53 protein-coding genes, 1 other RNA gene and 2 pseudogenes (2 of these 56 cut by a window edge) are annotated in these 55,172 nt (G+C 63.0%); 21 read left to right on the top strand and 35 right to left on the bottom strand.

Going from position 1 to position 55,172, the window contains the following annotated elements; translation table 11 throughout:
- The 6 genes in view from AC56QX_RS18700 to mraZ are tightly spaced (at most 54 nt apart) and all read right to left on the bottom strand, a layout consistent with a single transcriptional unit that may run on beyond the window.
- Positions 1–1,441: the 5' portion of a UDP-N-acetylmuramoylalanyl-D-glutamyl-2,6-diaminopimelate--D-alanyl-D-alanine ligase gene (locus AC56QX_RS18700; protein ID WP_497109928.1), read on the bottom strand. Its footprint begins 11 nt before the window's first position; only the first 1,441 of its 1,452 coding nucleotides appear in the window; its start codon is at positions 1,439–1,441; its stop codon lies off the left edge, out of view.
- The gene (locus AC56QX_RS18695) at positions 1,438–2,892 is read right to left on the bottom strand and encodes a UDP-N-acetylmuramoyl-L-alanyl-D-glutamate--2,6-diaminopimelate ligase (RefSeq protein ID WP_497109926.1); all 1,455 of its coding nucleotides are present in this window, start codon (positions 2,890–2,892) and stop codon (positions 1,438–1,440) included. The genes AC56QX_RS18700 and AC56QX_RS18695 overlap by 4 nt, the downstream gene beginning before the upstream one ends.
- 54 nt (positions 2,893–2,946) lie before the next feature.
- Positions 2,947–4,656 carry a peptidoglycan D,D-transpeptidase FtsI family protein gene (locus AC56QX_RS18690; protein WP_497109924.1) on the bottom strand — a complete coding sequence of 570 codons (1,710 nt, stop codon included), beginning with the start codon at positions 4,654–4,656 and terminating at the stop codon, positions 2,947–2,949.
- Entirely contained in the window at positions 4,653–5,048 is a 396-nt protein-coding gene (gene ftsL / locus AC56QX_RS18685; protein WP_027057937.1) for a cell division protein FtsL, read from the bottom strand. The genes AC56QX_RS18690 and ftsL overlap by 4 nt, the downstream gene beginning before the upstream one ends.
- 4 nt (positions 5,049–5,052) lie before the next feature.
- A complete protein-coding gene (gene rsmH / locus AC56QX_RS18680) occupies positions 5,053–6,087 on the bottom strand; it encodes a 16S rRNA (cytosine(1402)-N(4))-methyltransferase RsmH (RefSeq protein WP_497109923.1) in 1,035 nt (344 codons plus the stop codon).
- Positions 6,084–6,542, bottom strand: a complete 459-nt coding sequence (gene mraZ, locus AC56QX_RS18675) for a division/cell wall cluster transcriptional repressor MraZ (protein ID WP_421917415.1) — start codon at positions 6,540–6,542, stop codon at positions 6,084–6,086. Before mraZ ends, rsmH begins: the two co-directional genes overlap by 4 nt.
- 406 nt (positions 6,543–6,948) lie before the next feature.
- Between mraZ and AC56QX_RS18670 the strand changes: the two genes are divergently transcribed.
- A complete protein-coding gene (locus tag AC56QX_RS18670) occupies positions 6,949–8,064 on the top strand; it encodes a cystathionine gamma-lyase (protein ID WP_497109922.1) in 1,116 nt (371 codons plus the stop codon).
- Positions 8,065–8,171: 107 nt separating this feature from the next.
- Here AC56QX_RS18670 and rnpB read toward each other — a convergent pair.
- From rnpB to AC56QX_RS18645, 5 genes are all read right to left on the bottom strand, one after another.
- Positions 8,172–8,571: RNase P RNA component class A (gene rnpB, locus AC56QX_RS18665), an RNA gene on the bottom strand.
- A gap of 77 nt (positions 8,572–8,648) precedes the next feature.
- Positions 8,649–9,356 carry a lytic transglycosylase domain-containing protein gene (locus AC56QX_RS18660; protein ID WP_497109921.1) on the bottom strand — a complete coding sequence of 236 codons (708 nt, stop codon included), beginning with the start codon at positions 9,354–9,356 and terminating at the stop codon, positions 8,649–8,651.
- Positions 9,357–9,567: 211 nt separating this feature from the next.
- On the bottom strand, positions 9,568–10,323 hold the full coding sequence (locus AC56QX_RS18655) for a peptidoglycan recognition protein family protein (protein ID WP_497109919.1): 756 nt from the start codon (positions 10,321–10,323) through the stop codon (positions 9,568–9,570).
- Positions 10,320–11,039: a TerB family tellurite resistance protein gene (locus AC56QX_RS18650; RefSeq protein ID WP_497109916.1), complete on the bottom strand. Its 720-nt coding sequence runs from the start codon at positions 11,037–11,039 to the stop codon at positions 10,320–10,322. Before AC56QX_RS18650 ends, AC56QX_RS18655 begins: the two co-directional genes overlap by 4 nt.
- Positions 11,040–11,203: 164 nt before the next feature.
- Entirely contained in the window at positions 11,204–11,410 is a 207-nt protein-coding gene (locus AC56QX_RS18645) for a hypothetical protein (RefSeq protein WP_027044745.1), read from the bottom strand.
- A 179-nt stretch (positions 11,411–11,589) separates the two neighbouring features.
- Between AC56QX_RS18645 and AC56QX_RS18640 the strand changes: the two genes are divergently transcribed.
- The 3 genes from AC56QX_RS18640 (at position 11,590) to AC56QX_RS18630 (ending at position 17,334) form a co-directional block, all read left to right on the top strand.
- Positions 11,590–15,342: a hydantoinase B/oxoprolinase family protein gene (locus tag AC56QX_RS18640; protein ID WP_497117803.1), complete on the top strand. Its 3,753-nt coding sequence runs from the start codon at positions 11,590–11,592 to the stop codon at positions 15,340–15,342.
- A gap of 82 nt (positions 15,343–15,424) precedes the next feature.
- Positions 15,425–16,672: a BtaA family protein gene (locus AC56QX_RS18635; protein WP_497109914.1), complete on the top strand. Its 1,248-nt coding sequence runs from the start codon at positions 15,425–15,427 to the stop codon at positions 16,670–16,672.
- Positions 16,669–17,334, top strand: a complete 666-nt coding sequence (locus AC56QX_RS18630) for a class I SAM-dependent methyltransferase (RefSeq protein ID WP_497109912.1) — start codon at positions 16,669–16,671, stop codon at positions 17,332–17,334. The genes AC56QX_RS18635 and AC56QX_RS18630 overlap by 4 nt, the downstream gene beginning before the upstream one ends.
- On the opposite strand, the gene AC56QX_RS18625 is transcribed toward AC56QX_RS18630, so the two are convergent.
- On the bottom strand, positions 17,335–18,714 hold the full coding sequence (locus AC56QX_RS18625; RefSeq protein WP_497109909.1) for a serine hydrolase domain-containing protein: 1,380 nt from the start codon (positions 18,712–18,714) through the stop codon (positions 17,335–17,337). It abuts the gene before it with no gap.
- 222 nt (positions 18,715–18,936) lie between these two features.
- Between AC56QX_RS18625 and AC56QX_RS18620 the strand changes: the two genes are divergently transcribed.
- Complete coding sequence (locus AC56QX_RS18620) at positions 18,937–19,734, top strand: glycoside hydrolase family 25 protein (RefSeq protein ID WP_497109907.1); 798 nt, start codon at positions 18,937–18,939, stop codon at positions 19,732–19,734.
- Positions 19,735–20,029: 295 nt separating this feature from the next.
- The gene (locus AC56QX_RS18615; RefSeq protein WP_497109904.1) at positions 20,030–21,208 is read left to right on the top strand and encodes a lytic murein transglycosylase; all 1,179 of its coding nucleotides are present in this window, start codon (positions 20,030–20,032) and stop codon (positions 21,206–21,208) included.
- 23 nt (positions 21,209–21,231) lie between these two features.
- On the opposite strand, the gene AC56QX_RS18610 is transcribed toward AC56QX_RS18615, so the two are convergent.
- Together AC56QX_RS18610 and AC56QX_RS18605 are read right to left on the bottom strand one after the other, a co-directional pair.
- A complete protein-coding gene (locus tag AC56QX_RS18610; protein WP_497109902.1) occupies positions 21,232–21,645 on the bottom strand; it encodes a hypothetical protein in 414 nt (137 codons plus the stop codon).
- A gap of 199 nt (positions 21,646–21,844) precedes the next feature.
- Positions 21,845–23,065, bottom strand: a complete 1,221-nt coding sequence (locus AC56QX_RS18605; RefSeq protein ID WP_497109899.1) for an alanine racemase — start codon at positions 23,063–23,065, stop codon at positions 21,845–21,847.
- Between the two features lie 223 nt (positions 23,066–23,288).
- Between AC56QX_RS18605 and AC56QX_RS18600 the strand changes: the two genes are divergently transcribed.
- The gene (locus tag AC56QX_RS18600; RefSeq protein ID WP_497109897.1) at positions 23,289–24,206 is read left to right on the top strand and encodes a DMT family transporter; all 918 of its coding nucleotides are present in this window, start codon (positions 23,289–23,291) and stop codon (positions 24,204–24,206) included.
- 473 nt (positions 24,207–24,679) lie between these two features.
- Here AC56QX_RS18600 and metF read toward each other — a convergent pair whose 3' ends face one another.
- On the bottom strand, positions 24,680–25,597 hold the full coding sequence (metF, locus tag AC56QX_RS18595; protein ID WP_497109895.1) for a methylenetetrahydrofolate reductase [NAD(P)H]: 918 nt from the start codon (positions 25,595–25,597) through the stop codon (positions 24,680–24,682).
- Positions 25,597–26,613: an ArsR/SmtB family transcription factor gene (locus AC56QX_RS18590; protein WP_497109893.1), complete on the bottom strand. Its 1,017-nt coding sequence runs from the start codon at positions 26,611–26,613 to the stop codon at positions 25,597–25,599. Before AC56QX_RS18590 ends, metF begins: the two co-directional genes overlap by 1 nt.
- Positions 26,614–26,808: 195 nt before the next feature.
- On the opposite strand from AC56QX_RS18590, the gene tsaA reads away from it, so the two are divergent.
- Together tsaA and AC56QX_RS18580 are read left to right on the top strand one after the other, a co-directional pair.
- Complete coding sequence (gene tsaA / locus AC56QX_RS18585; RefSeq protein ID WP_497109891.1) at positions 26,809–27,333, top strand: tRNA (N6-threonylcarbamoyladenosine(37)-N6)-methyltransferase TrmO; 525 nt, start codon at positions 26,809–26,811, stop codon at positions 27,331–27,333.
- Positions 27,330–27,644 (top strand): DUF2293 domain-containing protein, encoded by a 315-nt coding sequence (locus tag AC56QX_RS18580; RefSeq protein WP_497109889.1) that lies wholly within the window; start codon positions 27,330–27,332, stop codon positions 27,642–27,644. The genes tsaA and AC56QX_RS18580 overlap by 4 nt, the downstream gene beginning before the upstream one ends.
- Before the next feature lie 4 nt (positions 27,645–27,648).
- Here AC56QX_RS18580 and AC56QX_RS18575 read toward each other — a convergent pair whose 3' ends face one another.
- Positions 27,649–28,158 carry a hypothetical protein gene (locus tag AC56QX_RS18575; protein WP_497109887.1) on the bottom strand — a complete coding sequence of 170 codons (510 nt, stop codon included), beginning with the start codon at positions 28,156–28,158 and terminating at the stop codon, positions 27,649–27,651.
- 156 nt (positions 28,159–28,314) lie between these two features.
- On the opposite strand from AC56QX_RS18575, the gene AC56QX_RS18570 reads away from it, so the two are divergent.
- Positions 28,315–29,277, top strand: a complete 963-nt coding sequence (locus AC56QX_RS18570; RefSeq protein WP_497109884.1) for a D-amino acid aminotransferase — start codon at positions 28,315–28,317, stop codon at positions 29,275–29,277.
- 132 nt (positions 29,278–29,409) lie between these two features.
- Positions 29,410–30,248: pseudogene (locus tag AC56QX_RS18565) on the top strand (SDR family oxidoreductase).
- Between the two features lie 62 nt (positions 30,249–30,310).
- Here AC56QX_RS18565 and AC56QX_RS18560 read toward each other — a convergent pair.
- Entirely contained in the window at positions 30,311–30,928 is a 618-nt protein-coding gene (locus AC56QX_RS18560; protein ID WP_497109882.1) for an MOSC domain-containing protein, read from the bottom strand.
- A gap of 17 nt (positions 30,929–30,945) precedes the next feature.
- Complete coding sequence (locus AC56QX_RS18555; protein ID WP_497109880.1) at positions 30,946–31,566, bottom strand: TetR/AcrR family transcriptional regulator; 621 nt, start codon at positions 31,564–31,566, stop codon at positions 30,946–30,948.
- 151 nt (positions 31,567–31,717) lie between these two features.
- Here AC56QX_RS18555 and AC56QX_RS18550 point away from each other — a divergent pair, with 151 nt between their 5' ends.
- The 3 genes from AC56QX_RS18550 to AC56QX_RS18540 all read left to right on the top strand — a co-directional run bounded on the left by AC56QX_RS18550 (position 31,718) and on the right by AC56QX_RS18540 (position 33,238).
- Positions 31,718–32,140, top strand: a complete 423-nt coding sequence (locus tag AC56QX_RS18550) for a hypothetical protein (protein WP_497109877.1) — start codon at positions 31,718–31,720, stop codon at positions 32,138–32,140.
- Between the two features lie 21 nt (positions 32,141–32,161).
- The gene (locus AC56QX_RS18545; RefSeq protein WP_497109874.1) at positions 32,162–32,560 is read left to right on the top strand and encodes a VOC family protein; all 399 of its coding nucleotides are present in this window, start codon (positions 32,162–32,164) and stop codon (positions 32,558–32,560) included.
- A 111-nt stretch (positions 32,561–32,671) separates the two neighbouring features.
- The gene (locus AC56QX_RS18540; protein WP_497109872.1) at positions 32,672–33,238 is read left to right on the top strand and encodes a methyltransferase family protein; all 567 of its coding nucleotides are present in this window, start codon (positions 32,672–32,674) and stop codon (positions 33,236–33,238) included.
- A gap of 25 nt (positions 33,239–33,263) precedes the next feature.
- On the opposite strand, the gene AC56QX_RS18535 is transcribed toward AC56QX_RS18540, so the two are convergent.
- Positions 33,264–33,680, bottom strand: coding sequence for a GFA family protein (locus AC56QX_RS18535; protein WP_497109870.1), 417 nt, complete (start codon positions 33,678–33,680; stop codon positions 33,264–33,266).
- A gap of 256 nt (positions 33,681–33,936) precedes the next feature.
- Between AC56QX_RS18535 and AC56QX_RS18530 the strand changes: the two genes are divergently transcribed.
- A protein-coding gene (locus AC56QX_RS18530; RefSeq protein WP_497109867.1) for an IS5 family transposase occupies positions 33,937–34,696 on the top strand; the annotation gives its coding sequence in 2 pieces (ribosomal slippage) (positions 33,937–34,265 and positions 34,264–34,696; 762 coding nt in all).
- An 18-nt stretch (positions 34,697–34,714) separates the two neighbouring features.
- On the opposite strand, the gene AC56QX_RS18525 is transcribed toward AC56QX_RS18530, so the two are convergent.
- The 4 genes and pseudogenes from AC56QX_RS18525 to ettA form a co-directional block, all read right to left on the bottom strand.
- A complete protein-coding gene (locus tag AC56QX_RS18525) occupies positions 34,715–35,836 on the bottom strand; it encodes a beta-ketoacyl-ACP synthase III (RefSeq protein WP_497109865.1) in 1,122 nt (373 codons plus the stop codon).
- Positions 35,837–35,988: 152 nt separating this feature from the next.
- A complete protein-coding gene (locus AC56QX_RS18520; protein ID WP_475450069.1) occupies positions 35,989–36,324 on the bottom strand; it encodes a hypothetical protein in 336 nt (111 codons plus the stop codon).
- Between the two features lie 111 nt (positions 36,325–36,435).
- A complete protein-coding gene (gene tam / locus AC56QX_RS18515; RefSeq protein WP_497109863.1) occupies positions 36,436–37,206 on the bottom strand; it encodes a trans-aconitate 2-methyltransferase in 771 nt (256 codons plus the stop codon).
- A gap of 47 nt (positions 37,207–37,253) precedes the next feature.
- Positions 37,254–38,904, bottom strand: a pseudogene (gene ettA / locus AC56QX_RS18510) (energy-dependent translational throttle protein EttA).
- 255 nt (positions 38,905–39,159) lie between these two features.
- Here ettA and AC56QX_RS18505 point away from each other — a divergent pair.
- Positions 39,160–40,443, top strand: coding sequence for a GGDEF domain-containing protein (locus AC56QX_RS18505; RefSeq protein WP_497117802.1), 1,284 nt, complete (start codon positions 39,160–39,162; stop codon positions 40,441–40,443).
- Between the two features lie 110 nt (positions 40,444–40,553).
- Here the strand turns inward: AC56QX_RS18505 and AC56QX_RS18500 are convergent, their stop codons facing one another.
- Together AC56QX_RS18500 and AC56QX_RS18495 are read right to left on the bottom strand one after the other, a co-directional pair.
- Entirely contained in the window at positions 40,554–41,165 is a 612-nt protein-coding gene (locus AC56QX_RS18500) for a hypothetical protein (protein ID WP_497109861.1), read from the bottom strand.
- Positions 41,166–41,247: 82 nt separating this feature from the next.
- Positions 41,248–42,255 carry a ribonuclease T2 family protein gene (locus AC56QX_RS18495; RefSeq protein ID WP_497109859.1) on the bottom strand — a complete coding sequence of 336 codons (1,008 nt, stop codon included), beginning with the start codon at positions 42,253–42,255 and terminating at the stop codon, positions 41,248–41,250.
- A 185-nt stretch (positions 42,256–42,440) separates the two neighbouring features.
- Here AC56QX_RS18495 and AC56QX_RS18490 point away from each other — a divergent pair, with 185 nt between their 5' ends.
- The 3 genes from AC56QX_RS18490 to AC56QX_RS18480 all read left to right on the top strand — a co-directional run bounded on the left by AC56QX_RS18490 (position 42,441) and on the right by AC56QX_RS18480 (position 46,296).
- Entirely contained in the window at positions 42,441–43,370 is a 930-nt protein-coding gene (locus AC56QX_RS18490) for an alpha/beta fold hydrolase (protein WP_497109857.1), read from the top strand.
- Between the two features lie 104 nt (positions 43,371–43,474).
- Positions 43,475–44,650, top strand: a complete 1,176-nt coding sequence (locus AC56QX_RS18485; RefSeq protein ID WP_497109855.1) for a CaiB/BaiF CoA transferase family protein — start codon at positions 43,475–43,477, stop codon at positions 44,648–44,650.
- Entirely contained in the window at positions 44,647–46,296 is a 1,650-nt protein-coding gene (locus AC56QX_RS18480) for a thiamine pyrophosphate-binding protein (RefSeq protein WP_497109854.1), read from the top strand. The genes AC56QX_RS18485 and AC56QX_RS18480 overlap by 4 nt, the downstream gene beginning before the upstream one ends.
- 50 nt (positions 46,297–46,346) lie before the next feature.
- Here AC56QX_RS18480 and AC56QX_RS18475 read toward each other — a convergent pair whose 3' ends face one another.
- Both AC56QX_RS18475 and AC56QX_RS18470 read right to left on the bottom strand, forming a co-directional pair.
- Positions 46,347–46,790, bottom strand: a complete 444-nt coding sequence (locus AC56QX_RS18475; protein WP_497109853.1) for a CHRD domain-containing protein — start codon at positions 46,788–46,790, stop codon at positions 46,347–46,349.
- 162 nt (positions 46,791–46,952) lie between these two features.
- A complete protein-coding gene (locus tag AC56QX_RS18470) occupies positions 46,953–48,236 on the bottom strand; it encodes a cystathionine gamma-synthase family protein (protein ID WP_497109852.1) in 1,284 nt (427 codons plus the stop codon).
- A 121-nt stretch (positions 48,237–48,357) separates the two neighbouring features.
- Between AC56QX_RS18470 and AC56QX_RS18465 the strand changes: the two genes are divergently transcribed.
- Complete coding sequence (locus tag AC56QX_RS18465; protein ID WP_027029765.1) at positions 48,358–48,816, top strand: Lrp/AsnC family transcriptional regulator; 459 nt, start codon at positions 48,358–48,360, stop codon at positions 48,814–48,816.
- 46 nt (positions 48,817–48,862) lie between these two features.
- Here AC56QX_RS18465 and AC56QX_RS18460 read toward each other — a convergent pair whose 3' ends face one another.
- The 4 genes from AC56QX_RS18460 to AC56QX_RS18445 all read right to left on the bottom strand — a co-directional run bounded on the left by AC56QX_RS18460 (position 48,863) and on the right by AC56QX_RS18445 (position 53,077).
- The gene (locus AC56QX_RS18460; protein WP_497109851.1) at positions 48,863–49,834 is read right to left on the bottom strand and encodes an ABC transporter substrate-binding protein; all 972 of its coding nucleotides are present in this window, start codon (positions 49,832–49,834) and stop codon (positions 48,863–48,865) included.
- 40 nt (positions 49,835–49,874) lie between these two features.
- Positions 49,875–51,029 carry an ABC transporter permease gene (locus AC56QX_RS18455; RefSeq protein ID WP_497109849.1) on the bottom strand — a complete coding sequence of 385 codons (1,155 nt, stop codon included), beginning with the start codon at positions 51,027–51,029 and terminating at the stop codon, positions 49,875–49,877.
- The gene (locus AC56QX_RS18450; RefSeq protein WP_497109848.1) at positions 51,026–51,904 is read right to left on the bottom strand and encodes an ABC transporter permease; all 879 of its coding nucleotides are present in this window, start codon (positions 51,902–51,904) and stop codon (positions 51,026–51,028) included. The genes AC56QX_RS18455 and AC56QX_RS18450 overlap by 4 nt, the downstream gene beginning before the upstream one ends.
- Before the next feature lie 381 nt (positions 51,905–52,285).
- Entirely contained in the window at positions 52,286–53,077 is a 792-nt protein-coding gene (locus AC56QX_RS18445) for an ABC transporter ATP-binding protein (protein WP_497109847.1), read from the bottom strand.
- 128 nt (positions 53,078–53,205) lie between these two features.
- Between AC56QX_RS18445 and AC56QX_RS18440 the strand changes: the two genes are divergently transcribed.
- The gene (locus tag AC56QX_RS18440) at positions 53,206–53,604 is read left to right on the top strand and encodes a cupin domain-containing protein (RefSeq protein ID WP_477439813.1); all 399 of its coding nucleotides are present in this window, start codon (positions 53,206–53,208) and stop codon (positions 53,602–53,604) included.
- A gap of 17 nt (positions 53,605–53,621) precedes the next feature.
- On the opposite strand, the gene AC56QX_RS18435 is transcribed toward AC56QX_RS18440, so the two are convergent.
- The 3 genes in view from AC56QX_RS18435 to hydA are tightly spaced (at most 40 nt apart) and all read right to left on the bottom strand, a layout consistent with a single transcriptional unit that may run on beyond the window.
- Positions 53,622–53,999, bottom strand: a complete 378-nt coding sequence (locus AC56QX_RS18435) for a hypothetical protein (protein WP_497109846.1) — start codon at positions 53,997–53,999, stop codon at positions 53,622–53,624.
- A 40-nt stretch (positions 54,000–54,039) separates the two neighbouring features.
- On the bottom strand, positions 54,040–54,411 hold the full coding sequence (locus tag AC56QX_RS18430) for a hypothetical protein (protein ID WP_497109845.1): 372 nt from the start codon (positions 54,409–54,411) through the stop codon (positions 54,040–54,042).
- A gap of 2 nt (positions 54,412–54,413) precedes the next feature.
- Positions 54,414–55,172: the 3' portion of a dihydropyrimidinase gene (gene hydA / locus AC56QX_RS18425; RefSeq protein ID WP_497109843.1), read on the bottom strand. The gene runs 693 nt beyond the window's last position; the window shows 759 of its 1,452 coding nt (coding positions 694–1,452); its start codon lies off the right edge, out of view; its stop codon occupies positions 54,414–54,416.

The following is a 55,172-nucleotide window of genomic DNA, read 5'->3' as shown; positions in this document are numbered from 1 at the left end:
TGTTGGCTGTTGATTGAGCCGGGAACTTGCCCAGCAGCGCATCGACCAGCTTTGCAAAACCGATGCCCTTCGACGATTTGATCATCACCACGTCGCCCGGCTTCAGCGCGGCAAGCAGCACCGGCTTCAGTTCCTCGACGCCGGCGCGGTATTCCGTCTTGATATCGTCCGGCAGCGCTTCCGCCAGCGCCCGCATTTCCGGACCACCGAGAAAGACCGTCTGCGTGCCGGTGCCGACGATGAGATCGGCAAGGGCGGTATGCAGCTTGGCCGAGTGATCGCCGAGTTCGAGCATGTCGCCAAGCACGGCGATGCGGCGGCCCTCGCCCGTCACCGGCGTCGCGTTGAGCAGCGCCATGGCGGCACCCATCGAGGCTGGATTGGCGTTGTAGCTTTCGTCGATTAGCGTGATCGGACCGCTGGGGTGGCTCGAAGTACCGGGATGCCGCAGCACATGGCGTTTTCCCCGGCCGCGCTCTGCCGAGAGATCGGCCAGCGCCAATGCCACCTTGTCGAGATCGGCGCCGACCAGCTGCGCCGCACCCAGCACCGCCAGCACGTTCTGCACCATGTGCCGGCCGGGCGCACCGATGCGGGCGATCATGTCATGGCCGCCGATCCTGGCGGCAATGTCGGAATGGTCCGCGTGAAGCTCGCATTTGACCAGTTTGAAGGTCGAGCGCGCATTCTCACCGAAACCGTAGACATGCTCGACACCGGCGGCATGCGCCATCTTGTCGAGAAGCTTGAAACGCGCGTCGTCGCGGTTGAGGACGGCAGCGCCTTCGGGCTCCAGCCCTTCGAAAATCTCGGCCTTGGCCTTGGCGATCTCGTCCAGATTGCGGAAGAAGCCGAGATGCGCCGCCGCGATCATGGTGACGATGGCGACATGCGGCCGCACCATCTTCACCAGCGGCCGGATCTCGTCGGGATGGTTCATGCCGATCTCGAACACGGCATAGTCGCAATCATCCGGCATGCGCGCCAGTGTCAGCGGCACGCCCCAGTGGTTGTTGAAAGACTGCGCCGAGGCGTGCACCTTGCCGACGGCCGACAGCACATGCCGCAACGCCTCCTTGGTGGTGGTCTTGCCGGCCGAACCGGTGACCGCGATGATTTTGGCCCGGGAGCGAGCCCGCGAGGCGACACCGAGCTTTTCCAATGCGGCCAGCACGTCCTCGACGACGATGATCGGCGCCGTCAGCCGGCCGAGCGACGGCAGCCTGCCTTCCGCCACCACCAGCACGCCAGCCCCGGCCTTGATGGCCGCGGTGGCGAAGTCATGACCGTCCATCGCCTCGCCCTTGATGGCGAAGAACGCGTCACCTGGCTGCAGGCTGCGGCTGTCGATCGAAATGCCCGATATGCCGTCGGGCATGGGACCAAGCGGCCGCCCATCCATGGCGGCAACCAGCGCCTCGGAGGTCCACAGAAGGCTCATGCGGCACGCTCCCGCAGCGCGGCGCGGACTTCCTCGTGGTCGGAAAAATGCAGAGTCTCGGAGCCGATCGTCTGACCTTCCTCGTGGCCCTTGCCGGCCACGATCAGCGTGTCGCCGGCATGAAGCATACCGACCGCCTCATGGATCGCCTTGCGCCGGTCGCCGATCTCGATGGCGCCAGGTGCGGCGGCCATAATGGCGGCGCGGATGGTTTCGGGCACTTCGGAGCGCGGATTGTCGTCGGTGACGATGACGACATCGGCAAGCCGGGTCGCGATCTCGCCCATGATCGGCCTCTTTCCCCGGTCGCGGTCGCCGCCACAGCCGAACACGACCATCACGCGGCCGGTGGTGAACGGCCTCACCGAGGCCAGCACGTTCTCCAGCGCATCAGGCTTGTGGGCGTAGTCGACATAGACCGGCGCACCGCTGGCGGTGGTGCCGACGAGATCGAGCCGGCCCGGCGCGCCCTTCAATTTTTCCAATGCGGCCAAGGCCTTGGCGACGGGTGTTCCCGTGGCAATGGCAAGGCCCGCCGAGACCAGCGCGTTCGAAATCTGGAAATCTCCGGCCAGCGGCAGGTCGATTTCGTAAAGCACGCCCTCGGCCTCGACTTCGGCGCGCTGGCGATGGCGCTCGTGCTCGACCCGCTTCAGCGTCAGGAAATCGCCATGGCGGCCAACCGTCAGCACCTCGAGCCCGGCGGCCTTCGCCGCCTGGATCGTCGGCGCCGACCACGGATCGTCGGCGAAGATGACAGCCGGCGCGCCTTTCGGCAGCAGCGTATCGAACAGGCGCAGTTTGGCGCGGTGATAATCCTCGACCGTCGGATGGTAATCCATATGGTCGCGGCCGAGATTGGTGAAGCCGCCGGCGGCGAGCTTCACACCATCGAGGCGGCGCTGGTCGAGCCCGTGGCTGGAAGCCTCCATCGAAGCATGGGTGACGCCGGCATCGGCCAATTCCCGCAGCAATTGGTGCAGGGCGACCGGATCAGGTGTGGTCAGCGAGCCATACTCGTTGCGGCCGGGCGCCACCACGCCGGTGGTGCCGATGGAAGCCGCGGCATAGCCCGCCTGCTCCCAGATCTGCCTGGTGAAAGCGGCGACCGAGGTCTTGCCGCTGGTGCCGGTCACCGCGACCATGGTCTCAGGCTGTTTGCCGAAATAGCGGGAAGCGCTCAGCGCCAATGCCAGGCGCGGATCGTCGACCGCCAACACCGGAACCGGCAGTCCGGCGACGGAACTGCCCTTGCTTGTCACGATCGCCAGCGCGCCACGCCTGGCCGCGTCGGCAGCGTAGGCCGCACCGTCCGCCTTGGTGCCGGCGAGCGCAAAAAAGACGACGCCCGGTTTTACCTGGCGGGAATCGGACGAAATCCCGGTAACCTCCAGATCGGCGGAAGCTGTTCCTTCGACTGGCAGGACACCGGTTAGATCTCTTAGCTTCATCGAGTTCCGTTCACCGCAATAAAATAGCGCGCAGTTGCCGGCGCGCCCCAAGAATCACTGATAGGAAACCAGCGTTGCACCATTTTCATGGCTGAAATCTGGCTTCACGCCAAGCATGGCCGCTGAACGCCTGATGATATTGCCGGCCATGACCCCCGCATTGTTGGCGGCGACGTCGGTCATCCCCGGCTTTTCCGGGTGCGGAGCGTCGGCAATCGTAAACACCAGATATTGCGGATCGTCCATCGGGAAGGCGGCGACGAAGGTATTGAAATTCAATTCCTTCGAGTAGCGGCCATTGATGACCTTCTCAGCCGTTCCGGTCTTGCCGCCAACGCGGTAGCCGGGGACTCTGGCGTTTCTGGCCGAGCCCTTCTCGGCGTTGAGCGAATAGAGGTAGCGCATGCCCTCGACAGTCTTTTCGCTCACAACCTTCTTGGCGGTGGCCATCGCTTCTTCTTGGGTCCGCACCAGGAAGGTCGGGTTCATCAGGAAGCCGCCATTCATCAGCGCGGCGCAGCCGACAGCCGCCTGCAGCGGCGTCGTCGACACGCCGTGGCCGAAGGCGATGGTGAATGAATTGACCTGTTTCCAGACCTTCGGTTCGGTCGGGCGGGCGACCTCAGGCAGTTCGGTCTGCATTCTTTCCAGAATGCCAAGGCGATGCAGGAATTCCCGATGCCCCTCGATGCCGACCAGTTCGGCCTCCCTGGCCGACCCGATGTTGGACGAATAAAGGAACACTTCCGGCAGCGACAGCACACGGTTCTTGCCGTGGAAATCGTGAATCGCCTGATGGCCGACCCGGATTGGATGCGAAGCGTCGAAACGACTATTCATCGTCGCCTTGCCGGAATCGAGCGCCATGGCCGAGGTGAAGCTCTTGAAGGTCGAGCCCATCTCATAGAGGCCCGCCGACATCCGGTTCAGCCGGTCCTTTTCCTGTGCATTGTAAGGATTGTTCGGATCAAAATCCGGCACCGAGGCCATGGCCACCACTTCGCCGGTCTTGACGTTGAGCACGACAGCGCCGGCGCCCAGCGCGCGGTAGCGCTCCAGGCCGGCGGCGATCTCGTCGCGTACCACATGCTGGATGCGCAGATCGATCGACAGCTTCACCGGCTTGAGATCCTTGGCCACCGCCAGTCCCGACGCCTGCAGGTCGCTCAGGCCCTGCTCATCGATATATTTCTCCATGCCGGAGATGCCCTGATTGTCGATGTTGGTGAGGCCGACAATGTAGGACGAGGTTTCGCCGCTCGGATAGAAACGGCGCTTCTCCGTGCGGAAGCCGAAACCGGGAATGCCGAGCTGCATGATGTCGGCCTGCTGCTTGGGCGTCAGCTGCCGCTGCAGCCAGACGAAGCCGGCACCGCTCTTGAGCTTGTGGTAGGTCTGCTCGTAATCGATCTCGGGCAGCACGGTCGACAGCTTCTCGATCGCCTCGTCGGCATCGACGATGCGGCGCGGCTCGGCGAACAGCGACGCTGTCTTGATGTCGGTCGCCAGCACTTCGCCATTGCGGTCGACAATGTCGGGCCGCGAGGCGGTGATCCGGCTCTGCGGGCCGCCCGACAGGTCAGGCGTCTGGAAGCCGAGATAGACCAGCCGCCCTGAAATGGTCGAGAAGATGCCGAAGAACACGGCCATCGTCATGACGATGCGCGCCTTGCCCTTGCCGCCGGTTGCTTTGCGGGCGCCTTCGACGACGATCGATCCGTCCTCAGCCGTCCTGGCACGACGCTTCAGCAGTTTGCCGATCATTGGGCGATGTCTCCGGTCACGACGGGATCCTTGTCGCCAGACGGCGCCTTGTCGGAATTGTCGGCCATGCTGTCCTGGCGCCCTTTCAGGATGTCCTGGATGTCGAGGGCCTTGGCCGGCAGGTCGCTCAAGCCGACGATCTGGCGCGCACTGACCGGCTCGAGTGCGAGCTGCGACTTGTAGAGTTCGGCGAGCTTCTGCAGCCGCGACGGCTGGGTGAGTAGGCTCCAGTCGGCCTTGAGCAGGTCGATCGTCTCCTCCTCATAGCGTATCTGGGTATGGATCTTCTGCACCGCTGCCAGCTGATCCTCGGCCTCGCGCTTGGTCTTGTAGGTCAGGGCCGCCGCCGAAACCATGACGGCGATCAGGACAATGTCGCTGGTACGGAACACGTGCTTACCTCTCCCCCGGCAGGTTGATGCCGGGAAGCTTTGGAAGGCCGAAAATCGAAAAATCGCCGGCGCGCGCCGGCGCTTCGGTGCGGATTGCGGCGCGCAGCCTGGCAGAGCGGGCGCGCGGATTGGCCGCGACCTCGGCATCATCAGCCGTCACGCCGCCACCGGCCTTGCGGAAGGTTGCGGTGCGCGCATGCGCCTCGGGCAGGTGACGTGATCCCGTGGCAACGTCGGCCCGATCGGCGATGAAGCGCTTGACGATGCGGTCTTCCAGCGAATGGAACGTCACCACGGCGAGCCGTCCGCCAGGCTTCAGTGCGCGTTCGGCCGCAAACAGCGCCTTGGCCAGTTCGCCGAGCTCGTCATTGACGAAGATGCGCAGCGCCTGGAAGACGCGGGTGGCCGGATGGATCTTGTCCTTCGGTGCGCGGCCGACATGCGTCTCGATGGCGTCGGCGAGCTCCAGCGTGCGCTCGAACGGCCGATTTTCGCGGCGCGCCTCGATCATGCGGGCGATGCGCCCGGCGTGACGCTCCTCGCCGAGGAAGCCGAAGATGCGGGCAAGGTCGCCAGGCTTGAAACTGTTGACGACATCGGCGGCGCTCAGGCCCGCCTGCGCCATGCGCATGTCGAGCGGCCCATCATTGCGAAACGAGAACCCGCGTTCGGCCTGGTCAAGCTGCATGGAGGAGACGCCAATGTCGAGCACGACGCCATCGGCGCTTTCGACATGCTCATCCAGCGTCGAGAACGGCGCCTGCACCAGCTTCAGCCTGCCACACGATTGCACTTCCAGATCGCGCCCGGCCGCGATGGCGTCGGGATCGCGGTCGATGGCCACAACGGAAGCCCCGGTCGCCAGGATGGCCCTGGTGTAGCCGCCGGCGCCGAACGTGCCGTCGATGATGATGTCGCCCTCGGCCGGCGCCAGTGCCTCGAGCACTTCGCCAAGGAGGACCGGAATGTGGCGGACCGATCCGCCAACGGCGTGCCCACCTACAGCGTGAGGAAGGTCATCGCCGTGGCCCACCATCATTCCGGTCGCTCCCCAGGCTTCGTCCCCTGCCGAAGCTGCAACAGCCTGGCCCGCGCCTGCGCCCCATAGGCCGCAAGCCGTCCCGGCTCCCAGATCTGAAAGAAATTGCCGCGCCCGACAAAGGCTGCTTCCGCCGAAATACCGGTATGTTCGCGAATGAAATCGGTCATCGTGATGCGGCCGTCCTGGTCGAGTTTCAGGAACGTTCCATCGCCATGACAGAAGAACGACATGTCGTCCGCCGTCTGCAGGAAGGGATCTTCCTGGGCGATGCGCTGTTCGTAGCGATCGAGCAGATCGAGCCCGCCGACATCCATCGCCGGCAGGTCCAGGCACCGCAGCGCGTAGAGTTCCGAATAGCCGCGCTTCTGCACGACGGCGCGGAAATGCGCCGGAACGGACACCCGCCCCTTCGCATCGATCCTGCTCACCGTGTTCGACAGAAACCGGTCCATTAAACGCTACAGCCGCTTGCGCCGCCGCACCCCTCTTCATCGTCTCGTACGCGCCGCCGCAGCGCGTTCCCTGCCCCACAGCCAGCTCGTCCACACGGGCAAAAAACGGCAAACGCGCAGCCGCCGCGGCTGCCCGATTGGCGTACGCTTTACCCTGACACGGAACGAAGGCTTTGATGTCGAAATGGGATATCATGGGGCACTATGGGCGTCAACGGGAATAGGCTTCACAAACACGCGCATCGCGACCAATCCGAGCAGCCGTTACGGCACGTCTCGTCTTTATGGATCATTAAGCCTAACGAAGCGTTTAGAGCCCTCTGGCCCAAAAGACCTGGCTTGCCGCCGTTCACCCGCGCGCATAGCGTCGAGCGACGTCTTCCGCCCAGCAACAAGGATCGAGCTCATGTCCGAGACGGCAAAGTCACGCGCCGCCGAATTATCCCATTTGCGCAGCCGCGATTTCGCCACTGGCGACCCGATCCCCTTGCCGCTGACCATGGCGTCGATCTTTCACACGCCGGGCGTCGAGACCGGGGTCGATCAATATGGCCGCTACGACAACCCGACCTGGCGCGCCGTGGAACATGTGCTCGGCCATCTGGAAGATGCGCAATGCGTGAGTTTTCCTTCCGGAATGGCTGCGATTTCCGCGGTGTTTTTCGCGCTGCTGAAATCGGGCGATCGCGTGCTCCTGCCCGCGGACGGCTATCACGCCACGCGCGCGATGGCCGAACGCTTCCTGAAGCCGCTAGGCATCATCTGCGACACCAGGCCGACGCCGACTTTCCTCGACGGCGGCTTCGAAGGCTATTCGCTGGTCTTCGTGGAAACCCCGTCCAATCCGCGGCTGGACATCTGCGATATCTCGGCCATCGCCAAGGCTGTCCACGAACAAAGCGGGATCCTTGTCGTCGACAACACGACGATGACGCCATTCGGCCAGCGTCCGCTCGACTTCGGCGCCGATATCGTCGTCTCCGCCGACACCAAGGCGGTCAACGGCCATTCGGACGTGCTGTTCGGCCATGTCGCCAGCCGCAACGCCGACATCATCACCAAGGTGACAGATTGGCGCGCAATGGCCGGCGGCATTCCTGGACCGTTCGAAGCCTGGCTGGTGCATCGCGGCCTCGAAACACTAGAGGTGCGCTTCGACCGCATGTGCTCATCGGCCGAAACCATCGCGCAACGGCTGAAGGAACATCGCGCGGTCAGTGGCCTGCGTTTTCCGGGCCTCAATGGCGACCCGTCGCACAATCTTGCCCGCGTCCAGATGGAGCGCTTCGGCTTCCTCATCTCCTTCGAACTCGCCTCGGAGGACAAGGCCGAGGATTTCATCAACAATTGCCAACTGATCGAGGCCGCAACCTCCTTCGGCGGCGTCCACACTTCGGCCGAGCGGCGTTCGAAGCGAGGCGATGCGGTACCGCCAGGCTTTGTGCGTCTGTCGGTCGGCTGCGAGCCGATGGAAGAGCTTTGGAGAGCGATCGAGACGTCGCTGGACAGGATCAAAGGCTGAAGCGCTGGACGTGATGCCTTATTGGCAAACAGCCGAAAAGACTTGAATCGACAGGCGCGCCCGAGGGCGCAACCTGCTGATCTAAAAGGATTTTTCTTCGGGGAGAAACTGCCAGCTGGCCTGTAAGCCGGGTTCTGTATGGCCCTCGCCCCTTGCGGGACGAGAACGTGGCGGCCATTCATCTTGGGCGCATGTTGCCATACGCCTCACGCAACCTACCCGGACGGTGAGCCGGAAACAGCCCTCGAGGGTTTCCCCTCGCACCGCCCCTATTCGGTTTTGCTCCCGGTGGGGTTTACCGTGCCGCTCCTGTTGCCAGTCGCGCGGTGGGCTCTTACCCCACCCTTTCACCCTTACCCCGACAAAGTCGTGGCGGTTTGCTTTCTGTGGCACTTTCCCTGGGGTCGCCCCCGCCGGCCATTAACCGGCACCGTGTCTCCATGGAGCCCGGACTTTCCTCACTCGCGGCCTTTCGGCGTTTGCGAGTGCGGCCGCCCAGCCAGCTGGCAAGGCGTATAAAGGGGTTCAGCCAGGAAAACGCAAATGAAAAAGCCGGCTTGTCCGCCGGCTCTCGCAACTTGCAATCAAAGCGCCGCCATCTGCACCTTGACCTTGCTGCAATAGGCGGCCGAGATCGGGTTCATCCGCGTCGCGGCATGGCCAGCATTGTATTTCAGGATCGTGCCACAGGTCGTGCCACCACCAAGGTTCTGCGCCAAGGCGAGATACTTCATGCCGTATTTGATGTTGGTGTCAGGATCGAACAGCCCCTTGGCCGAACCATTGTAGCCCATCATCCGCGCCGTCGCCGGCTTGATCTGCATCAGGCCGATCTCGCCGGCGCTGCCGACCATGTTCGGCCGATAGTTGCTCTCGATCGTGATGACGGCCTGGGCCAGCGACACTGGAACGCCATAGCTCGCCGCATAGCGGGCGACGATCGCGGAATACTGGCCGCTGCTGGCCACTGCTGCCGTCGACGCCGCGACATTCCTGAGGCCGATCGATGCCGTTGTCGTCATGTCGATGGTTTTGCGACCGCGCTTTGTCTGCCTCTTGGCGGCGGATCTCTTCGCCTTGGTCCAGCTGGCCTTATCCACCTTTGCGGAAGCCTGCTTCGCCGTTGCCTTCGTGCTCCTGCTGCTTTTGGCCGAAATGGCCTTGCCCTTGGCGGTCGCCACGACGAGCTCCTGATCGGCCCGTGGGCTTGACGGCGCGGCGTTGGCCGCGTTGAAGGCAAAAGTCATTACGCCGGCAGCAAGAGCTGCCGTTACAACGGTCAATTTCTGCATGTGATCCTGTTCTGTTTGGACCGCGCGAAGATTTTCGCGCGGCGCTGCTTGATTAATATCGGAACACCCGGGGGGCTAGACGTCCGACAAACTGTACGAATTGCCCTTTGAAGCCCGAATTGGCGCCAATGAAGGCGGGGCAAGTCACTTTGAGTGACAGTTTGTAACCTGCGGAGGAAAAAGATTACTTGGGCAGCGCGCTGACCCCGGGTCAACGGCCCATGGAAGCAAGCAATTTTTGCAGCGTGCGCATCGTCGAGCCGTCGGCCAGCCCGTCGACCAGGCGGGGCCGGAAATGGCGTTGGAAGGCCTCAACGACAATCCGTGTCTGATGATCGAAAATCCCCGATATCTCGACACCATAGCCGTAGAGCGCCAGCATCGACTGCAAAGCTTCGACATCGGCACCGCTGTCACCGGGCTTCAGCGCGGCGCCACGCCTCATGGGAGCGGCCGGCACGAGATGGCCGACGCCGGCCTCGAACAGCGACGCCCACGGGAACTTCTCGCCCGGATCGATCTTGCGCCCCGGCGCCACGTCGGAATGCGCCAGCACGCGCCTCGCAGGGATCGCATGCCGCCCGGCAATCCCCTTGCACAGGCCGACCACCGCATCGATCTGGCGCCTGGGGAACCCGGGATAGCCCAGCGAATGGCCCGGATTGACGATTTCGATGCCGACCGAACAGGAATTGATGTCGGTGCGCCCGAACCAGGAACTCTTGCCGGCGTGCCAGGCGCGGTCGCTTTCCCTCACCATCTGCACGATGTGGCCATTCTCATGGACGAGATAATGCGACGAAACTTCGCTCGCCGGGTCGCACAGCCAAGCTTCCGCCCCGGCGCCTGTGGTCATGCCGGTATAGTGCAGCACGATCATGTCGGGCTTCAGCGTGTCGCGCCTTGGCCCGAAATTCGGTGATACCCTGACCTCGGCGCTCGGCTCGTCGGGCAGGAAGCCGCTCATGCGTGCCGCAGGCCCCGCTCGATCATCTCATAGGCGGCGTTGATCGCCGCGACCCTGGTCGTCGCGATCTTGATGAATTCCTGCGGCAGGCCGCGCGCGATCAACCGATCGGGATGATTGTCCGACACCAGCTTGCGATACCGCTTCTTGACCTCGTCGAACGGCTTGCCACGCTCGATGCCTAGCACGACATAGGGGTCGCCGGCGCCAAGGTTGACGTGCCGGGCCAGGATGGCTTCGTAATGCACCTCGTCGATGCGGAAAATCTCGGCGATACGGTGCAGGAAGATGCCTTCGCCCTCATGTACCACCCCGTCGGCCTTGGCGATGTGGAACAGGCCGTCGAGTATGTCTTCCAGCATCACACAATTCGAATGCCCGGAACCGCACATCTGCGCCATGCGCTCGGCATAGGTCTCGAACCCGGCCACGTCGCGCTGGGCGAGATCGAAAAGGCGCGCCACGTTGCGCGTCTCCTTCGGCGGCACTTCGAATATTTCCTGGAAGGCACGCACCTCGTCCTGGGTGACGATGCCGTCGGCCTTGGCCATCTTGGCCGAAAGCGCGATCATCGCCACCGAGAAGGCGACGCGGCGGCGCAGGTCGGCATCGCCGGAGAATACCGTGCGCACGGCCTCGACGACGTCGGCAACACCCGACGTTGCTGAAGATGATACCCGTGTGATAAACTCGCCGAGGCGATCCCAAATCGACATGGCCCGCTTCATAGAGCCAACCGGTCCCCGCTATCAAGCCAATAACGGCCGCTGTCGGGCCCGTGAACGAGAGGCGCCTTATCGGTCCCACTCGTCGCCTTTGCAAAGAAAAGGCCGGCGAGACGCCGGCCCTTCCTCCCAAGACACTCTTACTGCTTTACAAACTACTGCGCGGGCGCAGGAGCAGGCGTTGCCGGAGCCGGCTCGGCAGGCTTGGTCGAATTGTCAGCCGGGGCCGCAGGCTTCATGGGCTGCTCAGCGGCCGGCGGATTGGTGCTCTGCGTGGTGGTCTTGTCGGTGCCGCTGTCGCTGCAGGCTGCGACGCCCAGCAGGGCAAGGGCGGACACGGAAGCTAGAATGAGCTTTTTCATAATATCTCTCCTTCAACACACGCTCACGTTGCAGTGAACGGTTACAGAGGAAATGCGCGACGCGGCTATGAGTTTCGTAACGTTGCGTTTCCGCATGTAACATCAACGGGATGCGTTGCTGCCGGCGCGCTGGCGCATTAACAACGAGAGCTGAAACGAAAATGCCGGAGACTACCGCCATGGCCGCGAAATGGGATTTCTGGATCGATCGCGGCGGCACCTTCACCGATGTCATCGGCCGTGACCCGCAAGGGGAATTGCATCCGCGCAAACTGCTTTCGGAGAATCCCGAAGCCTATGCCGATGCCGCCATTCAAGGCATCCGCGACCTGCTCGGCCTTGAACCGGGCGCCACGATCCCATCGAGCCTGATCGGCGACATCAAGATGGGCACCACGGTCGCCACCAATGCGCTGCTGGAGCGCAAGGGCGACCGCGTGCTCCTGCTCATCACCAAGGGCTTTCGCGATGCGCTCAGGATCGCCTACCAGGCGCGGCCCGACATTTTCGCCAAGGAGATCATCCTTCCCGAGCAGCTCTATGAGCGCGTCATCGAGATCAACGAGCGCGTGCTCGCGGACGGCTGTGTCGAACGGCTGCTCGACATCGCCGCTTGCCGACCGGCGATCGAGCAGGCCAAGGCCGATGGCATCGACGCCGTCGCCATCGTCTTCATGCATGCCTGGAAATACCCCGATCACGAGAAGGCGGTGGCCAAGGTCTGCCGCAAGATCGGTTTCGCCCAGGTCTCGGTCAGCCATGAGGTCTCGCCGCTGATCAAGCTGGTCGGCCGCGGCGATACCACCGTGGTCGATAGCTATCTCTCGCCCATCCTGTCGCGCTATGTGCAAAGGGTTGGACAGGAGCTCGGCGTCCTCTCCCCCCTCGAGGGGGAGATGGTCGCGAAGCGGCCAGAGGGGGTCCTCTCAGGAGGCACCGCTAAAACGCCGAGCCCGGTCGTTCCGACCCCACCCGGCGGCTTTGCCGCCACCCTCCCCTCGAGGGGGAGGGAAAGCCCTCGCCTCATGTTCATGATGTCCTCTGGCGGCCTCACCGCCGCCGACATGTTCCAGGGCAAGGACGCGCTGCTGTCGGGGCCGGCCGGTGGTGTCGTCGGCATGGTCGAGACGGCGAAGCTCGCCGGCTTCGACAAGGTCATCGGTTTCGATATGGGCGGCACCTCCACCGACGTCGCCCACTTTGATGGCGAGTATGAGCGCGCCTTCGACACCGAAGTCGCAGGCGTGCGCGTCCGCGCGCCGATGATGCGCATCCACACCGTTGCCGCCGGCGGCGGTTCGGTCCTGCATTACGAGGCAGGTCGTTTTCGCGCCGGACCGGACTCCGCCGGCGCCAATCCCGGCCCCGCCGCCTACCGGCGCGGCGGGCCGCTCGCCGTCACCGACGCCAATGTCATGCTCGGCAAGCTGCAGCCGGATTTCTTCCCGGCCATTTTTGGCCCCGGCCAGAACGAACCGCTCGATGTCGGCACCGTGCGCAAGAAATTCAGCGCGCTGGCCGCTGAAATCGGCGATGGCCGGACGCCGGAGGCGGTCGCCGAGGGCTTTGTCACCATCGCCGTCGAGAACATGGCCAACGCCATCAAGAAGATTTCCGTGCAGCGCGGCTATGACGTCACCGAATATCTGCTCAACTGCTTTGGCGGCGCCGGGGGCCAGCACGCCTGCCTGGTCGCCGATGCGCTCGGCATGGAGGCGGTGCTGATCCATCCCTTCTCCGGCCTGCTTTCGGCCTATGGCATCGGCCTGGCCTCGGTCTTTGCCTCGCGTCAGCAGGCGCTGCTCAAGCCGCTTGCCGAAGAATCCAGAACCGAGATCGACGCCCTCATCACCATCTTGAGAAAAGCCGTCATTGCCGAGTTGGCGGCGCAAGGCATCGCCGAGGACGCGGTTGCCACCAGGCCGGTGCTGCACATCCGCTATGACGGCACCGACACGACACTGCCGGTGAATTTTGAAAGCGACTCGATTTTCCAGGCGAAGCGCGATTTCGAAATCGCCCACAAGGCGCAATTCGGCTTTGTCTATGACGACAAGCCGATGATCGTCGAGACGGTCGGTGTCGAGGGCACGGAAATCGGTGAAAGCAGCGCCGAAGCCCATGCGCCCGCCGGCCCTGCGAGGGTTGAGGCAGGCGCTTCCGGAACGCGGCGCATCTACACCGAAGGCCGGTGGCATGAAGCCGGCATCCATCGTCGCGAAAACCTGCGCCCATCCAATCTGGTCGCCGGCCCCGCCCTCATCATCGAGCCCAACCAGACCATCGTCGTCGAGCCGGGCTGGCAGGCAGAAATCACCAATCTCAACCACGTCGTGATCCGCCGCACGGCAAGGAAGGCGCGCGCCGCTGCCCTTGGCACATCAGCCGATCCGGTGATGCTGGAAGTCTTCAACAACCTGTTCATGTCGATTGCCGAACAGATGGGCGTGACGCTGCAGAACACTGCCTACTCCGTCAACATCAAGGAAAGGCTGGATTTTTCCTGCGCCGTCTTCGACCACACCGGGGCGCTGGTCGCCAACGCGCCGCACATGCCGGTGCACCTCGGCTCCATGGACCGCTCGGTCGAAACCATCATCCGGCTGAACTCCGGCGACATCCACCCCGGCGACGTCTTTGCCTTGAACGCGCCCTATAATGGCGGCACGCATCTGCCTGATATCACCGTGGTGACGCCGGTCTTCGACGATGCCCAGAAGAACATCCTGTTCTGGGCGGCCTCGCGCGGCCATCACGCCGATATTGGCGGCACCGCCCCCGGCTCGATGACGCCGCTTGCCACCACGGTTGACGAGGAAGGCGTGCTGTTCGACAATTTCCGCATCGTCGACCACGGCAAATTCCGTGAAAAAGAGCTGCATACGCTGCTCACCGACCACCGCTATCCGGCCCGCAACCCGCATCAGAACGTCGCCGACCTCAAGGCGCAGATCGCCGCCAACGAAAAGGGCGTCGCCGAACTGCGCAAAATGGTCGCGCATTTCGGCCTCGAAGTCGTCGAGGCCTATATGGGCCATGTCCAGGACAATGCGGCCGAAAGCGTGCGCCGCGTGCTCGAGCGGCTGCCGGACACATCGACCTATGAATATCCCACCGACACCGGCCAGGTGATCAAGGTGAAGATCACGGTCGACCGGCAAAAGCGCGAGGCGACGGTCGACTTCACCGGCACGTCACCGGTGATGAAGAACAACTTCAATGCGCCGGAGCCCGTTGCTCGTGCCGCTGTCCTCTATGCCTTCCGCGTCATGGTCGAGGACATGATCCCGATGAATGCCGGGTGCCTCAGGCCGATCAACATCATCATTCCCGACGGCTGCATGCTGAAACCCGCCTACCCTGCCGCCGTCGTTGCCGGCAATGTCGAGACCTCGCAGCACGTCACCAATGCGCTGTTCGGCGCCATGGGCGCGATGGCCAATGCGCAGGGAACGATGAACAACCTGACCTTCGGCAACAAGCAGTACCAATATTACGAAACCATCTGCTCCGGCTCGCCGGCCGGCCAGATGAACTCCGGCCGCGGCTTTGCCGGTACCTCGGGCGTCCACACCCATATGACCAATTCACGCCTCACCGATCCGGAAGTGCTGGAACTGCGCTTTCCCGTGGTGTTGGAGGATTTTCACATCCGCGAAGGCTCCGGCGGCAAGGGCAAATGGGGCGCCGGCGACGGCACCAAGCGCACCATCCGCTTCCTCGAAAAGATGGAGTGCGCGATCCTGTCCTCGCACCGCAACCGCCCGCCGCAGGGGCTGGACGGTGGCGGCGACGGCGAGGTCGGCTCGACCAAGGTCCGTCGCAAGGATGGTTCGATCGACATGCTGAAGGCCTGCGACCAGACCGTGCTCGACGCCGGTGAGGCGGTGATCCTGACGACGCCGACGCCGGGCGGATTTGGCAAGCTGTAAAGAACGCGTCAACAGGCTGTCACCGGCCTGTCATGACCCTGCGCTACCCGCTTGCGACAAAGCAAATGGGAATCACTTTGTCATGACGGACGTTTCCGCAGATCTGGTTTTTCGCCGCGGCAAGGAAGTTGGAAAAGCCGTCTACCAGAACCGCGCGCTTTCGAAAGCCGGCATTTCCGAGCGGCTGTTCGCCTTCTTGTTTTCCGGCCTCGTCTATCCGCAGATCTGGGAAGACCCCGATGTCGACATGGAAGCGATGCAGCTTGGCCAGGGCCATCGCATCGTCACAATCGCGTCGGGCGGCTGCAACATCCTGGCCTACCTCACCCGCTCGCCGGCAAGGGTCGACGCCGTCGACCTCAACGCCGCGCACATCGCGCTGAACCGCATGAAGCTGGAGGCGGTACGCCGCCTGCCCTCGCAGGGCGACCTGTTCCGCTTCTTCGGTGCCGCCGACACCAGCCACAATTCGGAGGCCTACGACCGTTTCATCGCGCCGCATCTCGATCCGGTCAGCCGCCATTATTGGGAGCACCGCAACTGGCGCGGCCGCCGGCGCATCGGTGTTTTCGACCGCAATTTCTACCAGACCGGCCTGCTCGGCCTGTTCATCGCCATGGGCCACCGCACGGCGAAATTCTTCGGCGTCAACCCAGCCCGCATGATGGAAGCCAGGAATATCGGCGAACAGCGCCGCTTCTTCAACGAGGAACTGGCGCCGGTCTTCGACAAACCGCTACTGAAGTGGGCGACCTCGCGCAAGGCGTCGCTCTTCGGTCTCGGCATTCCGCCGGCGCAGTATGATTCGCTGATCACCTCCGGCGACGGCACCATGGCCAGCGTGCTCAAGGCCCGGCTGGAAAAACTCGCCTGCGATTTTCCCTTGGAAAACAATTACTTCGCCTGGCAGGCGTTCGCCCGCCGCTATCCAAATCCCGGCGAAGCCGCCCTGCCCGCCTATCTCGAAAAGCAGAACTACGACACCATCCGTGGCAACATCGACGGCGTCGCCATCCACCATGCCAATCTGATCGAATTCCTGGCCGGCAAGGATGCCGGCACCGTCGACCGCTTCATCCTGCTCGATGCCCAGGATTGGATGACCGACGACCAGCTCAATGCACTGTGGTCGGAAATCAGCCGCACCGCTTCGGCCGGCGCACGCGTCATCTTCCGCACCGCCGCCGAGCCGAGCCTGCTGCCAGGCCGCGTCTCGACCTCGCTTCTCGACCAGTGGGATTATCAGGACGAGGCGTCGCGGGAATTCTCGGCCCGCGACCGCTCGGCCATCTATGGCGGCTTCCACCTCTATGTGAAGCGCGCGGCATGAGCACGACGGAGCTGCCGGCCAGCCATGCCGAACTGATGGACGGCGTCTACCGCTGGCAGCGCCACATCTACGACCTGACCCGCAAATACTATCTTCTCGGCCGCGACCGGCTCATCGATGGGCTGGAGGTGCCGGCCGGCGGCACCGTTCTGGAACTCGGCTGCGGCACCGGCCGCAACATCATCCTCGCCGCACGCCGCTATCCCGATGCCCGCTTCTTCGGCCTCGATATTTCGGCCGAAATGCTGGAGACGGCCGGCAAGGCGATCGACCGCGAAGGCCTGTCCAGCCGCGTCACGCTGGCACGAGGCGATGCCACCGATTTCGATGCCAAGGTTCTCTACGGCATCGAACGGTTCGACCGCGTCTTCGTCTCCTATTCGCTGTCTATGATCCCCGGTTGGGAAAAGACGGTGTCGGCAGCACTCGCCGCACTATCCCCTAGCGGCTCGCTACACATCGTCGATTTCGGCCAGCAGGAAGGCTTGCCCAACTGGTTCCGCACTCTGCTGCGCGGCTGGCTCAGAAAATTCCATGTCTCGCCGCGTGAAACGCTGCGCGAAGTTCTGGAATCGGAATCTCGGCGAACCGGCGCAAGCTTCCGTTTCCGCACGTTTTGTCGCGGTTATGCCTGGCTGGCTGTGATCGGGCCGCGCAAGTAGCTAATGCAGCGCCTTCACCAGCGCGCCCACCATCGTCTGCGGCCGGTAGCCGAGCTTGGCCGGGGTCAGCCCGAGCCGCACAATCACCAACTGCTCCGAAGGAATGATGGTGACCGTCTGCCCGTCATGCCCTTCCATCCAGTAGGTGTCCTTGGGCAGGCCGGCCGCGACGCCGGCACCCGGCTTTTCCTCATCGCCCGGCGCTTCGATCCACAGCTGGCCCTTACCGTAGACTTTCGAGGCCGGCGCCGGCTCGCGCATCCAGTCGACGAAGCCGGCCGGCAGGACCTGGTTACCGTTCCACACCCCGCCTTGCAGCAGGAACTGGCCGAAGCGGGCCCAGTCATGCGCGGTGGCGTAGAGATAGGATGAGCCGACGAACGTGCCCTGCTCGTCGGTTTCAAGCACCGCGCTGTGCATGCCGAGCGGCTCGAACAGCGCGCCTCGCGGCCATGTCAGCGCCTTGGCCTTGTCGCCGATCGCGTCCTGCCAGAGGCGCGACAGCATCACCGCCGTGCCGCTCGAATAGGAAAACACCTTGCCGACTTCGCCGGTCAGCGGCTTCGATTCGGCAAAGCCCGCCATGTCGGGTTCGAGATAGAGCATGCGCGTGACATCGGCGACGTCGCCATAATCCTCGTTGAATTCCAGCCCGCTCGACATCGCCATCATGTCGGCAAGGCTGATGGCGGCGCGGCCGTCGGCTTTCCAGGGGGCGAACAGGCCCTTGTTGTCGACGGCCATCTTGCCGTCCTTGACCAGCGTGCCGACGATGGCGGCGTTCACCGTCTTGGTCATCGACCAGCCAAGCAGCGGCGTCTTGGCGGAAAAGCCGTCGCCATAGCGTTCGGCGACGACGCGGCCGTTCTTCACCACCACGATTGCGCGCATGCCGGTGCCGGTCAGCGCCGCATCGTCGAGCAGCTTGGCAAGCACTGGATCCTGCGAAGCGTCGACCCGCTCGCCTTCGGGCCACAGCGTGTCCTGACTGGTTGCCGCGGGCTCGGCATGGACCGCCGTGCGTCGCGCCTTGCCGACATCGCCGTCGGGAACCGAGGCGCAGCCCAACCCGTCGCGGGAAACCGCCTCGCTCTTGCCGAGGAAGCCAAGCAGACCGGCCGAGACGGTGCCCCTGTTCTTGTCGACCGAGACCCGCATCAGCCGCAGCAGCGGGTGGCCGGGCGCCTGCACGTCGACGGCAAGCACCTCATTGGGGTCGCGCCCAGCGATGAAGACGTTGGAGCAGACGATCTTCGCCGAATAACCGGAACCGACGCGGATCAGTTCGGGCGGCGCGATGTAGAGCCAGGCAAACAGCGCGGCGACCGCCAGCACGATCAGGCCAAGCAGCCATTTGACGACCTTGACGATGATCCGCATCTGCTTCCTCCCGGGCTCTTGCCCGACCCTTATGTCATCGAATTGCCGCCATTGCTTCCGCAAAATCGGGGCTCCTGTCGAGCGCCATCAACGGATTATCAACCATGATCGGCCATCACAGGATATGCTGAGCGATGCGTGGGGCGATCGTTCGGAGGGGCCAGACCGGCCATCAGTTCACAGACCCATCAGCGACCGGCTGATTCCGGCTTGGAAGTTGTGATGCGCCGTCTTGCGGCCCTTTTCATGCTGACGCTGCTTGGCGCCTGCTCGACGGTGGACGATCTGTCGCCGCTGTCGCCATCGTCGTCCAGCACGACGGTCGCCGTGCGTGCGCCGCGCTTCGAGGATTCCAAGCCGCATGAATGGGACAGCGGCGCGCCATGGAACTATGCCGTTCACGGCACCGATGTCTCCAAATACCAGACCTCGGTCGACTGGCCGACAGCCAAGGCGAGCGGGATTTCCTTCGCCTTCATCAAGGCGACCGAAGGCGGCGACCGCTTCGACGAATATTTCAGCGAGCACTGGGCGCGCACGAAAGCCGCCGGTGTTCCGCGCGCGGCCTATCATTTCTTCTATTTCTGCACCCCCGCCGCCCAGCAGGCGCGCTGGTTCATCCAGAATGTTCCCGTCGACCGTTCTGCCATGCCGCCGGTCCTCGACATGGAATGGAACCCCAAATCGCCGACCTGCAGGCTGCGCCCCGACCCTGCCACGGTGCGCGCGGAAATGACCACCTTCCTCCAGATCGTCGAGCGGCATTACGGCAAGAAGCCGATCATCTACACCTCGGTCGATTTCTTCGACGACAATGAGCTGTCGAGTTTCCGCGGCTATCCCTACTGGCTGCGTTCCGTCGCCGGCCACCCGCGCGAGAAGTATGGCAGCCACCCCTTCACTTTCTGGCAGTACACCGGAACCGGCATCGTTCCCGGCATGACAGGCAAATCCGACATCAACGTCTTCAACGGCTCGGAAGCCGCATGGAATAACTGGCTGCGGCAGAACACGCGCTGACGTCATGTTCAACGGCCGCAACGCCCCGACCAAATCACTCCAGCCGAGTTCCCGTTGAACCGGGTTCAACGGCCGCAACGCCTCGACCAAATCACTCCAGGAGAGCTCCCGCTGAACGGGGGCCAACGGCAGCGAACCGCCTTCAACAAGGGGCTGCGGCAGAAGAACCGTTGACACCGGGCCTGCCGCCTGCTTTTCGACACAGCCAGCGGCAAAAAGTGCAACCGCCGGTAATCCAGGGTATTGGGTTTCCTGCCAAGCACGACAATGCCCTCTTCGTTTCGAAAGGAAGCTGATGCGACTGCGTTCCCAAGCCCTCGCGGCGCTATTCCTGTGCGCCACGGCCTTGCCGGCGATGGCGCAGGAATGCGGCGGCGACTTCGAAACCTGGAAACAGGGCGTCGCGGCGGAAGCCAAGGCGGCCGGCGTCGGCGCAGTCGGTCTCGACGCGCTGGAAGATGCCACTTTTGACGAGAGGGCGCTGGCGCGCGACCGCGCCCAGGGCGTCTTCACCCAGACCTTTGTCGAATTTTCCAACCGCATGATCTCGGCCTACCGGCTGAAGCAAGGTGCGGCGAATATGAAGAAATACGCCGATATCTTCGCCCGTGCCGACCAGCAGTTCGGCGTCCAGGCGCCGGTCATTACCGCCTTCTGGGCGCTGGAGACCGATTTCGGCGCCGTGCAGGGCGATTTCCACACGCTGAGCGCGCTGGTGACGCTTTCGCATGATTGCCGGCGTCCGCAGCTGTTCCGCCAGCAACTGGTGCCGCTTCTGGAACTGATCGATCGCGGCGTGCTGCCGGCCGATGTCACTGGCGCCTGGGCCGGCGAGATCGGCCAAACGCAGATCCTGCCTTCCGATTATCTGACGCATGGCGTCGACGGTGACGGCGACGGCAAGGTCGACCTGCGCAAAAGCGTGCCCGACGTGATCATGACCACGGCCAGCAAGGTGCTGTCGCGCGGCTGGAAGCGCGACGAGCCCTGGATCCAGGAAGTGCGTGTGCCCGACGAGATGCCCTGGGACCAGACCGGGCGCACCAACAAATTGCCGCTGACGCAGTGGGCGCAGTGGGGTGTCACCAATCCCGACGGCTCGCCGCTTGTCGACAAGGGCCTGAAGGCCGGCCTGGCCCTACCCATGGGCCGCAAGGGTCCTGCCTTCCTCACCTACGACAATTTCGACGTCTATCTCGAATGGAACCAGTCCTTCACCTACGCGCTGACCGCGGCCAACCTCGCCGCCCGGCTCGCCGGCGCGCCGCCGCTTGATCCGCGCAACCCGGAACAAGGCCTCAACAACGAGCAGATGAAGGCGCTGCAGACCAAGCTCGAAGCCAGGGGCTACGACGTCGGTACGGTCGACGGCATTCTGGGCACCAACACCCGCGAAGCCATCCGCAAGGAGCAGATGCGGCTGGGCTTGCCAGTGGATGGCTGGCCGACGCCGGAGTTGTTAGGAAAGCTGTAGAAACCCCTTGATCAGGCAACCGGTCATACGCGGGCTTGATCAATAATGGCAGTTGCTTCAGCGACCGTCTCTTTCAACGCGATCATATTCCGCGCAGGCACGCGATTGTTCCAGTGCCTATCATCAACCACCGCTACGGATTTGCCTCGGTACAATGGCGCGCCGCCATTAACTGGACTTGGCTGAACCGCGGCAATGCCGTTGGCGTTCAATGCAACCTGCGCACCCGTAGGAGCATGAAGTTGAGCTATTGGAATAGAACGAGAAAAGATATTGCAGATTTCATCATAGTCTCCACGAACAAATACTCCATTTGTTGCGTAGTCGACGAAAATTGTTGATTTCGGCTCTTCAGCTAAGAGAGCTGAACGAATTTTTATCACGGCGACAGGATCTATCGATATCCGTTGCCCGGTATGGTCGATAAGGCTGATCATAGAAATTACCCCCCTGTTGGAGGTAATTATCTACTAAAATCGCGGCTACTTCAACGAAGTTCAACAATGGAAAAAGCGGTTTCATAAAAGTGAATACGATAACGCTTTGGAAGCATGACGTTCGCTGTAAGACGCCACCACCTACGATACCAGCCTTATCGACGCAAAATGATGTGCCGTATCCGGGTCGGAAAGAAACCTAATCCGCCATCGTCTCCAAACTGGCAAATCCCTGCGGCGCGTCGCCCTCGTCGAAGGGCGTCGTCACTTCGACGAACGTGTCGGGATAGAACCCGTTGAATCGGGTCCTGAGCGATAGCGAATAGGCACCGATATGGCCGATCTCGATCCAGTCGCCGGTGTCGACGGTTTCCGGCAGCCAGAATGGCCTGGACAGGATGTCGACGGAATCGCAGGTCGCGCCGCAGACCTTGAACGGCACGATTTTGCCCTCATCGCCATTTCGCGTCCTGATCGCGGGATCCGGGATGAAGCGGGCCGGCAGCGTGATCTTACCGGTCCATGAATCCGACAATGACGCCCAGATGCCGTCATTGATGTAGAGCCGCTTGCCCTTGCGCAGCAGCACGCGCACGATCAGCGACAGGCAGCGCGCCACGATCACCCTGCCCGGCTCGGCCACCAAGGGTATCTGGTCGAACTGGTATTCCTTCAGGTCGCCGGAAAGCCGCGACATGATCTGGCCGAGCGACGGCATCTCGATCTGCTTGCGGTTGGGATCGTGCCCGTATTCAGCCGGAAAGCCGCCGCCGACATCGAGCCCGGCAATATCGAAGGTCAGCCGGTTGCGCACCCAGTCGGCCGAGGCCAGCGCCCGCTCATAGGTGTCGGGATCCTCGATCTGGCTGCCGACATGAAAGCAGAGCCCGACCTTGTAGCCGGTGCGGTTCAACCGCTCGGCGAGTTCGACCGCATAGGCCGGCCCGGCGCCGAATTTCTTCGACAGCTCGTAAGCCGCGTGGCCCTTGGTCTGCACCCGCACGAACACGCTGATCGTGCCCGGGTCGATGTCGAGCGCCCGCACCACCCGGGTCACCTTGGTGATCTCGTCCTCATGGTCGAGCGAGATGACGCGGATGCCGTATTTCTCCAGCGCCAGCTTGATATCAGACTGCGCCTTGACCGGGTGCATGTAGAGCATCTCGGCATCGGGCGAGACAGCGCGCACGGCGGCGAACTCACCGGGCGAAGCGACGTCGAAGGCGGTGACGCCGGCCTCGACCAGCGCCTTCAGCACGATCGGTTCGCCATTGGTCTTGACCGCATAGGCGGTCTTGCCGGGGAACATGCCCATGAATTGCCTGGCATCCGCCATTAACACCTGCGGGCGGAAGCAATAGACCGGATCGTCCGGGCGAAGCGCCAGTGCCGCCTCGCGGGCATTTTCGAATCGCTGCATGGACGAATCCTCATCTCGGCTGCGCACAATTAATCCAAGCTAGCGGCTAATGAAAACAATTCTGTGTCTCGCGGCACTGACGCAGCGGCTCTAGTTTTTGGCGGTATCCTTTGCCAGCCATCAGGTTTCGGGTGGCCCTTGTCGTTGGACCGGATATGCCTTGCGTCTGACCGGCTGGCATTCGGGTCGGCATTTCGGCCCGTCTTGGGGGAGGACGATAGACATGGCAATTGCCGCGACATCAACACCGCGCGGACCGATGACGCTCACCGATTGGGGACAGCTCCTGCTGCTCGGCGCGATCTGGGGCGGTTCGTTCTTCTTCGCCCGCATTGCGGTGGCCGAGCTTCACCCGCTGGTGCTGGTGCTGTTTCGCGTCGCCATCGCGGCAATCGCGCTGCAGCTGTATCTGGCCATTCGCGGCCCATCCTTCCGCCTCGCCTTTCCGCGTGCCGGCCTGTTCTTCCTGCTGGCCTTCACCAACAACGTCGTCCCGTTCTCGCTGATCTTCGCCGGCCAGACCGAGCTCGGCGCCGGTGTCGCCTCGGTGCTCAACGCGACGACACCGTTCTGGACATTGATCCTCGCCAACGCGCTGACATCGGATGAAAAGCTGTCCTGGAACAAGCTGGCCGGCATAGCGCTCGGCGTCGCCGGCACAGCCGTCATGATCGGTCCCGGCCTGCTTGCAGGGCTAGGCGGCCCGGCCTGGGCGAAATTCGCGCTGATCGGCGCGTCCTTGTCCTATGGTGTCGCGCTGATGGTCGCCCGCCGCTTCAAGGGCGTGCCCTCACCCGTCATCGCCACCGGGCAGCTGACCGCTTCGACCATCATCATGATTCCGGTCGTGCTGCTGGCGCACGGCCCCGCCGGCATGTTCTCGGCCTCGCCCCCGGTCTGGGCGGCGGTGCTGGCGTTGGCGCTGCTGTCCACCGCCTTTGCCTATATCCTCTATTTCAACCTCGTCGCCTCGGCCGGCGCCACCAACGCCTCCCTGGTGACGCTGATCGTGCCGGCCAGCGCCATGCTGCTCGGTTTCCTGTTCCTCGGCGAGCGGCTGGAACTGTTCGAGATCGGCGGCGTGGTGCTGATTGGACTCGGCCTTCTCACAATCGACGGACGTGTCCTTGGAAGACGGTAGCGCGCCGCGCGTCCAATTGGACGCGCTCCAGCCACTTTGATCGGATCCTCCGATTGGCGCGAAAGTCGAAGTCGACTTTCGCGGTGGTAGCGCTGCCATGACACAAGAACGACACGCCGCCGCCATATTTTATTCACAGGTCTAAAGCCGGTTTTTGCCAAAGAGTTTCAACGGCTAACGGCAAAACCGGGGTCGCAATTCTAGCATTTACGTCGCAATGCAGCACATTTTCCGCTTGCCTGTGGCACAAATGAACCTAGACTCCTAGGCATAGCTCTTTAAGAGGAGGCTATGTCATGGGACTTACGAGGCCAATCAACGCATTGATGATTTGTGCTGCGTTTGCTTTCATCGGCGCCCTCATTATGGGCGTCCTTCCCTGAACCCGCCAAGACGGGGAAGCCAGCACCAAGTAGTCTAACCAATTCGAAAGGCCGGGTTTTTGCCCGGCCTTTTGCTTTTCTGGCTAAACCTTAGGCCGCTGCTGAACCCGCTACTTCGGCCTCGTGCGAGCGGATGCCGATCATGTGGCAGATGGCGAAGACGAGGTCGGCGCGATTCATCGTGTAGAAGTGGAAATCGCCCACCCCGCGCTCGACCAGGTCGAGAACCTGCTCGGCGGCGACGGCGGATGCCACCAGCGCATGCGTCTGCGGGTCGTTCTGCAGGCCGTCGAAACGCTCGGCCAGCCATGCCGGCACCAGCGCGCCGCAACGCGCCGAGAAATTGGCGACCTGGGTGAAATTATGCACCGGCAAAATGCCGGGCACGATCGGAATGTAGATGCCGGCGCGGCGCGCGCGTTCGACATAGCGCTCGTAGAGATCATTGTCGAAGAAGAACTGGGTGATCGCCCGCGTCGCGCCATTGTCGACCTTGCGCTTCAGCATGTCGATGTCGGTGGCGAAGTCAGGGCTTTCGGGATGCTTCTCCGGATAGGCCGAGACCGAAATGTCGAAATCGCCGGCATCCTTCAACGCCCCAACCAGTTCGGCGCCATTGGCGTAGCCGTCCGGATGCGGCCGATAGGCGGTGCCGACGCCGGCGGCCGGATCGCCGCGCAGAGCGACGAAGCGCTTCACGCCCATATCGACGAATTCCTGGATCACCGCATCGACCTGATGGCGGGCGGCATCGACGCAGGTCATGTGCGCGGCCGGCGTCAGGCTGGTCTCCTTCAGGATACGGCCGATGGTGCGCGCCGTGCGCTCACGCGTCGAACCGCCGGCGCCATAGGTCACCGAGACGAATTTCGGCTTCAGCGGCTCCAGCCTTGTGACCGTGTCCCACAGCCGAGCCTCCATCTCGTCGTTCTTGGGCGGGAAGAATTCGAAGGAAACCTTGATCTTGTCGCCAATGTCGGGGCGGCGGGAAAAGCGGAACTGGTTCATCAGGCGATTTCCCCTATCGAGTTCACTTTGGTCTGGTCGTTGGCGGGATCGGCGATCAGCAGGCGCCGGTCGCGGCCAAGCCAGAGTTTTACCGTCAGCCTGGCCTCGTTGCCGCCGCGCGGCTCAAATTCCTGGGCATCTTCGAGATCAAGACCTGCCTCGGCGAACCACTCGCCGATCTGCCGGTCGGAAAAGCCGAGCCTGACATGCGCATGCTCATCGCGCAGGAATTCCAGCGTGTGCGGCGCGAAATCGACGATGACCAGCCGGCCCGACGGGCGCAAAAGCCGCGCCGCCTCGTGGATGGCGCGGGCCGGATCGTCGAGATAGTGCAGCACCTGGTGGATGGTGACGAGATCGAAGGCATCGCGCTCGACCGGTGGCGAGAAGATATCGCCCTGCCGCACCTGCGCGTTGGAAACGCCGGCCTTGTCGAGATTGGCGCGCGCCACGGTCAGCATTTCGCGCGACATGTCGATGCCGACACCGCGCCGGTAGAGCGGCGAGAAGATTTCAAGCAGCCGCCCGGTGCCGGTGCCGAGATCGAGCATTGACTGGAACGGCCGCTTGCCGACCAGCTTCAGCATCGCGGCCTCGACGGCGCGATCCGGCACGTGCAGCGAGCGGATATGATCCCAGCTTGCCGCGTTCACGGAAAAATACTCGGTGGCGCGGTCCTGCCGCTTGCGCTTGACCGAGGCCAGGCGCTCGAGATCGCGCTCGACCTGCGGGTCGGCACCGCGAATGCTGGAAACCAGCCCCATGACGAAGTCGCGCGCGGAATCGGTATCCGACAGACGGAAGAACGCCCATGACCCTTCCTGGTAGCGGCCGATCAGCCCGGCCTCGAGCAGCAGCTTCAGGTGGCGCGAGACCCGCGGCTGCGACTGGCCGAGAATTTCGGTAAGATCGGAAACGGTGAGGTCGCCGCGCGACAACAGTGCCAATATGCGCAGGCGGCTGGATTCGGCCGCCGCCTTCAAGGTGTCCACCATGGTGTCGAGTGAGACATGCATCAGCGTATTCTCGTTTCAGTGCAATTCACTTTGAAAAAGATATAAACATATGTTTATGTCGATTTTCAAAACCTTGCAAGCGCTATGTCGCTCCCGGACCAGAAAATGCCGCATGCGTGATTTTCCGGTGCGTGCCGCGCAAAAATGCGGTGCGGTCTTGGGACAATGGCAGGCACCAGCACAGAGATGGGCAGAATGAGCGGGCCACGCGAAATGTTCGAGGCACGCGAAGGCGAGCAGAGGCTGCAACAGGATCCGGCAACGATGCCGGCGGATGCCGGCGTCGTCTTCATCGGCCGCATCGCCTCGCCCTGGGTGACACGGGAGAGCTGCCCGAAAAACATGCGCACGGCCCGCGAGACCGGGCAGCCGGCGGTGCTGACCATCGACGCGCCCTACCGGGACGGCTTGCGCGGCCTGGAGCGCGCCAGCCATGTCATCATCCTGTCCTGGCTGCATCACGCACCGCGGAATCTGATTGTGCAGAAACCCCGCCATGCGGCTGAAGCGAAAGGCGTATTCGGCCTGCGCTCCCCTGCCCGGCCGAACCCGGTCGGCCTGCATGTGGCGAGGCTCGTCGGGCTGGACATCGGCACCGGACGCATCGATCTAGACGCTATCGACGTGCTCGACGGCACGCCGGTCATCGACATCAAGCCCTACTTCGCCTCGACCGACGCCATTGCCGAGGCGGCCGTTGAGGGGCGCGAGGAACGATGACAGCGCCGACCGGCCGCCGCCGCGCCATCGCCAAGGCGCTGACAGCCCTGCTGCCGCTGGCGCCCTATGCCGACATGGAAAAGATCCGCACTGACGCCGGCTCGCTGCATATGAAGACCTTGCCGCCGACGATCGCGGTATGGCTGGCGACCATTGCCCATATCCGTCATATGCACACCGACTACGAAAAGCTGCTCGCCGAGGGATATGACCGCGACTCGGCGCGTTTCTTCGTTATCGAGCAGACCAACGTCGTGCTCACCCGCTGGCGCGCGACACGCCTGCTCGACGCTGACGACGAAGAGGAATGAGGCGTTACTGCCGCGTCAGCACGGCGATCGCATTGTAGGGCTGACCGTCGGCCTGGCCGACCCAGGTCCAGGACAGGTTTCCCTTGAAAAACCGGACGGTGATGTCGCCGCCATCGATGCACTTGTCCTGGCCGTAGGTGATGCTCTCATGGAATTCCGCCGACGTGTCGTCCCTCGACGTCTGCGACAGCGACCCGCCGCAGCCGAGCGAGGGATAGTCGATCGATGCGCCGTCATCCCTGATCGTCATGGCGATCGACCAGTCGGCGCCGGCGTCACCGGCCGGGCTCTGGTGGCCGCTGCCGACCCAGGTGCCGGTAAATGTTTGCGCCGGCACGTTCACCGCGCAAGGCACGTTCTGGAAGATCGGCGTCAATTCGCTGCCGGTCTTCTCGCAGCGATAGGTCTGGCCGTTTTGGCAGAGGTCGTCGCCTTCTTTCGTGCATTGCGCATTGGCTTCGCCCACGGCGGCAAAAATCATCATGGCCGCCATGACGGCCCAAAACCTGCCCATATCCCCCTCCCATTCTGCCCCATCGGATTATAAGGCAACTCCAATCCAATGTATCGGCTACATCGTCATGGAGGACGAACAGCGTCGGACGGTTGGCTCTATGCCTCCTGTCCGGGGTCGATAGGCTGATGACCCGCCCTGCGCGAGGAGGCCCCGATGGACCAGACGACGGCAACACAGGGTTCGAAGCCGCTGCCAGCGGCGAGCGATCGCCATATCGACCCGCATGCCTATCCCGACGGCATCGCCTTCCTCGATGGCCAGTACCTGCCGATGTCGCAAGCCAAGGTGTCGGTGCTGGATTGGGGGTTCCTGCATTCCGATGCCACCTATGACACGGTGCATGTCTGGAACGGCCGCTTCTTCCGCCTCGATTTGCATCTCGACCGATTCTTCGGCGGGCTGGAAAAGCTGCGCATGACGATCCCCTTCGACAGGGATGGCGTGACCGAAATCCTGCACAATTGCGCAGCACTTTCGGGCCATCGCGCCGCCTATGTCGAAATGCTGTGCACGCGCGGCGCTTCGCCGACCTTCAGCCGCGATCCACGCCAGGCGATCAACCGCTTCATGGCCTTCGCCGTGCCGTTCGGCTCGGTCGCCAATGCAGAGCAGTTGCAGCGCGGCCTGCTTGTCGCCATCAGCGACAAGGTACGCATCCCGCCTGCTTCGATCGATCCGGCAATCAAGAACTACCACTGGCTCGATCTGGTGCGCGGCCTTTACGATGCCTATGACCGCGGCGCCGAGACCGCGCTCATTCTCGACTTCAACGGCAATGTCGCCGAAGGGCCCGGCTTCAACGTCTTCTGCGTCAAGGACGGCAGACTGTCGACACCGGCCATCGGCGTGCTGCCCGGCATCACAAGGCGCACCGTCTTCGATCTCTGTGGCGAGGAAGGGCTCATCGCAAAGGCTGCCGATGTCAGCGTCGCCGCGCTCAAGGCGGCCGACGAGGTTTTTATCACTTCCACCGCCGGCGGCATCATGCCGGTGACGCAGATCGATGGCGTGGCGATCGCCGACGGCAAGGTCGGGCCGATCACCAGCCGGCTGATGGCGCTCTACTGGCAAAAGCACGACGACCCGGCGTGGTCGTCTCCGGTGAACTATCCCTGACCAAGGGGCCTCTTGTTCAAAAAGATTTCCCCTCGCCTCTGGAAAATCACGGGATAGGCCGTATATGCCCGAAAGCGGAGAAGCCTCCGCTTTCATCCAGAATTGCGCCCGCAGGGGCAAGGACTCCACATCATGACAAACAAGGTTTGGTTCATCACCGGATCGTCGAAGGGTTTTGGCCGCGTCTGGCCGAGGCCGCGTTGGCGCGTGGCGACCGCGTTGCCGCGACCGCCCGTGACGCCGGCACGCTCGCCGATCTGGTCGAGAAGTATGGCGACAACATCGCCGCGATAAAGCTCGACGTCACCGACAAGCAAGCCGTCGATGCCGCTGTCGCCGAGGCGCACGAGCGCTTTGGCCGGCTCGACGTCGTCATCAACAATGCCGGCTACGGCCATTTCGGCGCCATCGAGGAAGTCAGCGAGCAGGAAGCCCGCGACCAGATCGAAACCAATGTGTTTGGCGCGCTCTGGGTGACGCAGGCCGTGCTGCCGATCATGCGGGCGCAACGCTCCGGCCACATCGTCCAGATCTCGTCGATCGGCGGCGTCAACGCCTTTGCCTCGCTCGGCCTCTACCATGCCTCGAAATGGGCGCTGGAAGCCTTCAGCCAGTCGCTCAACATCGAGGTCGCGGAATTCGGCATCCATGTCACGCTGGTCGAGCCGGGTGGCTTCTCCACCGACTGGTCCGGCGCCTCAGCCAAGGTCTCCAAGCCGATCGAGGCCTATGCGCCTGCCCGCGCCAAGATGGCCGAGCGCCGCGCCAATTCGGTCGCCGGCGATCCCGAGGCCACCGGCCCGGCGATGCTGGCCATCGTCGACGCCGCTGAGCCGCCGCTGCGCGTGTTCTTCGGCGATGGCGGCCTGCCGATGATCCGCCAGGAATACGCTAACCGCCTCGCCACCTGGGACAAGTGGGACCACGTGTCCGTCATGGCGCAAGGCGCGAAGAAGAACCGCAAGGACTGACGATTTGCGGTGTGAGCTACGCCGCTCAATGGGCGGCGTAGCCCCTGTCCTCAGGCACGCAGTTACGCCTGATAGATCCACTGCTCCGGCACCCGCGCCGATATCTCTTCGCCGGCCATGATCGTGCCCGGCTTCTCGACCCAGGCGACGAGACCACGCAGCCGTTTGGCCACTTTGGGAAAGAGCAGCGCACCGGCTTCAATGTCGGCCATTCCGGCATTCTCAGCGATCGATCTCCCAGCGAGACGGCATGGTCCATTCTGTGCGTCGACCTTGAGGGTCACGCCGTCCTTGAAGAACAGCAGCGTGCCGGCCGGCAGCATGGAGAGGTTCGGCACGCCTTCGATCACCAGATTGGCGCCGATCCATTCCGGCTTGATCTCGGCCAAACCCATCCGCCCGGCGACAATGGCCAGTTCGTCGGCTGCGACGATCGACAACTGCCGTTCGTTTCGCATTTCGGTGCCGCGCGGATACCAGGGTTCGCGCCCGCCCGAGCGTCGCGTCGGCCCGGCATGAAAATCGCCCGATATGCCGTCGAAGCCGAGCCGTAACTCCTCCACCGGCCTTGTCTGGAAATGATCGGCCGGCGCGACATAGAGCGCTGCCGCGCGGGCGGAAAGTTTCTTTGCCGGGATGATGTCGACCTGCTTCTCGGCCTCGGGAAAGAGATCCAGCATGGCGTTCTGTCCTTGAATCATGCTCGCCTTTTTTGCTCTTCGGCCGGCAAGGCCGCAAGAGCGGTTTGGGCCAAAAGGCGCAACTCTTCGACCGATGCGCCGTCGCGCGCCTGGATCGACATGCCGTTCATGACACCGGCGAGATATTTGGCGAAGCCTTCGACGGAGAGGCCTTCCGGCAGATCGCCCGCCGCCCTGCCCTTGGCCAGCCGGTCGGCAATCGCCGCTTCACTCGCCTTGCGATAGGCCTTGAGTTCATCGACAATGGCTTGTGCCTGCGGCGAGGCTGCCAGCGCACCGCTGACGAACAGGCAGCCGCCCGGCTTGCCGGGCCTGGAATAGGCCTCGGCGGCGCCGAGCAGCAACCGCCGGATCGCCTCCCGCGTCGACACCTGTGCGCTCAGCGCGTCCAGCGCAAAGCCGATCTCCGTCTCGTGGTAGCGCGTCAGCGCCTTGCGAAACAAAGTCTCCTTGTCGGTGAAGGCATTGTAGATCTGCGGCGGCGTCAGCCCCATCGCCTCACGCAGCATGGCAAGCGACGTCGCCTCATAGCCATGCTCCCAGAACAGATGCATCGCCGCATCCAATGCCCGGTCGGGGTCGAAGGCGCGGGGACGACCACCCCTAGCCTTTTCCAAATCCTTGGCCTTTTCTAAATTATCCATAGTGATCGATACGAAACCTGTTGACTTGCTCAGCAGGCATAACGTAACAATTGATACGAAACATGGCAAGCCGGAAGACGATCTTCCGGCAAGGCCGTGCAGCCCGAGGACAAGGAGAGACCGAATGCCCATCACCGTGACCGCGCCGGAAGGCGTACTGACAGAGGCCGGAGAACGCGAGATCCTGCCGCGCCTCAGCGCCGCCCTGATCGAAGCCTCCGGCGCCACCGGCAATTCCTTCTTCACCGCCATTGTCGGCGGCACCGTCCACGTCCTGCCGGCGCGCCACATCTATGCTGGCGGCGGCAATCGGCCCGTCGTCATGGTCGAGTTGAAATTGCCCAATATCGGCCTTGGCTCGGTCGAGGCCCGCAAGGCCTTCATCGACGCCGCTTCCGGGATTGTCGCCGAACTCTCCGTGCTCGAGCACAGGCCCGAAAACACCTGGATCAACATCGTCAACGCGGCTGACGGCGGCTGGGGCATCGGTGACAGGCAATATACCGGAGACGCGCTCATCGCCGCCGCCACCGCCGCCGCGCACTGACCAGACATAGGGAAAGACAGGATGCGCCTCTCCCCTTCGCTGTTTTTCACCACCAATTGCGAGCCGGCACTGGCCTTCTACGAACAGTGCGGCCTTGGCCTGAAAACAATCCTGCTGCGCTGGGGCGACAACGACATGCCGGTGCGAACCGAAGCCATGCGCGGAAAAATCCTACATGCACGCTTCGAAGGTCCGGGCGTTCTGTTCCATGCCTCCGACAATGACGATGCGGAGCCGATGAAAGGCTCCGCCATGATGCTGGAGTTCGACGACCTGGCCGCCATGCGGGAGCTTTTCTCCCGCATGGCCACAGGCGGCCGCATCACCGTGCCTCTGGCGCGGCAAGTTTGGGGAACCAGCTTCGGCATGCTGGTCGATGCGTTCGGCGTGCAGTGGATGTTCAGCTGCTCAAGTGATTGAGCAGGGATCACGATCTTCTTACCGGAACAGCAGCCGGTTCCGGATACCACCGCATTGCTGCCGCGCTGCACCCGCTTCATGGTGTTGTCCAGACAGTCGGCGGAGGTTCTCATGCGACCGGTGACGGCAATCACGTTGCTTTGGTTGATCTGGGCGGTGAGCTGGGCCGCCGCCGCTTTGTGGGCCGACCCTGCCCAGAAGCGCGCCGGCTTCAAAGCGGAGGTTCGCTATCGGGCCCTGTGGCTGGTCGGCGCGGGGCTGCTGTTCATTCCCGCGCACGGCTATGAGGGTCGGCTCAGGCTTTGGATGCCTGATCTTGCCGAAGCCTGGATTTGCGTTGCCCTGATTGCCGTCGGCATCGGCTTCGCCTGGTGGGCGCGGCTGCATCTCGGCAGGCTCTGGTCGGGCACGGTCACCGCCAAGGCCGATCACCATGTCGTCGACACCGGTCCTTACGGCCTCGTCCGCCACCCGATCTACACCGGACTGCTGCTCGCCATCCTCGCCACCATGGCGGCCAAGGGCACGGTCTGGGGCATTGCGGGCACCGCCCTGCTCATCATCGGCATCGTCGTCAAGGCAAGGCTCGAGGAGAGCTTCCTGCGTGGCGAACTCGGCCCCGCCTACGATGATTATGCCGGGCGAGTGCCGATGCTGGTCCCTTTCACACCGGCCTGACCGGCAAGATGCGGCGAACGCGAGCTCAGCTCGATTTCCCCGCCGCGCTGCTTTGCCAAAAATGGTCGACAGCACCGTCGATCTGAACCCAATCATGTTTCGACTGCTCGAAAATCGACCTGACGGGAGGCGGATATTTCGGGTCAGCCAGCGCGCCGACGGCAACGCCGATCATCGACGGCAACCGGTCGGCTCTCCAATAGACCGTCGAGCCGCAGTTGGGACAAAAGTAGCCGTGCACCGCCCCGCCGCTTGCCGCCTCGCGGGTGAACTCTTTCGAGGTTCCGGAGATGGCGACGGCGTCGGCCGGATAAAAGGCGCCGACACCGAAGGGCGCGCCAGTTCGGCGCTGGCAATCGAGACAATGGCAGGCCACAACCAGTCTTGATGGTCCTGGAAGCGTCAGCGTGAGAGCACCGCAACTGCATCTGGCATCAACCATTGGAAACTCTCCTTTCTGAAACACGGTCGCGTTGGTTCAAGCCCCAACACAGGCTGTGTTGAGGGTCTGTTCAGGCCGAACGGGAGGGAAGACAGGCGCGAAGCGGCCGGGGTGGGCGGATTTCGGAAGCCCTGATGGCCCTTTCAGGCCAAGGTCACCTCGATATCAATATGCCTAGGCTGTAGTGACAAATTAACGACTTGGGATTCCCATCGCGAGGCAAATCAGATTCAAGGCTGACTTTTGGAGGTCGGCTTTGGAAGGTGAGGTTCTACGCGACGATCAGTGGGAGCAGATCAAGCCTTTTGTGCCGGGTGGGCGCAAGGGCAAGCGGGGTCCGCGTAGCGATGGTCGGCGCTTCTTCGATGCGCTTTTATGGATCGCTCGGTCAGGCGCGCGCTGGCGCGACCTGCCGGAGCGGTTCGGCCCGTATCAGAGGGCAAAGCGACGTTACTACCGCTGGATCGAAGCGGGCGTGTTCGACCGGCTGTTCGAAGCCATCAGCAGGCATCCAGATATGGAATGGCTGATGATCGACGCGACCGTTATCCGCGCTCAGGCCCAGGCTGCTGGAGCCCGGCGTAAAAGGGGGATCTGAAGCCCAGGCTCTCGGCCGCTCGCGTGGTGGGTTCGGCACCAAGCTCCATGCCGTCGTAGATGCGCTCGGCCTACCGGTCCGCTTCGAGATCGGCCCCGGCCAGCAAAACGACATGGCAGCGGCCTGCGGTCTGATCGAGGGGATTGCAGCAGGCCAAGTGATCGCCGACCGCGCTTATGATGCCGATCGACTGCATGATGTGATCCTCGACCAAGGCGGTGAACCGGTCATCCCGCCGCGGCGCCATCGCAGATACCAACACAGCTATGACAAGATCGCCTACAAAAACCGCTGGGGCATCGAGGCCTTCTTTGCAAAGCTCAAGCAGTGGCGGCGCATCGCAACGCGCTACGACAAAATCGCCGCCAACTTCCTCGGCTTCGTCAAGCTCGCAGCCATCATGCTCTGGCTCAAATGATTAAATTGTCACTACAGCCTAGAGCATTCTGATAAGAGCGCCGCCTATCGAATACCCCGCGCCAAAGGCGCAGATCAAGCCGAAATCGCCGGGCTTCATGTCGGCATGGTTCTCCGACAGCGCGACGATGGCGCCGGCGCCCGCCGTGTTGCCCAGCCGCTCCAGCACCATCGGCGCGCGGTCGTGATCGACATCGTGGCCGAACGACAGTTTCAGGATCATCGCATTCATGCGCGCATTGGCCTGATGCAGCCAGAAGCGCCGGACGGCCTGCGGCGTCAGCCCGTGCTCGGCCAGGAATTCGACGATGAATTTTTGGCCGGCAACGGTGACTTCCTTGAACACCTTGTTGCCGACCTGTTTGATCAGATTGCCTTCCAGGTTGATCATGTAGGGATCATCCTGGGCGGTGCGGGTGTGGTAGCCGAGATTGGTGCGGATGTTGTTCGACATCTGCGTCCACAGGCGCGTGTCCAGCACCTCGAAACGCCCCGGCCGCTTGTCACCCTGGGCAAGCCCCTCCACCACCATCGACACCGAGGCGTCGCCGAAGATGAAATGCGTCTGCCGGTCGCGGAAATTGAGGTGGCCGGTGATGATCTCCGGCGTGGTCACCAGAATGCGCTTGTGCGCGCCCGAGCGCACCAGATTGACCGCCAGATGCAGCGCTGCCGCGGCGGAAGAACAGCCAAGCCCCATGTCGAAGCCGGCTCCGGTGGTGCCCAACGCCTCCTGCATTTCGATGGCGATCGCCGGATAGGGACGCTGGTGGTGCGAGGCCGAGCAGATGACCAGGTCGATCTGGGACGGTTCAAGTCCGGCATGGTCGAGCGCTTTCCTGGCCGAAGCGATGCCGAACTCCGCTTCCAGCGACAGCGCATCGTCCGGTCGCGCCGGAATGCGAGGCGTCATGCGGGTCGGATCGAGAATGCCTTCGCGCTCGATGACATGACGGGATTTCACACCCGAAGCATGGACGATGAAGTCGCTGTCGGACTTCTGCAGCAAGGGCTTGTCGGTACCCTGGCGCCGCGCGTTCTCCGTGTCGACCCAGCTGTTGAAGCTCTCGACCAGCTCTTCGTTCGTGATGACAGCTTCAGGAATTTCAGCGCCGATGCCGCTGATGATGACGCGATGCATGTTTCAGTCTGTCCCATCCGCGGGCGTTGCGGCTTCATGTGGGCGCCGAAACGCTTCGGCGCAACACTTTTCTCATCAGGCCGTTTACGCCGGCTTAAACCAACAGTTTAAGCCGGCTTAAACCAAAGGTTCAGGCCGGCTTGAATCCGATCTTACCAGGCGCACAGTTTGGTGTTGGTCTGCGGGTTGTTCCAGCAGGCGCCGTCGTCGCGGCTGCGCACGAACTGTCCCGGCAACGGCACATTGCGGCGACCGAGATTGACATAGCCATAGGCAAAGCCCGGCCCGTCGATCTCCAGCACATAGGTCGGATAGCCCGGCGCCGAGATCCGGAAACTGCCGGCATCGTCGATCGCGCGGTAGCTGCAGGCGAAATAGCCGTCATCCGTGGTGAAGCAGCGCGCCCGCTTGGCTTCAGCCGAAACCGAGAATGCCAGAAGTGCCGCCGCGCACACGCCGCCACCATAAAGCAATCTTTTCAAAGTCATCATCCACCCCCTGCCATTCGGCCATCATGGCCCCACGCGACGAGTTGGCCATGGCCGCGAAACCGGGTCAAGCATCGGCAACCTGCTGCTTGCGAAGTGGGTAATTCTTTCCTAGCCGGCCCTCTTGGCGACAATGAAGATGCGCGGGAAACGCAGCAGCACTTTGCCGTTGGCGGTCTTCGGATAGGCCTTGGCGATCTTGGCCGTGTAGCTGTCGAGGAAGATCTTGCGCTCGTCCTCCTCGAGCGGATCGAGAAACGGCTTCAGCCCCGTCGACTTCACCCACTCGACGATCGCCTCGGCATTGGCCAGCGGATGGTTGTAGATGCTGTGCCAGATGTCGAGCCGATCGGAGAGCGCCGACAACAGGTCGTAGTAGAACGACACCGGCGGCAGCGGTGCGCGCGCCGCGCCCTTGATCTTTGCCGCAAACGGCACCTCGGCTGCGGTTTCCCGCATCAGCCGGTGCGAATCCTCGGCCATATTGTCCGGCATCTGGATAGCGAGTGCGCCACCAGGGGCGAGAAAGCCCATCAGCCGCTGAAACACCGCCGGATGTTCCGGCAGCCACTGGAACACCGCATTGGCGAAGATCACATTGACCGGCTCGGCCGGCTGCCAAGCCGAGGCATCGGCGAGATCGAAGGTCACGTTGGGCAGGCGCGCCCTCGCCTTTTCGATCATGTCGGGAGAGGTGTCGAAGCCGCTCACCGCGGCATCCGGCCAGCGCTCGACCAGAAGTTCGGTCGAATTGCCCGGCCCGCAGCCGATGTCGACGACCCGGCGCGGGAAGTCGACCGGCACCTGCGCGACGAGATCACGCGCGGGCCGCGTGCGCTCGTCTTCGAATTTCAGATATTGGGCGGCGGACCAATCAGCCATTTGAACTCCTCATATCACCTTGAGAATTCGCCGCCCCGGTTTGTCCCTTACCGCGTCAGCCTCTTGTAGGTCATGCGGTGCGGGTTGACCGCTTCGGGCCCGAGCCGGCGGATCTTGTCCTGCTCGTAGTCCTCGAAATTGCCCTCGAACCATTCGACATGGCTGTCGCCCTCGAAGGCGAGGATGTGCGTCGCCAGGCGGTCGAGGAACATGCGATCGTGCGAGATGATGACCGCGCAGCCGCCGAAATTTTCCAGCGCGTCTTCAAGTGCGGCCAGTGTTTCCGTATCCAGATCGTTGGTCGGTTCGTCGAGCAGCAGCACATTGCCGCCGGTCTTCAGCATCTTGGCCAGGTGCACGCGGTTGCGCTGGCCGCCGGAGAGATTGCCGACCTTCTGCTGCTGGTCGCCGCCACGGAAGTTGAACGACGCGCAATAGGCGCGCGTGTTGGCCTCGAACTTGCCGAGCTTGACCACTTCGGCGCCGCCGGAAATTTCTTCCCAGACGGTCTTCGACGGATCGAGCGCATCGCGGCTCTGGTCGACATAGCCGAGCTTGACCGTCTCGCCGACGCGGACAGTCCCGGCATCCGGCTTTTCCTGACCGGTGATCATGCGGAACAGCGTCGTCTTGCCGGCGCCGTTCGGGCCGATGACGCCGACAATGCCGCCCGGCGGCAGCTTGAATTCCAGGCCGTCGATCAGCAGCGTATCGCCAAAGCCCTTCGACAGGCCGTCGACCTCGATCACCACATTGCCGAGCCGCTCACCGTGCGGAATGACGATCTGGGTATCGCTCGGGCGCCGCTTGTCGGCGGCATCGAGCAGGTCCTGGAAGGCCTGGATACGCGCCTTGGACTTGGTCTGGCGGGCCTTCGGGCTCGACTGGATCCACTCGCGCTCGCGGCCGATGGCGCGCTGGCGGGCGTCGTCCTCGCGGCCTTCCTGCTTGAGGCGCTTGGCCTTGGCCTCGAGATATTTGGTGTAGTTGCCCTCATAGGGAATGCCGCGGCCGCGATCGAGTTCGAGGATCCAGCCGGTGACATTGTCGAGGAAGTAGCGATCGTGGGTGATGATCATCACGGCGCCGGGATAGGCGCGCAGATGCTTTTCCAGCCACGCCGTGGTTTCGGCATCGAGATGGTTGGTCGGTTCGTCGAGCAGCAGAAGGTCGGGCTGGCGCAGCAGAAGCTGGCAGAGCGCGACGCGGCGGCGCTCACCGCCCGAAAGCTTGGTGACTTCCGAGATCCTTGGGCGGGCAGCCCAGCGCTTCCATCGCCATCTCGACCTGCTGTTCGAGATCCCAAAGGTTCAGCCGGTCCATCTCGTCCTGGAGCTTGGCCGACTCGTCGGCCGTCTCGTCGGAATAGTTCATCATCAATTCGTTGTAGCGCTCGATGATGGCGGTCTTGGCGGCGACGCCTTCCATGATGTTCTCGAACACCGTCTTGTTCGGGTCGAGCGCCGGCTCCTGCGCCAGGTAGCCGACAGTGGCGCCTTCGGCGAGCCACGCCTCGCCGCTCCACTCCTTGTCGAGCCCGGCCATGATCTTGAGGATCGTCGACTTGCCGGCGCCGTTAGGCCCGAGAATGCCGATCTTGGCATCGGGATAGAAGGACAGATGAACGTTCTCGAGCACCTTCTTGGTGCCATAGGCCTTGTTGAGGCCGGCCATGTGATAGATGAACTGGCGTGCCACGCGCGCTTTTCCCTGAAAAATGACTGGATTTGTCGGATTGAATGGAGGTTGGCCGCTATGTAGGCGATGCTGGGCCGAACGGCAATCGCTTTTGCCAGATCAAGCCGATCACACGGACAAGTGTGTGCCGGCCGTTAAGTTTTCCACCAGTCGCTGGCGTGCGGAAATCTCCGGTTAACCCTTCCGCGTCAAAACAGGATCGGGGTGGAATCGCTGGATTATCGCGATTCCGAGCGAGAGATCGGATCGACGGCAGTGCTGAACAGTTTCCTGCTCCTTGCCGAAGCGGTCGTCTACTTCAGCATCATGGTGACGCTTTTCCGCTTCAGGAGGCGCATCGGCCTCGGCGTCTTCGTCTGCGCGCTCGGCGTTATGCATTTCCTGGAAACCTATCTCGCCAGCGTCTTCTACGTCGCGCTGCCGTTCGGCTTGGTCTCGCCTGGCTCCGCGGTGCTGTTTTCAGGCAAGCTGGTGATGTTGCTCCTGCTCTACATCAAGGAGGACGCCGCCACCGTGCGCCAGCCGATCTACGGCCTGCTGCTCGGCAATGCACTGATGATCGGGCTGGTGCTGCTCTTGCGCCTGCACGCGATCGCACCGCTTCCCGACGGCAAGCTTCCCGACATCGGCTTCATCGACGAGATGGGCTGGCTGATGGTGTGGGGCACGACGCTGCTCTTCATCGACGCCATCCTGATCATCCTGCTCTATGAAAAGCTTGGGCGGTATCTGCGCCAGGCGCAGTTCGCGCGCATCCTGATTTGCGTCGCCTGCGTGCTGACCTTCGACCAGGCGGGTTTCTTCACCGCGCTGCATTTCGTCGCCGGCGCCCCGATCGCGGTCTTCTTCGGCGGCTGGTTCGCCAAGATGGCGGCGGCGCTGACCTTCAGCGCCATGCTTGTCGCCTACCTCAGATGGTTCGAGGCCCGCGACATTCCGCTGCCGCGTGGGCTGACCGACATTTTCGAAACCCTGACCTATCGCGAGCGCTATGAAGCGCTGGTCGAACATGTCGGCCGCGACGGCCTGACCGGCCTGCTGCACCGCGGGCGCTTCGACGCCGACGGGGAGGCAGCCGTCGAGGTCAGCCTGCGCACGGCCAGGCCACTCAGCCTGCTGATCATCGATGTCGACCATTTCAAGTCGATCAACGACCGTTTCGGCCATGCCGAGGGCGACAAGGTGCTGAAAGCGATCGCAAGCCTGCTTCGCGAAGTGGCGAGCGCCGAAGAGCAGGTGTTCCGGATCGGCGGCGAAGAATTCGCCATCCTGAGTTCGCGTCCGCATCCGGTCGCCAGGCTGTTTGGCGAAAGCATCCGCTATGCGGTCAAGGCATCGACCGTGACCAGCCGCTTCGAGCTGACCGTCAGCGCCGGTGTTTCAACCGTCGGCGAAACGACACGCTGCCTTGCCGACCTGTTCGCGCTCGCCGACCAGCGCCTCTACAAGGCGAAATCGACCGGGCGTGATCGTGTCGTCGGCGAGCCGGGCGGCCACGAGCCCGAAACCGTCGCCTGGACCAAGTCGGCGCAGATCTAGTTCTGTTCGCTAGATCATTTCACCGTTTCACGGAAACGGCGAACTGCTCTAACTCTTTGTTTTGACGCAATTCCGGACGGAAAACCACACACACTTTTCCTGGAATTGCTCTAGGACTTTCTCTGCCGCGCAATACCTGTAAACGTTGACACCGCCATCAGCGCGATCGCCAGCCATTTCAAAGCGGTGATGATCGGCCCAGCCTGGATGTCATAGGCGATGAACAAAAGAATGCCCGGCACCAGCAGCCCACACATGATCAGCATGATGCGGTTGATCTGCCAGGACACTTTTGACGCCAACGCCTCGTCACCGGCAGCGGGCACCAACGCCGCGCGCAAAGTCTTGCCGCCCACCAGCATGGCGGAGAGGCGCATCGAAATCGGCAGGCCGAGTCCGATGATGAGGAACGCGCAGGCGGCGAGCAGCATCGAAAACTTCAGCGCGCTGGTTTCGGCCGGTATCGGAAACAGCACCGTCGCCAGCGGCAGGAAGACGCCGAAAATGCCTAGAGCGGCGATGGCTATGAAGATGGCCGCGTTGACCATCGTGAACAACTGATAAGTGCCGGCGCCGATCGGCTCGGACAGCGTGCGCATACGCGCCCATTCGGCATCGCTGTAGGAAAAGCCCGGCCATTCCATCCGGGCATTGTTGATCGAAACCATGCCCTTGGCCCAGAAAGCCAGCCGCGCCAGCGCACTGCCTGTCACATCGCCCATCGCCATCCCCCGTTGAATGATGTCGCCCCACCATAACACCGCGCCGTGGCGCAACGACAGCCCGTTACCGGACCCACTACACTTACTGGAACCCGATCGCGTCAACGGTGCCTGTTGGGCAGCCGGCCTTGTTGGTCGGCACCGAGGCCAGCAGCAGGTCCTTGAGCGAAGAGTTCGGGCCGATCGGGCCGGCAAGGCCGAGCGTCAGTTCGCCGATCAGCCGCCGGCCGCTTGAAGGATCGATGACGCAAGAGACGCGTACGCGGTCCCCTGCCCCAGCGCCGAAAGCCTGGTCGAAGGCACCACGGATCTGGTCTGCAGTCAGCTTGCCGCCAATGGTCTTGGCGAAGAGATCGCGCACTGGCGAGGCGTTGACCTGTCGCATCAGGGCGAGCGCATCGGAAAAATACTCCTGCTGGCTCTTGCCGTAGCAGGTGCCATGCTTGATCCATTCATGCCGTTCCAACTGGGAGGCCGTGCCCGGCATCACCTGGTCGAGCTCCTTGCGGGTGCCGGCATCGAGATTGACGGACGGAAGATCCTTCCAGTGAGCCGGATTGTCATTGGCCTTGTCGTTGGCGGCCACCTGGCAATAGAAATTGCCGTTCGGCTGCGGCCACAGGCCGTGCAAGGTGAAGTTGGTGGCATCGAACTCGTTCGGGTTCTGCGCCTTGCATTCGGCCTTGCTCGACTTGGTCTCGCAGAAGGCCGGCTGCCAGCTCAGCGCGAAGACATAATCGGGTTTTCCCGACGGGGCGGGCTTGCCTTGTCCGCCAGGTGCCGCCGGCACCGTCGCGGCACTGCTGCCCGACAGATGGCCGCAAGTGACCTTCACCCAGCGCCGCTCCGGATCGGCGCCCGGCACCAGGATCAGATAATGCGTAGGAGCATCCTTGTTGCCGGCAAGCAGCTGGTAGCTCTGTCCGGCATCGGTCGAGACATTGCCGGGGTTCTTGCCGTTCTTGATGGCCTGCGTTGCCGGGCAGGCCGCGTCGGCAACGAAGGTGCCGCTCATCTTGACTTCGGCATGCGCAGCATTGGCCAGCGACATCGCCAGCATGGCCAATCCGAAAACGACACCAATGCGCATGAGAAATCCCCGGCTGAACAAAGTGGGCGACAGACTGTCTCTGTCTCCATGTCAGAATTGCGATATTTTGCGGGTCAAACGCAAGAAACATCGTCGCGCAAAAGCAGTTGCTGTGGATTGACGCCAAACCGGGGCCGGCGCAAACAAAGCCAACAACGATAAAATGAGGGAAAGACCAGGCGGCCATGCCTTTTGATCAGCAACGCATGGTCCGCTCACCGACCGGTGCCGACCTCAACCTTTTCGTCAGGCATGCCGATGGCAGACCACGCGCCGTCGTCCAGATCAACCACGGCCTGGCCGAGCACGCCGCACGCTATGCCCGCTTTGCCGGTTTTCTCTCTGCGCGCGGCTTCCACACCTATGTCCACGACCATCGCGGTCATGGCGCGACCAAGGCCGCCGACGCGCCGCTCGGCAGATTTGCCGACAAGGATGGCCCGGCCAAGGTGATCGCCGATGTCGACGCCATCCATGATCTCATCGCCAGCGAATGCCCTGATCTGCCGGTCATTCTCTTCGGTCATTCGATGGGCGCGTCGGTGGCGCTGAACTATCTTTTGGGCCATTCGCCACGCGTCCATGCCGCCGCGATCTGGAACGGCAATTTTTCGCAAGGCCTGCTTGGGCAGGTGGCGCTCGGCGTCCTCGCCTGGGAACGCATGCGGCTGGGCTCGGATGTGCCGTCGCGCCTGCTGCCGAAACTCACCTTCCAGGCCTGGGGCAAGGCGGTGCCCAACCACCGCACGCTGTTCGACTGGCTGTCGCGCGACGAGGCCGAGGTGGCGAAATACATCGCCGACCCGCTGTGCGGCTGGGATGCTTCTATCTCGATGTGGCGCGACGTGGTCTCGATGGCGCTGAACGGCGGCAAGGATGCCGGCTTTGCCGGCATCCGGCGCGATCTTCCCGTCGCCATCGTCGGCGGTGAAAAGGACCCTGCCTCGGACTATGGCAAGGGCATCACCCATCTCGCCAACCGCATGCGCGGAATAGGCTTTTCGAATCTGGTTTCAAAGGTTTACGCCGACACCCGCCATGAAAGCCTGAACGAGGTGAACCGCGACATCATCATGGACGACTTCGCCGCCTGGGCCGACGGCATTCTGAAATAACGGCCCCTATCCATTGCAAACCGGCCCTTTGGCCTATCGCAAGGGCCGTGACAGCGGCACAAGGTGTTGATAGAGGCTGCGGTTCCGACCAATTCTGGTGATTTATGGCCGAACCTCCCCTGAAAGGCGTCCGCGTCGTCGAACTCGCCCGCATCCTGGCCGGGCCATGGGCCGGGCAATTGCTTGCCGATCTCGGCGCCGATGTCATCAAGGTCGAAAGCCCCGATGGCGGCGACGATACGCGCAAATGGGGACCGCCCTTCGTCATGAGCCATGACGGCGAGAATCTGTCGGCCGCCTATTACCATTCCTGCAATCGCGGCAAGCGCTCCATCGCCATCGACTTCTCGACGCCCGAGGGCGCCGAGACCATCCGCCGGCTGGTCGCGACGTCGGACGTGCTGATCGAGAATTTCAAGCTCGGTGGCCTGAAAAAGTACGGGCTCGACTATGACAGCCTGCGCAAGATCAACCCGCGCCTCGTCTACTGCTCGATCACCGGCTTCGGCCAGGACGGCCCCTACGCACCACGCGCCGGCTACGACTTCATCATCCAGGCCATGGCCGGCATGATGTCGATTACCGGCGAGGTTGGGCGCGAACCGCAAAAGGCCGGCGTCGCCATCTCGGACATCTTCACCGGGCTCTATTCGGTCATCGCCATCCAGGCCGCCTTGCGCCATGCCGACCAGACCGGCGAAGGCCAGCATATCGACATGGCGCTGTTCGACACGCAGATCTCCGCGCTCGGCAACCAGAACCTCAACTATCTCGTCTCCGGCAAATCACCGGTGCAGATGGGCAATGCGCATATGAACATCGCCCCTTACGAGGTGGTGCCGGTCAGGGATGGCCACATCATCCTGGCGGTCGGCAATGACGGCCAGTTCGCCAAATTCTGTGCCGCCGTCGGATTGGATGACCTGTCGACCAATCCCGACTTTGCCACCAATCCGGCCCGGGTCGCCAACCGGGTCAAGCTGCGCGAGCATATGATCGAGGCGCTGAAAACCTTTGATCGTGACCCGCTGCTGGCAAAGCTGGAAGCAGCAAGCGTGCCGGCGAGCCCGATCAACACGATCGGCCAGATGTTCGCCGACCCCCAGACGATCGCGCGCGGCATGCGGCTCGACCTCGACGACGGTCACGGCAATCTTCTGCCCTCGGTGCGCGCACCGATGGTGATGTCTGAAACACCGCTCGTCTATGAGCGCCCCTCGCCGCGCCTGGGCGAGCACACTGACGAAATCCTTGCCGAACTGGAGAGATCAGCGAAATGAAGACCGGTGGACAACTGATCGTCGACGCGCTGGAAGCGAACGGCACCGACCGCATCTTTTGCGTGCCGGGCGAATCCTACCTCGCAGTGCTCGATGCGCTGCACGATTCCAAAATCCGCACGATCGTCTGCCGCCAGGAAGGCGGTGCGGCGATGATGGCGGACTGCCAAGGCCGGCTGACCGGCAAGCCCGGTATCTGCTTCGTCACCCGCGGCCCCGGCGCCACCAACGCGTCGGCGGGTATCCACATCGCCATGCAGGATTCGATACCCGTGATCCTGTTCATCGGCCAGGTCGCCAGCCACGCCAAGGAGCGCGAGGCCTTCCAGGAGGTGGACTACAAGAAGTTCTTTGGCGACATCGCCAAATGGGTGGTCGAGATCGACGACGCCGCGCGCATCCCGGAATTCGTCACCCGCGCCTTCGCCGTGGCGACATCGGGCCGCCCCGGCCCGGTTGTCATCTCGCTGCCGGAAGACATGCTGACCAGCGTTGTCGAGGCGCCGGCTGCCTTGCCGCACACATCAGTCGAAACCCGGCCGGGCGAAGCCGAACTCGATGCGCTGGAGAAACTGCTGGCCAAGTCCGTCAGGCCCTTCGTCATTCTCGGCGGCACGCGCTGGGATGCCGAGGCGGTTGCACGGATGCGCGCGATCGCCGAGGCATGGTCGCTCCCCGTCGGCTGCTCCTTCCGCCGCCAGATGCTGTTTGATCATCTGCACCCGAACTATGCCGGCGATGTCGGCATCGGCATCAACCCGAAGCTCGCCACCGCCATCAAGCAGGCCGACCTTGTCCTGCTCATCGGCGGCCGCATGGGCGAGATGCCTTCCTCGGACTACACGCTGCTGAAAAGCCCCTATCCCGACCAGACGCTGGTCCATGTCCATGCCGACGCCGGCGAACTCGGCCGCGTCTACCGGCCGGCGCTGGCGATCAACGCCTCGCCTTCCGCCTTTGTCGAAGCCTTTGCCAAGCGCAAGCCGGCCTCGGCGCCGAGTTGGGCGGACGAGACGGCCAAACTGCACGCCGCCTATCTCGACTGGTCGACACCGCCGGAAAGCGGCCCCGGCCCGGTCCATATGGGCCCGATCATGAACTATCTGGAAAAGGTGCTGCCTGACGACGCCATCCTCACCAACGGCGCCGGCAACTACGCCACCTGGGTGCATCGCTTCCACCGCTCCCGCCGCTTTGCCACGCAGGCAGCGCCGACCTCCGGCTCGATGGGCTATGGCACGCCGGCGGCGGTCGCCGCCAAGGCGCTTTATCCGGATCGCACCGTGGTTGCCTTTGCCGGCGACGGCTGCTTCCTGATGAACGGCCAGGAGTTCGCCACCGCCGTGCAGTATGACCTGCCGATCATCGTCATCGTCGTCAATAACGGCATATACGGCACCATCCGCATGCACCAGGAGCGCGAATATCCCGGCCGTGTCGTCGCCACCGATCTCAAGAATCCCGACTTCGCGTCACTGGCCCGCGCCTATGGCGGCCATGGCGAGACGGTCGAGACGACGGCCGACTTCGCGCCCGCCTTCGAGCGCGCGCGCGTCAGCGGCAAGCCCGCGATCGTCGAAATCAGGCTCGATCCCGAAGCGATCACGCCGACCCGCACGATGACGCAGATCCGCGACAAGGCGTGATCCAACAAGAAGGGGCGGTCACCCGCCCCTTTTTGCCGGCGCGGTTTGCGCTACTTCGCTGCCTCGATCTGCCCGCGAATCTCACCATCCTTGTTGGCGGCGGTGTGGACGTTGACATAATAGTTGCCGGCCGCCAGGTCGGCGGCCTGCGCGTCGGTCAGCTCGGCCGAACCCTTGATCGGGCTCTTGAGCTTGCCCTTGAACGGAATGACGGGGCCGGCGTTCGCACCCATCGCCGCCGGGCCATGAATGTGCGCTGCCGTTGCCGGTCCGCTCAGGCCGGAATATTTGACGGTCCAGCTGAGCTTCTTCTTGGTTGTGTCGAAGGTGAGCGTGGCGGTGCCTTTGCCCTTGGTGGTGACGGGCGGGCTCTGCTGGCTGCCATCGAGCGTTGCCTTGTATTTCACCACCTCGGCCATGGCCGGGGATGCGAGCAGGAAAGCGGTCGAAATGGCCAGCGCCGAAAATACCGGCAGGAAAGAATGTGTGCGCATGAAGAACCTCCGATTGGCTGTCGCATGGGTCACGGTCCCCCGACGCGCGCATGCTCCAACGCAACGGCTGGGCGGCGCAATGTTTCCCTGCACACGTTTTTGTGACCGGGAAAACAAAAAGGGGCGATCGCTCGACCCCTTCCAGCGTCCAGCAGAGAGCCGTCAGACCGCCGCCAGCGCCTGCGTCAGGTCGGCGATCAGGTCATCCGGATGCTCGACACCGATCGACAGCCTGACCGTGGTCTCCAGCACGCCGATGCGCTGGCGCACGTCGAAGGGAATGCCGGAATGCGTCATGGCCGCCGGATGGCTGGCAAGCGATTCCGTGCCACCGAGGCTTACCGCCAGCTTGAAGATCTGCAACCCGTTGAGAAAGGCGAAAGCCGCCTTCTCTCCGCCCTTGATGTCGAAGGAGAAGGTCGAGCCGGCACCGGTGCATTGCCTGATGTAGGCGCGCCCAGCCGGCGTGTCCTCGCCCAGGAACGGCAGATAATGCACCTTCTCGACCTTGGCATGGTCGCGCAGGAATTCGGCGATCAGGCGCGCATTGTCGTTGGCCCGCTCCATGCGGATCGACAGCGTCTCCAGCGAGCGGCCGAGCATCCAGCAGGAATGCGGGTCGAGCTGCGTGCCGATGGCGCCGCGCAGCGCCTTGATCGGCTTGGTGACCGCCTTGCTGCCCATGGCGGCACCCGCGATCAGGTCGGAATGGCCGCCGACATATTTGGTCAGCGAATAGACGGAAACATCGGCGCCATGCTCGATCGGCCGCTGGAACACCGGCCCGAGCAGCGTGTTGTCGCAGACGACTATCGGAGCCGCGCCTTGCTTGGCGCCGATCTCGTCGGCGATCGTCCGCATCAGCGCGATATCGACCAGGCTGTTGGTCGGATTGGACGGTGTCTCGATCAGGATGACCGAAACGCGCCCCTTCGCAACCGCCGCATCGGCCGCCGACCGCACCGCCGCCTCGTCGACGCCATCGGCGAAGCCGACAGCACCGATGCCGAAGCCGGACAGCGTGCGCGTCAACAGCGTCTCGGTGCCGCCATAGAGCGGCTGCGAATGCAGGATGACGTCGCCCGGACGGGCATAGGCGAGCAGCGTAGTAGCGATCGCCGACATACCCGATGAAAACAGGATGCAGGCATCCGTCCCCTCATAGATCGCCAGCCGGTCCTCGACGATCTCGCTGTTGGGATGGTTGAAGCGCGAATAGACCAGGCCGGAGGCCGTGCCGCTCGGCGGTTCCTTGCGGCCGGACGTGTAGTCGAAGAAGTCGCGCCCCTCTTCCGCCGACTTGAACACGAAGGTCGAGGTCAGGAACACTGGCGGCTTGACCGCACCCTCGGAAAGCTGCGGATCGAAGCCATAGCTCAGCATCAGAGTCTCCGGATGGAGCTTGTGGTTGCCGATATGGGTTTTCGACGGGCGTGGCGCGGTCATGGCTTTTCCTGCATTCGAGGGATATCGCGCCGCAATTTATGCGATCCGGATCAGCCAGTCCTTGCTATTCTTGGGCTCGCATGGCTGCATATCAGCAACAAATTGCCGAGAGAGAGCGAAAGTGCAGCAGAAGATAGCCGATGATTTCGACCTCCGGATTCTCAGGGAATTGCGGGCGGACGCCCGCATCACCAACAACGAGCTTGCCGAGCGCATTGGCCTGTCGCCATCGCCCTGCCTCAGGCGTGTGCGGCGGCTGGAGGAGACTGGCGTCATCAGAGGCTACACCACGCTGGTCGATCCCGCCGCCTTCGGCTGGAGCATGGTCGCCATCGCCACCATCCGCCTCAGCCGCCAGAACGAGGACGAGATCGTGATGTTCGAGGACGCGATCCGCGGCTGGGAAGAGGTGCTGGAATGCCACCTCGTCACCGGTTCGCGCGACTATGTGCTAAAGGTGGTGACAGGCAGCCTCGAACAATATGAGCGCTTCATCAAGGAGAAGATCGCGCGGCTGAAATGCGTCGCCTCGATCGAGACCAGTTTCGTCATGAACACCATAAAGGAACGGCGCCTCTGACATTTTGCCAGAGGCGCCGTTTTCGAAATCAGAATGACTGGTAGGCCTACTTAACCGCCTTGTCGGTGATGGCGGTGGTGTAGGCGCCGGTCGGCTCCTTGGTGATGATCTTCTGGTCGAGCAGCGCCTTGGCGGTGCGCTCGTAGGTCGCCGGATCGAGCTTGCCGTCGGCATTGTCGACCAGCTTGGCGACTTCGCTCATCATCCGCTTCTGGTGGTTCTCGTCCTGGCCGCCGCCATCCATGACGATGCCTGCGGCTTCGTCATTGTTGTCGATGGCGTATTTCCAGCCCTTCATCGAAGCGCGCACGAAACGCACCATCTTGTCCTCGAAGGCCGGGTCCTTGAGCTTGTCTTCCGAGGCATAGAGACCGTCTTCAAGCAGGTCGTTGCCCATTGCCGAATAGTTGAACACGGTCAGCTGTTCCGGCTTATAGCCGGCATCGATCAGCTGCCAGTACTCATTGTAGGTCATGACCGAGATGCAATCCGCCTGCTTCTGGATCAGCGGCTGCACGTCGAAGCTCTGCTTCAAGACGGTGACGCCATCCGGGCCGCCATCGGTCTTGAGGCCAAGCTTGTTCATCCAGGCATAGAACGGATATTCATTGCCGAAGAACCAGACGCCGAGCGTATGGCCCTTGAAGTCGGCTTCGGTCTTGATCGGACCGTCCTTCGGGCAGACCAGTTCCATGCCGGCCTTCTTGAACGGCTGGGCGATGTTGACCAGCGGCACGCCCTTTTCGCGCGCAGCCAGCGCACCGCCCATCCAGTCGACGATGACATCCGCGCCGCCGCCGGCGATCACCTGCTCGGGCGCAATGTCCGGGCCGCCCGGCTTGATGTCGACGTCGAGGCCTTCGGCCTCATAGAAACCCTTGGCCTTGGCGACATAGTAGCCGGCAAACTGAGCCTGCGTGACCCATTTCAGCTGCAACGTCACCTTGTCGGCGGCCATTGCCTGGAAGGCGGCCAGCGACATCGCGCCGGCCAGAACGGGAATAATCAGTCTTTTCATTTTTCTACCCTCTGAAGTTAGTGCCCTAAACCCACCGCCCCTATCCACCACGGACAGAGGGATGCCAAAACGTGACGGCTCTTTCGACAAGAGCGACCACGCCATAAAAGACCGAACCCGCAAGTGCTGCAACTGCGATTTCGGCCCAGACCATGTCGATGTTCATCCGCCCGACCTCGGTCGAGATGCGGAAGCCCATGCCGACGACGGGCGTGCCGAAGAACTCGGCGACGATGGCGCCGATCAGCGCCAGCGTCGAGTTGATCTTCAGCGCATTGAAGATAAAGGGCGCCGCGGCCGGCAGCCTGAGCTTCAGCAGCGTCTGCCAATAGCCCGACGCATAGGTGCGCATCAGGTCGCGCTCCATATGGCCTGACGCGGCGAGCCCGGCGACCGTGTTCACCAGCATCGGGAAGAAGGTCATGATGATGACGACAGCCGCCTTGGACTGCCAGTCGAAGCCGAACCACATGACCATGATCGGCGCCACGCCAATGATCGGCAGCGCCGAGACCATGTTGCCGATCGGCAGCAGCCCGCGCCGCAGGAACGGCACGCGATCGGCGAGCACCGCGGTGATGAAGCCGGCGCCACTGCCGACGACATAACCAAAGATCACCGCCTTGAAGATGGTCTGCCGCACATCGGCGCCGAGCACCGGCAGCGAAGCGGCGATGCGCGCGCCGATGGCACTCGGCGGGGGCAACAGGATGAACGGAATGCCGGCGCCCCGCGTCACCGCTTCCCAGATGATCAGGATCCAGGCGCCGAAGATGGCGGGGATGATGAGCCGAAGGGCGGTCCGTTCCCAGTTCGCCATCGGGCGAAGTCCCGACAGCACCGCGACGCAGCGCCAGCCAAGCAGCCAGGCAGCCGTGAGCAGCAAGAAGTACGGTGCCCGTGCCTGGCCTTCGAAGCCGGCGATACCACCGATCAGCAGCCAGGCGACGAGGTGCGCGCCGATGAAAAGCACGACTGCTTCGACGATGGACGGTATTCTGGCCATGGAGATCAGAGCAGCGAGAAGCAGCGCACCGAAGATCAGCCAGCTTGTCGCCGCATAGGGATAGATCAACGCCCCGGCAGGCTGGGCCAGCGGATCCACTTTTGGCGCGGCGATCGCGCCGAGTGCGACCGCGATCAGGCACAACACAATCGCCAGCGCCGCTTGCCAGGAGGGTTTCAGCCAATTCATGCCGGCCTCCCGCCCATGGCGCGGTCGACGAGGCGCCCGGCAATGCCGACCACCATCACCAGAAGTGCGGCCACGATCGAACCGGCGACCAACGCCGACCAGATGTCGATGGATTGGCTGTAATAGGCGCCGGCGAGCAGCTTGGCGCCGATGCCAGCGACCGCACCGGTCGGCAGTTCGCCGACAATGGCGCCGACCAGGCTCGCCGCCACCGCCACCTTCATCGAGGTGAACAGGAACGGCACCGACGCCGGCACGCGCAGCTTCCAGAAGGTCTGCGCGCCGCTGGCATTGTAGGTGTGCATCAGGTCGAGATGCATGATCTCGGGCGAGCGCAGCCCCTTCACCATGCCGACCGTCACCGGGAAGAACGACAGATAGGTCGAGATCATCGCCTTCGGGATCAGCCCGGTAATGCCGACCGCCGCCAAAACCACGATGATCATCGGCGCCACCGCCAGGATCGGAATGGTCTGCGAGGCGATGATCCACGGCATCAGGCTGCGGTCGAGCGTCGCCACATGCACGATCCCCACCGCAATGACGATGCCGAGCGCGGTGCCGAAGCCAAAGCCGAGCAGTGTCGACGACAGCGTCACCCAGGCATTGTAGACGAGGCTGCGGTTCGAATTGATGGGCCTCAGGAAAGTGTTTTCGAAGAAGTTCACCGCCACCTGATGCGGCGCCGGCAGCGTCGGCTTGGGCTGCGACAGCGTCTTGCCGATGAGTTCGCTGAACGTGGAGGTCTCGTTGGCGCGGCGGTCGAGGTCGCGCTGGAACGGCGTGTTCAGGATGACGGCGAAGACGTACCAGAGGATGACGACGCCCAACAGGATCGACGTCACGGGAACGAGCTTGTCGCGGAAGGAGTCCATCTAGCGCTGCCCTCTTGCCCTTAACGAGAGAGGGCGACGACACCCATCCTTCGTCATCCTAGGGCGAAGCAAGGAGCGACGCGACGCGGCGCAGACCCTAGGATCCATGCCGTTACCTCTACGCTCCGCGACGGTAAGGAATACAGCTCCCGACCTAGGAAAACTGTCCCCCGCCGTGATTTGCCTTGCCGTCATTCTGGACCGTTTGCATTTTGCGATTGATGTCACGGCATGGATCCTAGGGTCTGCGCCGCGTCGCTTCGCTCCTTGCTCCGCCCTAGGATGACGAAGGCGCTGGTGGCCGCCCCCTCACCCGACCTCCGCTTCGCTCCGGCCACCCTCTCCCCGGTGGGGAGAGGAGGGAGCCCGTCCTGCCCCCGCTCAATCATCATAGCTGTGCCCTGCCCTCAAGCCATCACGCACGCGCGCAGCGATCGCCAAAAACTCCGGCGTTTCGCGGATGTCGAGCGGCCGCTCCTTCGGCAGCGTCGATTCGATGATGTCGCTGACGCGGCCGGGCCGTGGCGACATGACGACGATGCGCGTCGACAGATACACGGCTTCCGGAATGGAGTGGGTGACGAAGCAGATGGTCTTGTTGGTTCGCCCCCACAATTCCAGCAATTGCTCGTTGAGGTGGTCGCGCACGATCTCGTCCAGCGCGCCGAACGGCTCGTCCATCAAAAGCAGGTCGGCATCGAAGGCCAGCGCGCGGGCGATCGAGGCGCGCTGCTGCATGCCGCCGGATAGCTGCCAAGGGTATTTCTTCTCGAACCCCGAGAGGTTGACGAGGTCGAGCGTGCGCTTGATGCGCTCCGCCTGCTCCGCCCCGGACAGGCCCATGATCTCCAGCGGCAGGCCGACATTGCGCTGGATGGTGCGCCAGGGAAACAGGGCGGCCGCCTGAAAGACATAGCCATAGGCGCGTTTCTCGCGCGCCTGTTCCGGTGTCATGCCGTTGACCGAAATCGTGCCCGAGGTCGGCTTCTCCAGATCGGCGATGACGCGCAGCAGCGTGGTCTTGCCGCAGCCAGATGGCCCGATGAAGGAGACGAACTCCCCCTTGCCGATCGTCAGGTCGACATTGGACAGCGCCTGCACCGGCCCGTCATTGGTCTGGAAGGTGAGGCCCAGTTTGCTTGCCGCGACGACGGCTGGCGAAGTCCCGGTCATCGGCTGCAGCCTGCCTGTTCCCGCCCCTGCGCCGGCCGGATTCCGATTGCTTTTATCGCGATGTTGTTTTCCACTCGCCCAGTCCCAATGGTCTTTGTTCCACTCAATCGACGCCCGGAGTTTCCCCGATGTCGCCCACTTGTCATCTTATCCGCCCTGAAAGCACTTATGAAGGCAAGCAGGGTTTGACCTATTTCGCCGGCATCGCCACCGAGTCGGTCGGCTCCTCCGGCATCTGCATGCATGTGCTGACCATGCCGCCCGGCGCCCGCGCCAAGGCGCATCTGCATGAAAATCATGAAACGGCGATCTACGTGCTCTCCGGCGAGGTCCATACCTGGTATGGCGACCGGCTCGAGCATCACATCGTCGTCAAGGCCGGCGACCTCTTCTACATTCCGGCCGGGGTTCCGCATCTGCCGGCCAATCTGAGCAACGCCCCGTCCTCGGCCGTCATTGCCCGCACCGATCCCAACGAGCAGGAAAGCGTCGTCCTGCTGCCGGAACTGGATGCGCTGGTCGCCTGACGCTGACGGGATCGCGGTTATTTGCACCGCGAGACTTCCCCCATCAAATTGCCGTCCGCATCGGCGATCGTCAGCTTCTTGGCGTTCTTGGCGCTGCGCTTGATGGTGAATTTGGTCGGCTCCTGTCCCTCTTCGCCTTCCGCCTCACATGTCGCTGTCACCACCAGCGATCCGTCGGCCTGCGCCTGCGTCTTCGTGAACGTGCAGGCGCTGGCGGCGGTGATCAACTCCTTGTCGGTCAAAAGCAGCATCTGATCGGCGGCGACTTCCTGGCCGTTACGGTTGATGCAGCCATATTTGTCGCCATAGGGTTTCGACAGGTCGATGCCTGCCGCGGAAGCCTGCCCCGCCGTCAGCACAAGAATCATCGCAACAGACAAACCGAAACCGCGCATGCTCATCCCCCAGATCCCCCAGATCCCAATGCTCAAAACGTCAAGAACATGATTGCAGCGGCCCCAGTTCTTCCAGGCCGGGAATGGTGACGAAGAAGCCATCCGCACCCTTGTTGGTGACCACAATGGTTTCGATCGTCGTCCCCGCCTCGCCCTCGGCGGAACAGGTCGAACGCAACGATTGCGTACCCGGCACTGAGGTCAACTGCTGCTCGAAGCGGCAACCGCTGCCATAGGTCTCGATGCCTTCAGCGGTCAGCAGGATATAGGCATCGCTGTCCTGGTACCCGGCCTTGACGCCGGCACAGCCGACATCATTGCCCCAGGAACCGGCCAGTACCCCGGCCGCACTTGCCGGACCACCGGCAACAGCGGCCAGGACCGGTAAGATGAGCGCGGCCGAACGCGCCAAGCTCAGACCCCGGTCGCCGGAATGCCTGACCGTTCGACCTTGCGCGGCGCGGTGATGTCTTTCCACGTCGACAGCGCCCGGTTGACCGCCGCGTTCGGCTCGCGGCCGACGAACTGGCCATGGCCGGGCTTGGCCTTGACCTCGGTTTCCTCGATCGACAATTCACCGCGCGAGAAGACGAAGCGCGGCAGACCAGTCACCTCGAACCCTTCGAAGACATTGTAGTCGATCACCGACTGCTGCTTCTTCGACGAGATTGTCTTCTTCCGCTTCGGGTCCCAGACGAGGATGTCGGCGTCGGCGCCTTCGACGATGGCACCCTTCTTCGGATACATGTTGAGGATCTTGGCGATGTTAGTCGAGGTCACCGCGACGAACTCGTTCATCGTCAGCCGGCCGGTGTTGACACCGGTGGTCCACAGCACCGGCAAGCGGTCTTCCAGACCGCCGGTGCCGTTGGGGATCTTGGTGAAATCGCCGACGCCGTTGCGCTTTTGCTTGGTGGTGAAGGCGCAATGGTCGGTCGCCACAACCTGCAGCGATCCGGCCTGCAGGCCGGCCCACAGCGAATCCTGGTGCAATTTGTTGCGGAAGGGCGGGCTCATCACGCGGCGCGCCGCATGATCCCAGTCCTTGTTGAAATATTCGCTTTCATCGAGCGTCAAATGCTGGACCAGCGGCTCGCCGAACACCCGCATGCCCTTCTGCCGCGCCCTGCGGATGGCCTCGTGCGCCTGTTCGCAGGAGACATGCACGACATA

The organism is Mesorhizobium sp. RCAM 06353 (assembly GCF_059683585.1).
This window is presented reverse-complemented; position numbering and strand designations above follow the sequence as displayed.

What these genes read in the sequence shown, in the direction of transcription:
- AC56QX_RS18490 (WP_497109857.1), top strand. Translation starts at nt 42,441, where the DNA reads ATGCCTTTTGATCAGCAACGCATGGTCCGCTCACCGACCGGTGCCGAC.
- AC56QX_RS18570 (WP_497109884.1), top strand. Translation starts at nt 28,315, where the DNA reads ATGGACCAGACGACGGCAACACAGGGTTCGAAGCCGCTGCCAGCGGCG.
- tsaA (WP_497109891.1), top strand. Translation starts at nt 26,809, where the DNA reads ATGAGCGGGCCACGCGAAATGTTCGAGGCACGCGAAGGCGAGCAGAGG.
- AC56QX_RS18520 (WP_475450069.1), bottom strand. Translation starts at nt 36,324, where the DNA reads ATGACTTTGAAAAGATTGCTTTATGGTGGCGGCGTGTGCGCGGCGGCA.
- AC56QX_RS18475 (WP_497109853.1), bottom strand. Translation starts at nt 46,790, where the DNA reads ATGCGCACACATTCTTTCCTGCCGGTATTTTCGGCGCTGGCCATTTCG.
- AC56QX_RS18525 (WP_497109865.1), bottom strand. Translation starts at nt 35,836, where the DNA reads ATGCATCGCGTCATCATCAGCGGCATCGGCGCTGAAATTCCTGAAGCT.
- rsmH (WP_497109923.1), bottom strand. Translation starts at nt 6,087, where the DNA reads ATGATGGTGGGCCACGGCGATGACCTTCCTCACGCTGTAGGTGGGCAC.
- AC56QX_RS18535 (WP_497109870.1), bottom strand. Translation starts at nt 33,680, where the DNA reads ATGGTTGATGCCAGATGCAGTTGCGGTGCTCTCACGCTGACGCTTCCA.
- AC56QX_RS18550 (WP_497109877.1), top strand. Translation starts at nt 31,718, where the DNA reads ATGCCCATCACCGTGACCGCGCCGGAAGGCGTACTGACAGAGGCCGGA.
- AC56QX_RS18625 (WP_497109909.1), bottom strand. Translation starts at nt 18,714, where the DNA reads ATGCGGATCATCGTCAAGGTCGTCAAATGGCTGCTTGGCCTGATCGTG.
- AC56QX_RS18650 (WP_497109916.1), bottom strand. Translation starts at nt 11,039, where the DNA reads ATGTCGATTTGGGATCGCCTCGGCGAGTTTATCACACGGGTATCATCT.
- AC56QX_RS18620 (WP_497109907.1), top strand. Translation starts at nt 18,937, where the DNA reads ATGCGCCGTCTTGCGGCCCTTTTCATGCTGACGCTGCTTGGCGCCTGC.
- AC56QX_RS18445 (WP_497109847.1), bottom strand. Translation starts at nt 53,077, where the DNA reads ATGACCGGGACTTCGCCAGCCGTCGTCGCGGCAAGCAAACTGGGCCTC.
- AC56QX_RS18440 (WP_477439813.1), top strand. Translation starts at nt 53,206, where the DNA reads ATGTCGCCCACTTGTCATCTTATCCGCCCTGAAAGCACTTATGAAGGC.
- AC56QX_RS18575 (WP_497109887.1), bottom strand. Translation starts at nt 28,158, where the DNA reads ATGGGCAGGTTTTGGGCCGTCATGGCGGCCATGATGATTTTTGCCGCC.
- AC56QX_RS18495 (WP_497109859.1), bottom strand. Translation starts at nt 42,255, where the DNA reads ATGCGCATTGGTGTCGTTTTCGGATTGGCCATGCTGGCGATGTCGCTG.
- AC56QX_RS18615 (WP_497109904.1), top strand. Translation starts at nt 20,030, where the DNA reads ATGCGACTGCGTTCCCAAGCCCTCGCGGCGCTATTCCTGTGCGCCACG.
- AC56QX_RS18470 (WP_497109852.1), bottom strand. Translation starts at nt 48,236, where the DNA reads ATGACCGCGCCACGCCCGTCGAAAACCCATATCGGCAACCACAAGCTC.
- AC56QX_RS18660 (WP_497109921.1), bottom strand. Translation starts at nt 9,356, where the DNA reads ATGCAGAAATTGACCGTTGTAACGGCAGCTCTTGCTGCCGGCGTAATG.
- mraZ (WP_421917415.1), bottom strand. Translation starts at nt 6,542, where the DNA reads ATGGACCGGTTTCTGTCGAACACGGTGAGCAGGATCGATGCGAAGGGG.
- AC56QX_RS18605 (WP_497109899.1), bottom strand. Translation starts at nt 23,065, where the DNA reads ATGCAGCGATTCGAAAATGCCCGCGAGGCGGCACTGGCGCTTCGCCCG.
- AC56QX_RS18580 (WP_497109889.1), top strand. Translation starts at nt 27,330, where the DNA reads ATGACAGCGCCGACCGGCCGCCGCCGCGCCATCGCCAAGGCGCTGACA.
- AC56QX_RS18630 (WP_497109912.1), top strand. Translation starts at nt 16,669, where the DNA reads ATGAGCACGACGGAGCTGCCGGCCAGCCATGCCGAACTGATGGACGGC.
- tam (WP_497109863.1), bottom strand. Translation starts at nt 37,206, where the DNA reads ATGGCTGATTGGTCCGCCGCCCAATATCTGAAATTCGAAGACGAGCGC.
- AC56QX_RS18690 (WP_497109924.1), bottom strand. Translation starts at nt 4,656, where the DNA reads ATGATCGGCAAACTGCTGAAGCGTCGTGCCAGGACGGCTGAGGACGGA.
- AC56QX_RS18435 (WP_497109846.1), bottom strand. Translation starts at nt 53,999, where the DNA reads ATGCGCGGTTTCGGTTTGTCTGTTGCGATGATTCTTGTGCTGACGGCG.
- AC56QX_RS18545 (WP_497109874.1), top strand. Translation starts at nt 32,162, where the DNA reads ATGCGCCTCTCCCCTTCGCTGTTTTTCACCACCAATTGCGAGCCGGCA.
- AC56QX_RS18560 (WP_497109882.1), bottom strand. Translation starts at nt 30,928, where the DNA reads ATGCTGGATCTCTTTCCCGAGGCCGAGAAGCAGGTCGACATCATCCCG.
- AC56QX_RS18610 (WP_497109902.1), bottom strand. Translation starts at nt 21,645, where the DNA reads ATGATCAGCCTTATCGACCATACCGGGCAACGGATATCGATAGATCCT.
- AC56QX_RS18600 (WP_497109897.1), top strand. Translation starts at nt 23,289, where the DNA reads ATGGCAATTGCCGCGACATCAACACCGCGCGGACCGATGACGCTCACC.
- AC56QX_RS18450 (WP_497109848.1), bottom strand. Translation starts at nt 51,904, where the DNA reads ATGGACTCCTTCCGCGACAAGCTCGTTCCCGTGACGTCGATCCTGTTG.
- AC56QX_RS18540 (WP_497109872.1), top strand. Translation starts at nt 32,672, where the DNA reads ATGCGACCGGTGACGGCAATCACGTTGCTTTGGTTGATCTGGGCGGTG.
- AC56QX_RS18645 (WP_027044745.1), bottom strand. Translation starts at nt 11,410, where the DNA reads ATGAAAAAGCTCATTCTAGCTTCCGTGTCCGCCCTTGCCCTGCTGGGC.
- AC56QX_RS18670 (WP_497109922.1), top strand. Translation starts at nt 6,949, where the DNA reads ATGTCCGAGACGGCAAAGTCACGCGCCGCCGAATTATCCCATTTGCGC.
- AC56QX_RS18695 (WP_497109926.1), bottom strand. Translation starts at nt 2,892, where the DNA reads ATGAAGCTAAGAGATCTAACCGGTGTCCTGCCAGTCGAAGGAACAGCT.
- AC56QX_RS18590 (WP_497109893.1), bottom strand. Translation starts at nt 26,613, where the DNA reads ATGCATGTCTCACTCGACACCATGGTGGACACCTTGAAGGCGGCGGCC.
- AC56QX_RS18655 (WP_497109919.1), bottom strand. Translation starts at nt 10,323, where the DNA reads ATGAGCGGCTTCCTGCCCGACGAGCCGAGCGCCGAGGTCAGGGTATCA.
- AC56QX_RS18485 (WP_497109855.1), top strand. Translation starts at nt 43,475, where the DNA reads ATGGCCGAACCTCCCCTGAAAGGCGTCCGCGTCGTCGAACTCGCCCGC.
- AC56QX_RS18500 (WP_497109861.1), bottom strand. Translation starts at nt 41,165, where the DNA reads ATGGGCGATGTGACAGGCAGTGCGCTGGCGCGGCTGGCTTTCTGGGCC.
- AC56QX_RS18635 (WP_497109914.1), top strand. Translation starts at nt 15,425, where the DNA reads ATGACGGACGTTTCCGCAGATCTGGTTTTTCGCCGCGGCAAGGAAGTT.
- AC56QX_RS18480 (WP_497109854.1), top strand. Translation starts at nt 44,647, where the DNA reads ATGAAGACCGGTGGACAACTGATCGTCGACGCGCTGGAAGCGAACGGC.
- AC56QX_RS18460 (WP_497109851.1), bottom strand. Translation starts at nt 49,834, where the DNA reads ATGAAAAGACTGATTATTCCCGTTCTGGCCGGCGCGATGTCGCTGGCC.
- AC56QX_RS18455 (WP_497109849.1), bottom strand. Translation starts at nt 51,029, where the DNA reads ATGAATTGGCTGAAACCCTCCTGGCAAGCGGCGCTGGCGATTGTGTTG.
- AC56QX_RS18640 (WP_497117803.1), top strand. Translation starts at nt 11,590, where the DNA reads ATGGCCGCGAAATGGGATTTCTGGATCGATCGCGGCGGCACCTTCACC.
- metF (WP_497109895.1), bottom strand. Translation starts at nt 25,597, where the DNA reads ATGAACCAGTTCCGCTTTTCCCGCCGCCCCGACATTGGCGACAAGATC.